Annotated in this window: 38 protein-coding genes (1 of these 38 running past the window's edge); 27 read left to right on the top strand and 11 right to left on the bottom strand. The window is 57.3% G+C overall.

The genetic code is table 11. The annotated features are described in order from the left end of the window. Positions 1-593 carry the 3' portion of a hypothetical protein gene (locus ACQZ5G_RS23050; RefSeq protein ID WP_004432905.1) on the top strand. 496 nt of this gene lie to the left of the window's left edge, so only the last 593 of its 1089 coding nucleotides appear in the window; its start codon lies beyond the left edge, outside the window; the stop codon is at positions 591-593. Between the two features lie 149 nt (positions 594-742). On the opposite strand, the gene ACQZ5G_RS23045 is transcribed toward ACQZ5G_RS23050, so the two are convergent. Next, the gene (locus ACQZ5G_RS23045; protein ID WP_448739054.1) at positions 743-2512 is read right to left on the bottom strand and encodes a diguanylate cyclase; all 1770 of its coding nucleotides are present in this window, start codon (positions 2510-2512) and stop codon (positions 743-745) included. Between the two features lie 563 nt (positions 2513-3075). Between ACQZ5G_RS23045 and ACQZ5G_RS23040 the strand changes: the two genes are divergently transcribed. The 7 genes from ACQZ5G_RS23040 to ACQZ5G_RS23010 all read left to right on the top strand — a co-directional run bounded on the left by ACQZ5G_RS23040 (position 3076) and on the right by ACQZ5G_RS23010 (position 11351). After that, positions 3076-4722, top strand: coding sequence for an ABC transporter ATP-binding protein (locus ACQZ5G_RS23040; RefSeq protein WP_035236662.1), 1647 nt, complete (start codon positions 3076-3078; stop codon positions 4720-4722). A gap of 292 nt (positions 4723-5014) precedes the next feature. Next, entirely contained in the window at positions 5015-5500 is a 486-nt protein-coding gene (locus ACQZ5G_RS23035; RefSeq protein WP_004432908.1) for a MarR family winged helix-turn-helix transcriptional regulator, read from the top strand. Continuing rightward, a complete protein-coding gene (locus ACQZ5G_RS23030; protein WP_448739055.1) occupies positions 5497-6210 on the top strand; it encodes an SDR family NAD(P)-dependent oxidoreductase in 714 nt (237 codons plus the stop codon). Before ACQZ5G_RS23035 ends, ACQZ5G_RS23030 begins: the two co-directional genes overlap by 4 nt. Before the next feature lies 1 nt (position 6211). Next, on the top strand, positions 6212-7543 hold the full coding sequence (locus ACQZ5G_RS23025; RefSeq protein ID WP_004432912.1) for an NAD(P)/FAD-dependent oxidoreductase: 1332 nt from the start codon (positions 6212-6214) through the stop codon (positions 7541-7543). Positions 7544-7680: 137 nt separating this feature from the next. Next, a complete protein-coding gene (locus tag ACQZ5G_RS23020) occupies positions 7681-9342 on the top strand; it encodes a peptide ABC transporter substrate-binding protein (protein ID WP_004432914.1) in 1662 nt (553 codons plus the stop codon). Positions 9343-9468: 126 nt separating this feature from the next. Continuing rightward, positions 9469-10419: an ABC transporter permease gene (locus ACQZ5G_RS23015; RefSeq protein ID WP_004432916.1), complete on the top strand. Its 951-nt coding sequence runs from the start codon at positions 9469-9471 to the stop codon at positions 10417-10419. A 41-nt stretch (positions 10420-10460) separates the two neighbouring features. Continuing rightward, on the top strand, positions 10461-11351 hold the full coding sequence (locus ACQZ5G_RS23010) for an ABC transporter permease (RefSeq protein WP_004432918.1): 891 nt from the start codon (positions 10461-10463) through the stop codon (positions 11349-11351). A gap of 146 nt (positions 11352-11497) precedes the next feature. On the opposite strand, the gene ACQZ5G_RS23005 is transcribed toward ACQZ5G_RS23010, so the two are convergent. Then, complete coding sequence (locus tag ACQZ5G_RS23005) at positions 11498-12739, bottom strand: Zn-dependent hydrolase (RefSeq protein WP_448739056.1); 1242 nt, start codon at positions 12737-12739, stop codon at positions 11498-11500. Positions 12740-12750: 11 nt separating this feature from the next. Further along, entirely contained in the window at positions 12751-13593 is an 843-nt protein-coding gene (locus ACQZ5G_RS23000) for a BtpA/SgcQ family protein (RefSeq protein WP_004432923.1), read from the bottom strand. Between the two features lie 25 nt (positions 13594-13618). Between ACQZ5G_RS23000 and ACQZ5G_RS22995 the strand changes: the two genes are divergently transcribed. Further along, complete coding sequence (locus ACQZ5G_RS22995; RefSeq protein WP_448739057.1) at positions 13619-14515, top strand: ribokinase; 897 nt, start codon at positions 13619-13621, stop codon at positions 14513-14515. Between the two features lie 9 nt (positions 14516-14524). On the opposite strand, the gene ACQZ5G_RS22990 is transcribed toward ACQZ5G_RS22995, so the two are convergent. Genes ACQZ5G_RS22990 through ACQZ5G_RS22965 form a run of 6 tightly spaced genes read right to left on the bottom strand, consistent with a single transcriptional unit; the run spans position 14525 to position 20207 of the window. Continuing rightward, positions 14525-15295, bottom strand: a complete 771-nt coding sequence (locus tag ACQZ5G_RS22990) for a glutamine amidotransferase (protein WP_448739058.1) — start codon at positions 15293-15295, stop codon at positions 14525-14527. A 24-nt stretch (positions 15296-15319) separates the two neighbouring features. After that, positions 15320-16387 carry a phosphotriesterase family protein gene (locus ACQZ5G_RS22985; RefSeq protein WP_448739059.1) on the bottom strand — a complete coding sequence of 356 codons (1068 nt, stop codon included), beginning with the start codon at positions 16385-16387 and terminating at the stop codon, positions 15320-15322. Between the two features lie 4 nt (positions 16388-16391). After that, on the bottom strand, positions 16392-17396 hold the full coding sequence (locus ACQZ5G_RS22980) for an ABC transporter permease (protein ID WP_448739060.1): 1005 nt from the start codon (positions 17394-17396) through the stop codon (positions 16392-16394). Next, entirely contained in the window at positions 17393-18196 is an 804-nt protein-coding gene (locus ACQZ5G_RS22975; RefSeq protein WP_448739061.1) for an ATP-binding cassette domain-containing protein, read from the bottom strand. The genes ACQZ5G_RS22980 and ACQZ5G_RS22975 overlap by 4 nt, the downstream gene beginning before the upstream one ends. Further along, the gene (locus tag ACQZ5G_RS22970; RefSeq protein WP_448739062.1) at positions 18193-19146 is read right to left on the bottom strand and encodes an ABC transporter substrate-binding protein; all 954 of its coding nucleotides are present in this window, start codon (positions 19144-19146) and stop codon (positions 18193-18195) included. Before ACQZ5G_RS22970 ends, ACQZ5G_RS22975 begins: the two co-directional genes overlap by 4 nt. A gap of 32 nt (positions 19147-19178) precedes the next feature. Next, positions 19179-20207 carry a LacI family DNA-binding transcriptional regulator gene (locus ACQZ5G_RS22965; protein WP_448739063.1) on the bottom strand — a complete coding sequence of 343 codons (1029 nt, stop codon included), beginning with the start codon at positions 20205-20207 and terminating at the stop codon, positions 19179-19181. Between the two features lie 427 nt (positions 20208-20634). On the opposite strand from ACQZ5G_RS22965, the gene ACQZ5G_RS22960 reads away from it, so the two are divergent. The 11 genes from ACQZ5G_RS22960 to ACQZ5G_RS22910 all read left to right on the top strand — a co-directional run bounded on the left by ACQZ5G_RS22960 (position 20635) and on the right by ACQZ5G_RS22910 (position 40490). Further along, positions 20635-22065, top strand: coding sequence for an MBOAT family O-acyltransferase (locus tag ACQZ5G_RS22960; RefSeq protein ID WP_448739064.1), 1431 nt, complete (start codon positions 20635-20637; stop codon positions 22063-22065). A gap of 12 nt (positions 22066-22077) precedes the next feature. Then, complete coding sequence (locus ACQZ5G_RS22955) at positions 22078-23148, top strand: alginate O-acetyltransferase AlgX-related protein (protein WP_004432937.1); 1071 nt, start codon at positions 22078-22080, stop codon at positions 23146-23148. A gap of 313 nt (positions 23149-23461) precedes the next feature. Further along, on the top strand, positions 23462-24940 hold the full coding sequence (locus ACQZ5G_RS22950; RefSeq protein WP_244432146.1) for a glycosyltransferase: 1479 nt from the start codon (positions 23462-23464) through the stop codon (positions 24938-24940). Between the two features lie 18 nt (positions 24941-24958). Then, the gene (locus ACQZ5G_RS22945; RefSeq protein WP_004432939.1) at positions 24959-26044 is read left to right on the top strand and encodes a PilZ domain-containing protein; all 1086 of its coding nucleotides are present in this window, start codon (positions 24959-24961) and stop codon (positions 26042-26044) included. A 189-nt stretch (positions 26045-26233) separates the two neighbouring features. Then, entirely contained in the window at positions 26234-30070 is a 3837-nt protein-coding gene (locus ACQZ5G_RS22940; protein ID WP_448739066.1) for a right-handed parallel beta-helix repeat-containing protein, read from the top strand. Further along, positions 30070-31224, top strand: coding sequence for an alginate lyase family protein (locus ACQZ5G_RS22935; RefSeq protein WP_004432944.1), 1155 nt, complete (start codon positions 30070-30072; stop codon positions 31222-31224). The genes ACQZ5G_RS22940 and ACQZ5G_RS22935 overlap by 1 nt, the downstream gene beginning before the upstream one ends. A 2-nt stretch (positions 31225-31226) precedes the next feature. Continuing rightward, the gene (locus ACQZ5G_RS22930) at positions 31227-34178 is read left to right on the top strand and encodes a tetratricopeptide repeat protein (RefSeq protein WP_448742683.1); all 2952 of its coding nucleotides are present in this window, start codon (positions 31227-31229) and stop codon (positions 34176-34178) included. Further along, entirely contained in the window at positions 34159-35547 is a 1389-nt protein-coding gene (locus tag ACQZ5G_RS22925) for an alginate O-acetyltransferase (protein WP_448739068.1), read from the top strand. Before ACQZ5G_RS22930 ends, ACQZ5G_RS22925 begins: the two co-directional genes overlap by 20 nt. Before the next feature lie 80 nt (positions 35548-35627). Next, positions 35628-36224 carry an alginate O-acetyltransferase AlgF gene (locus ACQZ5G_RS22920; RefSeq protein ID WP_448742682.1) on the top strand — a complete coding sequence of 199 codons (597 nt, stop codon included), beginning with the start codon at positions 35628-35630 and terminating at the stop codon, positions 36222-36224. Between the two features lie 32 nt (positions 36225-36256). Next, the gene (locus tag ACQZ5G_RS22915) at positions 36257-39145 is read left to right on the top strand and encodes a tetratricopeptide repeat protein (RefSeq protein ID WP_448739070.1); all 2889 of its coding nucleotides are present in this window, start codon (positions 36257-36259) and stop codon (positions 39143-39145) included. Between the two features lie 46 nt (positions 39146-39191). Continuing rightward, positions 39192-40490 (top strand): tetratricopeptide repeat protein, encoded by a 1299-nt coding sequence (locus ACQZ5G_RS22910; protein ID WP_448739071.1) that lies wholly within the window; start codon positions 39192-39194, stop codon positions 40488-40490. 21 nt (positions 40491-40511) lie between these two features. On the opposite strand, the gene ACQZ5G_RS22905 is transcribed toward ACQZ5G_RS22910, so the two are convergent. After that, a complete protein-coding gene (locus ACQZ5G_RS22905) occupies positions 40512-41549 on the bottom strand; it encodes an alginate lyase family protein (RefSeq protein WP_448739072.1) in 1038 nt (345 codons plus the stop codon). 551 nt (positions 41550-42100) lie between these two features. Between ACQZ5G_RS22905 and ACQZ5G_RS22900 the strand changes: the two genes are divergently transcribed. The 7 genes from ACQZ5G_RS22900 to ACQZ5G_RS22870 all read left to right on the top strand — a co-directional run bounded on the left by ACQZ5G_RS22900 (position 42101) and on the right by ACQZ5G_RS22870 (position 52752). Next, positions 42101-43441: a nucleotide sugar dehydrogenase gene (locus tag ACQZ5G_RS22900; protein WP_004432953.1), complete on the top strand. Its 1341-nt coding sequence runs from the start codon at positions 42101-42103 to the stop codon at positions 43439-43441. 60 nt (positions 43442-43501) lie between these two features. Then, a complete protein-coding gene (locus ACQZ5G_RS22895; RefSeq protein WP_004432954.1) occupies positions 43502-45097 on the top strand; it encodes a mannose-1-phosphate guanylyltransferase in 1596 nt (531 codons plus the stop codon). A gap of 63 nt (positions 45098-45160) precedes the next feature. After that, on the top strand, positions 45161-46933 hold the full coding sequence (locus ACQZ5G_RS22890; protein ID WP_004432957.1) for a type I secretion system permease/ATPase: 1773 nt from the start codon (positions 45161-45163) through the stop codon (positions 46931-46933). Beyond that, on the top strand, positions 46930-48243 hold the full coding sequence (locus ACQZ5G_RS22885) for an HlyD family type I secretion periplasmic adaptor subunit (protein WP_004432959.1): 1314 nt from the start codon (positions 46930-46932) through the stop codon (positions 48241-48243). Before ACQZ5G_RS22890 ends, ACQZ5G_RS22885 begins: the two co-directional genes overlap by 4 nt. Before the next feature lie 76 nt (positions 48244-48319). After that, positions 48320-51970, top strand: a complete 3651-nt coding sequence (locus ACQZ5G_RS22880; RefSeq protein ID WP_448739073.1) for an Ig-like domain-containing protein — start codon at positions 48320-48322, stop codon at positions 51968-51970. 165 nt (positions 51971-52135) lie between these two features. Then, a complete protein-coding gene (locus ACQZ5G_RS22875; protein ID WP_448739074.1) occupies positions 52136-52387 on the top strand; it encodes a ribbon-helix-helix domain-containing protein in 252 nt (83 codons plus the stop codon). A 2-nt stretch (positions 52388-52389) separates the two neighbouring features. Then, on the top strand, positions 52390-52752 hold the full coding sequence (locus ACQZ5G_RS22870) for a type II toxin-antitoxin system RelE/ParE family toxin (RefSeq protein ID WP_448739075.1): 363 nt from the start codon (positions 52390-52392) through the stop codon (positions 52750-52752). Between the two features lie 9 nt (positions 52753-52761). Here ACQZ5G_RS22870 and ACQZ5G_RS22865 read toward each other — a convergent pair whose 3' ends face one another. Further along, on the bottom strand, positions 52762-56490 hold the full coding sequence (locus ACQZ5G_RS22865) for a hypothetical protein (protein WP_448739076.1): 3729 nt from the start codon (positions 56488-56490) through the stop codon (positions 52762-52764). Between the last annotated feature and the right edge of the window lie 1181 nt (positions 56491-57671).

Below are 57671 nucleotides of genomic sequence, written 5' to 3'. Positions count from 1 at the left end.
GTGCGGCAGGTGGTCTGGCGCAGGGCGCCGGTCAGGCTGCAGCCCCCAGCATCGAGCAGATGCTTCCGCAGGGCCTGAAAACCAATCCAATCGACTATTTTACGGATAGTCTTCTGAGAACCGACGCGCCCGCCGCCCCTGTGCCGGGTGATCAGAGCGCCGGCGACTATCAGCGCCAGATCAGCGGCATTCTCGGAAATCTACTGGCAACCGGCCAGATATCCGAAGCCGACAAGACATGGCTTGCCAATCAGGTTGCTGCCCGCACAAACATCAGCCAGACCGATGCGCAAACGCGGGTGAACCAAACGGTTGAGCGTGTGCAGGCCGTGAGGGCGGAAGCGCAACAGAAGGTCGATGAAGCGCAGAAGCAGGTCGATACCTTGAAGGCGGAAGCGCAGAAGGCATTGGACGACGCCAAGACCAAGGCCGCCGATGCCGCGGAAAAAGCGCGTGTCGCAGGTATTCTGACCGCCTTCTTGCTGGCTGCTTCCGCACTGGTTTCCGCTGCCGCTGCATACATCGGCGCAGTACACGGCGGTCGACACAGAGACGAAGGCCGCATCTGGGGTGGGCTCGCCTACCGCAAGTAACCAATGGTGCACATGGAAAGGGCGAGCCTCCACAGCCGTGGTGGCCCGCTCTTTCGTTGGTTGGGCTGGCCCGATTTTTCAGTCCAAAAGTGCTGCGGGATCCAGTTGACGACCATGGCAGGAGGCGCTGCGTTGACATGTGCAGCCCCTCACATCGCGTCGGACGATACCCATCTGTTGCGACCATTCTGTTTGGCGTTCAAGAGTGCGGCGTCTGCTCGTTCCAGCACGCTACTCACAGTCCCTCCGGCCGGTGCGGTTGCGATGCCGACAGATACGGTGACCGGGTCAAGCAGGCGACCACGGTAATTGAACGGCGCGCGCTCAACTGCATGCCGGAGTCTCTCCGCAACCTTGATGGCAACTTCAATATCCGCAGCCGGCATTAACACGGTGAATTCCTCGCCGCCGAAACGAAATAGTTCACCCAGCTCGCCGACGGCTTCGGAAAGAACCTGGGCAACATATTGCATCACCGCGTCACCGGCATCGTGGCCAAAGCGATCATTGAAGCGCTTGAAATGGTCGATATCCAGCATGAGACAGGCGAGCGGCTCATCCGGCTTTTCCAGATGCCTGTTCAACGCCTCATCAAGAGACCGACGGTTCAGGAGACCGGTCAAGGCATCCTGTCTGGCCATGCCAACCAGCCGCTGCCGCAACTGGAGATTTGCGACGGCAAGGCCAATGTTCTCGGCGAGGAGTTCCAGATAAAGTCGCTCTGTCTCCAGCGTTTCGTTTCCTGCGGAAATTTCGAGGTATAACAGGCCTACGGTGTCCCCCAATGCGGTCAGTGGTATACAGAGACCGGTTCCGAAATTCCCCTGGAGGTGATGGCAGACGACGTCATCGCCGTCAGGGTTGTTGGTGTGGGGACGCCCGCGACGTAGAGCCCAGCAATCATCGATCAAAAACTCAGGCGCGGAAAACGAAGGGTCGGACCATTTTCCTGTCGATTGGAGAAGTGTACTGTTTTCCCTGAGCACAAGCAGCCGCCCCGCGATAGCGGGGAAAATCTGCGGCATGAATTTCGCAACGACGTCGGACAATTCCTCCTGATTCTGACACGCCTGAATTCGATGCATCATCTGCAGGATAAGGTCTTTGATGCGTTGGTTCTTGCGGTGCTCTGCGTCAAGCCGTTCCCGTTCCAGCCCGTTGCTGCGGAAGATGCGAATGGCTTGGTTCATCTCTCCAATTTCGTCACGTCGCCCTTCGTCTGGTACCTCGATACTGTAGTCTTGCCGAGCAAGGCGCATGACGATATTGCTCATTCTGATAAGGGGCGCGGCAACCCGTCTGCTGAGGACAAAGTACAATACGGCCAAAAACATCAGTGCGGTCAGGGCAAGCATCACCTTGGCGATAGACCCGTAGAAATCGCTTCGGTTTTTGGCCTGGTTGACCGTTGCCTGCGTACGTGCCGCAACGGTCTCTCTCACCGTTGCAACGGTATTCAACAGACTCGTATGCAGCTGATAGTACTCGTCGCCGAACAGGACCTGTTGCGCATCGCTCTGGCGCCCGGAGCGATAAAAAGCAATGGCCCCGCGCTCCATCGCATCCAGCCTGTCAGCGCTCTTTCGTATATCCTGAAACAATCCTTCTTCCTGCGGCGAGGCCCCGCGCGCAGAGAGTTTATCCAACGCTTTCTCGAGATGGTTTTCCTGATCTTCATCGACATAAAACTTTGCCAGATGCTGCTCGTCGCCTCGCATAACGTAAAGACGTGCCTCCTCGGCGCGCTCGTCCGCGGTGATCGCCAATTCCTCGGCAAGATCGTTTAGTTCGAGATGAGACTCGATTACCGCGCGCTCTTGAGACGCGCTTCTTGCCGACAAAATGAATGTGGTGGCTGATACTGTCGTCAGTATCAGCGTCACGGCATAAGCCAGGTTTGTGATGGTGCCAAGTCGCATGGTGGTGCCAAATCTTGCCGCACAGTATCACGACCGGGTGCGGCGGGTCTAATTTCTGGGCTTGACCAATCATTTCGTCAGGTCTCTGATCCCCTTTGGCTACGTCTTAGTCCCGCGGTCCAAAATGTCCAACCTGCGGTGTGGATTAAATTACCGAATCTTTAATTGTATGCCATTTCGCCAGTGCCTAGCTTACCGGTGAGGCCGCATCCGATGTGGACATGAGCCAGGAACCGGTAAGCCTGTCTCCCGTTTTTATTTCGGAGAAACCCTTCCTCCGAGGTCAATATCGCCGTCATGATTTTTAAGTGTCTGCCTCGCCATTCTGCCAGAGGTATATGATGATGCGATTTGCCGGCAAGATGCTCTCGGCAATGCGCAATGCCTTTGGTGGCCATCTGGAAAAATTAAATAAGCGCGCCTGCCATGGACTAGTAACGATCGGACGGGCCGGCTTCAAGCAGAAGTCGCTGCTGGACAAGATAGTGGACATAGTCCACTATCTTGTTTCCGGTATGGTATGCCGGGCAAACGCGAACAAGTTACAAAAACAAGGGGAACTTATGTCGCATTCAGCCACGTCGACCGACGTGGTGCTGTCCGTTCGTCATCTCACGGTGGATTTGCCGCCGGGAATGGAGCGCAGCCACGCGGTCAAGGATATTTCGTTCGACCTTCACGCTGGGGAAATCCTTTGCATCATCGGCGAGTCGGGATCCGGCAAGTCCGTTACCGCAAGTACGATCATGGGACTTTTGTCGCCAGTCATCACAGTCAGTTCCGGCGAAATCCACTTCGGAGGAATGGACATCCTCTCGGCCAGGGAAGAAAAAATCCGACCTTTACGCGGTCAGGCGGTCTCGATCATATTTCAGGATCCGCTTTCCGCGCTCAATCCGTTGATGACCGTCGGTGACCAGATCTCAGAAGTCCTGGAAGCCCATGGGGCCGGAACGCCGCAGAGCCGAAACGCCAAGGTTCTGGAATTGCTGGAGGAGGTGGGCCTTCCAGACCCATCGTTGTTGCGACTGCAATATCCATTCCGCCTCTCCGGCGGACAGCGGCAGCGTGTCATGATCGCCATGGCGCTGGCGCTTGATCCGGATGTCCTGATTGCCGATGAGCCGACGACTGCGCTTGATGTTACCACACAGGCCCAGATCCTGGACCTTATCCGAAAAATCCAGAAGCGGAAAAACATGAGCGTGATGTTCATCACCCATGATTTCGGTGTGGTTGCGGAAATTGCCGACCGTGTTGTGGTGATGGAAAAGGGACATCTCGTCGAGCAGGGAAGGGCGGATCAGGTTCTGGTCAACCCGGTTCATCCCTACACGCAGCGGCTGGTTGCTGCTGTGCCGCGCATGCGCAACGCAGAGCGCCCGCTTGACGAAGGCGCTCCCGTTGTTCTCGAAGTAGAAAACCTCGAAAAGGAATACCGCAGTTCCGGCTCGTTTTTCCGCAAGGCCCGAACCGTCAAGGCGGTGAACGGCGTTAGCTTCAAGCTGAGAAAAGGGCAGACACTCGGTGTTGTCGGGGAGAGCGGCTCGGGCAAGTCGTCGCTCGGGCGCGTTCTGCTGAAGTTGCTTGACTCGGATGGCGGCGCCATTCGCTTCGACGGTCGCGATATAGCTGCGATGGACGAAAGCGCGTTTCGATCCTTGCGGCCCTATATTCAGATGATCTTTCAGGATCCGTTTGCTTCGCTCAATCCGCGCCACATCATCGGCAGAATTCTGACGGTTGGTCCGCTGGCTCATGGAATGGCCTTGCACGAGGCGAGAACAAAGGCCCTTGGAATTCTAAAGCTCGTTGGTCTGGACGAGCAGGCCTATGACCGTTTTCCGCACGAGTTTTCCGGTGGTCAGCGCCAACGCATCGGCATTGCCCGCGCCCTGATGTTCGACCCGGTCGTTCTGGTGGCCGACGAAGCCGTTTCTGCACTGGACGTGTCCATACAGGCGCAGGTCCTGCAACTTCTGACCCATGTTCAAAGGGAAATGAAGGTGGCGATGATCTTCATTACCCATGATCTCAGGGTCGCAAGCCAGATCTGCGATGATGTGCTTGTCATGCACAAGGGAACAGTGGTGGAGCAGGGGCCGCCTACCCAAATCTTCCGGTCGCCCGCGCATCCCTATACGCAGAAACTCGTTGCGGCCATACCCGGCGCAGACTGGGAGCGGGCGGCTACGGCCAAGGCCATGTAACAATTCAGACGTAAGGGCAACTTGCCCCGACGTCTGCTTGTCTCGCGCGCCAATTCTAAACGCTCTGACCGCCGGATTTTGGTGATCCGACGGCGCATTAATATGTCAGCATAAGTCAATGAAATGTATAAATAAATTTCAGAATTCTGCAGAAAAGTAGTTGCGTTTGTCCACTAATTGTCATTTCATATAGTTACAAAACTGCAATACGACATGGCCGAAACCTGCACTGTGGCGCGCTCGGAAAGCGTATCCGCAACTGCTGTCCTTTGGCCATTCGATCGGAAAACTCATGCATAAGCCAACTGCGAAACCGCCCGTGTCACCGGCCGACATCAATCTCGATGTTCTCGAAGACACGCTGAGCTTCTATATCCGCACGATCAATCTTGCCGTGTCACGCGATCTCGATGACCGGCTGGAGGGGTTGGACGTGGCGAAGGGAACAGGAAAAATCACGACCCTGCTGCTCGTGGATGATTATCCCGGCATTCGCCCTTCGGTGATTGCGCATCTGACGATGCGGGACCGTTCGGCCATGGGCAGGATTATTGACCAGATGGTTTCTCATGACCTCATCCGCCGTGAGGTGTCACAGGAAGACAGCCGCGCGCAGGAACTCTACATCACCGAAGCAGGTGCGGCACTCGCCGTGAAAGTTCGCGAGATCGTTCCGCAGCAATCTCGCGATTTTTTCAGCTTCATTCCCGAGGACGAGCAGAAACAGGTGATTGACATCTTGCGTCGTGCTTATCGGCATATCGTGGGGCTTTCATGACAGATCGATCGGAACAACGCGTTGCTCTCATCTCCGGCGCAAGCCGCGGCATAGGCGATCAAATTGGCGCAACCCTCTTGGAGGAAGGCTGGCAGGTATCACTTGGCATGCGCACACCCGCGCTGCCTTCCTGGGCCACAGGTCACGAAGAAAAAGTTCATCTCTACACTTACGATGCGAACGATGTGGCTGCTGAAACAAGATGGACGCAAGACGCCCTTCAGCATTTCGGTCGTATCGACGCCATCGTGGCGAATGCAGGCATCATAATCCCGAAGACGGTGATCGAAGCTGATGACGACGATATCGACGCCATGTTTTCCGTTAACGTCAAGGCGCCGCGGCGGCTTGTTAAGGCCGCATGGGATACTTTGTGCCAAAGCGGTCGCGGCCGTGTGATCATCCTCGCATCTCTCTCGGGCAAACGCGTCAAGTCGGCATCGTCGGGCAGCTACTCCTTGTCCAAGTTTGCCGCTGTCGCCCTCTCGCATGCCATTCGGCAAGCGGGCTTCGACAGGGGCGTGCGTGCGACCGCCGTCTGCCCCGGATTTGTGGCAACCGACATGGCTGCGGCTCTATCTGAGCGGCCGGCCGCTTTGATGACCCAGCCGGCGGATCTCGCCCGTATCGTTTCCATGCTGCTGTCGCTCCCAAACGAGGCCTCCGTAGCCGAATTCGCCATTAATTGCCAGCTTGAGGAGTTTTTCTGACATGCCCGGTCCTTATGTCGTTCCCGTTCACGGGGATGCGGAATTACCCAAGGAAGTTGACGTCGTTGTCATCGGAGGCGGCATCATCGGCACCTCTACCGCGCTTGAACTTGTCGATCAGGGACTGCGGGTTGCCCTTTGTGAGAAAGGCGGCATCGGGCAGGAGCAATCAAGCCGGAACTGGGGCTGGGTGCGCATTTCCCGCCGCGACCCACGCGAAGTGCCGCTGATGGCAGAGGCGCTTCGCATCTGGGCGGATCTCAATCGCCGGACCGGGCGGGAGACGGGTTTTAAACAATCCGGTATCGTCTTCACCTGCGCCAACGATCGGGAATTTGCCGAGCACGAACGCTGGAACCGCAATCTTGAAGGCTACCAGATTGAAAGCCGTATGCTGAGTGCGGCGGAATTCAAGGCGAAATATCCCGGATCAAACATGGATATTGCCGGTGCGCTCTATACCGCCGGTGATTGTCGCGCAGAGCCGCAGCGGGCAGCGCCGGCGATTGCGGAAGCGGCACGCGATCGCGGCGCCTTTATCCTGACCGAATGCGCCGTGCGCGGCCTCCAGCTTTCAGGTGGCGGGGTCTCCGGCGTGGTGACGGAGCGTGGCGAAATCGCCTGCAAGGCCGCAGTGATGGCAGGTGGCGCCTGGTCCAGCCTTTTTCTTGGCAATAATGGGCTCGATCTGCCGCAGCTCAAGGTCATGAACTCCGTGCTGAGGACGAAGCCATTGGAGGGCGGGCCGGAAGAGGCGATCTGGTCGAATGGCTTTGCTATTCGCAAGCGTCTCGATGGTGGTTACACGATTGCAAACGGCTTTCAAAATATCGTCGATATAGTTCCAGCGTCGTTCCGTTATGCGCTGAAATTCCTGCCGGCGTTGCGACATGAGTGGCGCTCGCTCGATTTGCGCCTGACGGACAGGTTTTACGATGAATGGCGCATGCCGCGCCGCTGGGCGCTCGATGAGCCGTCGCCTTTCGAATATAACCGCGTACTCGATCCCATTCCGTCCAAGGCAATGACGGACGGCGCTCTGGCGAAGCTGAAACAGGCATTTCCGGTTTTCGAGAAGGCGGAAATCTCGCAGCGTTGGGCAGGCATGATCGATGTAACGCCGGACGCCATTCCGGTTATCGATGCCATCGACGCTATTCCGGGCTTCCATGTTGCAACCGGGTTTTCGGGCCATGGCTTCGGAATAGGTCCCGCAGCAGGAAGGTTGATGGCCGACATTGTTACCGGGCGAAATTCAGTCGTCGATCGTCATGATTTCCGGTTCAGCCGTTTCAGCGATGGCTCGAAGATCGAACTCGTAAGTGGCTTTTAAGAGACAGCACTTGGACCAAGCGGGAGCCGTGATTTGAAAGCATAAGGCAGGCAACTGTCGAAGGGAGCCAAACTGCCCAAAGAGGCGGAACCAACAATAATCGTCATGTTCAACCATCGGATAAAGGGGAACTAAAAATGTCCGACCAGAACAAGCCGCTTATCAATACCACCCGTCGCCAGGCACTCGGCCTTTTGGCGCTTGGCGCATCCAGCGTCGTCCTTTCCGGTCTCCCAGGCTTTTCAAGCGCCATGGCGCAGGGCAAGTCTGCCAAGGGGCAACTGACGGTCGGCTTCTCCCAGGAACCGACTGTTTTCAACCCGCATATGCCACATATTGAAGTGGATGAAGGGATTCACTTCAGCATTTTTGACCCGCTGTTTTACGTCGACGAAAAAGGTGCCTTCGTTGCCGCGCTTGCCGCAGAAGTCCCCACGGTCGAAAACGGCGGTATTTCCGCTGATGGTCTCAACTGGAAAGTCAAGCTGCGCGACAACGTCAAGTGGCACGATGGAAAGCCGTTTACGGCTGAAGATGTCAAATTCACACTTGAGCTTCTCGTCGATCCGAATTTTCGATCCTGGCGCAAGACCGGACATGAATTTGTCCGTGACCTCACCGTGGTCTCCCCGACAGAAATAACCTGGAAGATGGAAAAGCCCTTTGCCCCGTATCCATCTATCCTTGCTTCCACCTTCATTACGCCAAAACATCTTCTCGGTGCGGAAGCCGACCGCAATACCGCCGCCTATAATAACGCACCTGTCGGGACCGGAGCTTTCAAATGGAAGGAACGCGTCGCCGGCGACTATATCCTTCTTGAAGCCAACACCGACTATTTCGGTGACGGCCCGCATGTCGAGCGCCTGATTTACAAATATGTCCCTGACCTCAATGTGCTGTACACCCAGTTCAAGACAGGCGATATCGACGTTGTTGGTCTGCAATGGATAACGCCCGACCATTATGACGAGGCGAAGGATCTCGCCGGTAAAGTCGTCAACGTCGTGCCGGGCTCGACGATTGAATCACTCTCCTTCAACATGGATCGGCCCCAGTTTAAGGAACCTGCGGTCCGGGAAGCTCTTTATGCCGCAATCGACAAACAGTCGATCATCGAGGCGCTCTACTACGGTTTGCCAACGCCCACGGAAAGCTACGTCCCGCAGCAATCGTTCTATTACAATCCTGATCTGCCCAAACATGAATACTCCATAGAAAAGGCGAAGAAGCTTCTGGACGATGCGGGTTGGGCTGTCGGTGCCGATGGTATTCGAGCAAAGGACGGGGTGAAGCTTGCCTTCACCTGCTCGACCACGGCAGGAAATCACATCCGCGAACAGGTGCAGCAATATATGCAGCAATCCTTCAAGGATATCGGCGTGGAAATGACCATCTCCAATCTGCCGCCAGCCGTCATGTGGGGCGACTACTGGATGTTGTCGAAATTCGATTCCGTTATTGTCGGCCTCGATTTTCTGACCGGCCCCGACCCTGACACGTCCGACTTCTTCCGCTCGACGTCGAGCCCGGCAAAAGGCGGGTCCGGGCAGAACACCTGGCAGTTTGCCAACAAGGAAGTCGATGATCTTCTCGCGAAGGGCGGCAGCCTCTTTGTGCCGGAGGAGCGCAAGGCCGTTTACCTGAAAATCCAGGAGATCATGCGAAAGGAAATGCCGCTTCTGCCGCTGTTTCAATATGCAACGGTCCGCGGTCACAAGCAGGGCGTCGAGAACGTCAAGCCTAACGTCAATACGCGCATCGACACATGGAACGTCGCGACCTGGCATCTGGCGTAAAGATGCGCCACGAAACGGAGCTGTGCTCCGAAATGTGGAACGCACCGGCTTTGGACCAGCCGGTGCACTGACGGCTATTCGTGGACGGGTTGATGCTTGTCCACGAAGCGACCTGGAGTCTTACCCATGCTGACCTTCCTTCTGCACCGAATATGGCAGAGCCTTGTGCTCCTGCTGCTTGTTTCCATTATAGGATTTGCGATCCTCAATCTTGCGCCGGGCGGGCCTCTGTCGCAATTTGCTCTCACGCCGGGCATGACCCGGGAGGCCCTTGACCGCATCGCCCACCAGATGGGCCTCGATCGGCCTTTGCCAGTCCAGTATCTGGATTGGGCTTGGCGACTATTACAAGGTGACTGGGGTAAATCCTATCGCGACCAGCGACCGGTTCTCGACATCATCTCCGGACATCTTTTCGCGACATTGCTTTTGATGATCTCATCGACGGTTGTCTCGATCCTTGTCGGCACATGGATCGGGATCAAGGGTGCCACCAAACGCTACACGCTGTTCGATTACACTGCGACAGTCGGCGCGATGATCGCACTCTCCATTCCGACATTCTGGTTTGGTCTGGTCGCGATTTATGTTTTTGCGCTGCGGCTGAAATGGCTGCCCGCGGGCAACATGTACACGATCGGTGATCAGTCATTCTACGACTATGCGATCCACCTGATCATGCCGAGTCTCGTGCTTGCTCTCGTCAATATCGCCGTCTGGAGCCGTTATATGCGGACCGCGACACTCGACGTTATCAATCAGGATTTCGTCCGCACCGCGCGGGCCAAGGGGCTGACGCCACGTCGGGTATTGATGAAACATGTCGTTGGCAACGCTCTGCTGCCGATGATTACGCTTGCCGGCCTTCAACTCCCGACCATTCTAGGCGGCGCGCTGGTGACCGAAACCGTCTTTACCTGGCCGGGCATGGGGCGCCTCTTCCTCGATAGCCTTGGTTATCATGACTATCCGGTGGTCATGGGCCTTTTGATGTTTTCCGCAATCCTCGTGCTGCTCGGCAGCCTGCTCGCTGACCTGATGGTCGCTCTCATCGATCCAAGGATTCGGCTCGGATAGGATCTGACCGGCGAGCACCGCAATCAACGGAAGGAAAGACCATGTCCGCTGCCACACTCCAATCCACCCGCGCCGTGCCACGCTTTCGCTGGTGGCAGAACCGCACGCTTCTTCGCTTTGCACGCCACAAGCTGGCGGTACTTGGCGTCATCATGATCACGATTATGATCTTTGCCTGCGTCGTTGGCCCATACCTCTTGCCCTACGACGAGTTGTTCATTGATCTGCGCGCCCGCTTTGCGCCGCCTCTGACAGGCTACCACATATTTGGTACGGACCCCCTGGGGCGCGACATCGCGGCGCGGCTGTTCAATGCCGGCCGTATCTCGCTGCTCGTCGGGTTTTTCGCCATGGTGCTGTCGACGGTGATCGGGACAGTCATCGGTGTCGTTGCCGGTTATTACGGCGGTCGTGTCGGCGCAATCCTGATGCGCTTCGTTGATGCGTTTCTTTCTTTCCCGAGCATTTTCCTGCTTCTGGCACTGGCCGCTTTCGTCAAGCCAAGCCCGTTCATGATCACGGTCATCATCGCCGTCACGAGTTGGATGGAGATCGCACGCCTGGTCGAGGCAGAAGTCCGTTCCTTGCGCGAGCGAGACTTCGTGATGGCAGCCCGCATGCTTGGTTTGCCGAATGGCTGGATCATGTTTCGGGAACTACTGCCAAATGCTGCCGGGCCCATCATTGTCGCGGCGACGTTGACGGTGGCGCGCGCCATTCTTCTTGAAGCCTACATCAGTTTTCTGGGTTACGGCATTCAGCCGCCGCTGCCAAGTTGGGGCAACATGTTGAACGGTGCACAGCAATATCTCGACAAGGCGCCCTGGCTCGCAATCGTGCCCGGTGTCGCGATTACGCTCGCCGTCACGAGTTTCAACTTCATTGGTGACGGCCTTCGCGACGCGCTCGATGCCCGCAGTGACCTGAATTGAGAGTGCGGGTTGATGGCTTCTTTCTCGCCCTTTGACGACACCCTCTGCTGGCAACGGTTATTCCGAAACGCTAACAATTTACCGTCTCTTCCAGCAACCTTTGCGCGCTGCCTGACGGCACGCGCCCCGGGGGTATTCCACAGGGCTTAACGGAGGGCTTGAAGGGCCGAGGCAAAAAGCATGTTGCATCCCGCAATGCTGTGTTCGGGCTCGACATGCTCCGCCTCGTTGTGGCTGAGACCATCCCGGCAAGGGACGAAAATCATCGCAGATGGCGCGACGCGATTCATGAAGAGGGCGTCGTGGAAAGCGCCAGACAACATTCGTTGGGTGACGAAACCGCGGTCTTGGGCGGCGCGATCCAGCGTCGCGATAATATCCTCCTGAAAATTCGCCGGCGGCATGTCGAATATCTGCGTAATCGTCGCTTCACAGTTTTGATCACCCGCGGCCCTTTGCGTCACAGCGCGAATTTTACGCTCCATGTCATCAAGGATGTCGGTGGAAGGGTGTCTGATATCGACAGTGAAAACCACGGTCTGTGGAATGGCGTTAACGGCCCCCGGCTGCAGCGCCATTCGTCCAACCGTGAAGCGCGCGGACGGATCCATGGGCATGATCGCAGGGAAAAGCGATCCCAGCGCATTGACCGTGGCATGAAACGGATCACGTCTGTACATCAATGCTGTGGTGCCGGCGTGCGCGGTCTGGCCGGAGATGGATACTTCCAACCAACGCGTCCCCTGTATTCCCGTGACGATCCCTATCGGTACGCCCTGTTTTTCAAGCGACGGCCCCTGCTCGATATGAACCTCGATATAGGCAAATACGGGAAAACCGAGCTCGCGCATTGACGCCTGGGGCAAACTTTTCAAGGTGTCGGCAAGCTCCGTTGCGAAATTGGCCTGGTCATCTGTTGCCGTAAGGCTCATCCAGTTGTCAGGGATTGTCCGTGAAGCAAAGGCCATTGAGCCCATGCAACCCGGCGCAAAGCGGCAACCTTCCTCATTGGTGAAAGCGACGACTTCAACGGGGCGTTCCGTTTCGATCCCGAAATCCTCGAGAGTTTCCAGCACCTCGAATGCGCAAAGCGTTCCCAGTGCGCCATCGAACCGGCCGCCTGCCGGCTGGCTATCCAGATGGCTGCCAATCAAGAGCGGCGCAAGACTGTTGTTACGACCGTCCCGGCGAATGAAGAGATTGGCGATGGGATCCTGAAACACGGAAAAGCCGCGGTCGATGGCAAGTTTTGCCAGCAGTTGCCGTGCTTTGCGATCCAGCATGGTCAGAGACTGTCGGTTAACGCCACCCTTCTCCGTCACTCCGATCGCTGCAAACCGGTCAAGATTTGCCAGTAGCCTGTCACTGTTGATCGAAAAATCTGCCATAGCCATAGTCCTTAAGCTTCAAGACCGGGGCGGGCTGCGGCAACGAAGGCACGTACCCGCGCGAGTTCAACAGGGTTCCACCAGACCCCGCCCTCTTTCAGCGATGAGGCAACGATGACACCGCTGGTGCGCTTGAGTATGTCGATGATGTTGCCTTCGTTGACGCCAGAGCCCACCAGGAGCGGCAGATGCGTTGCCGCGCCGATTTCCTCGATCTCCTCCAGCGATGCACTGTTACCTGTGCGCTGGCCCGTTGCGATGACGCCATCGGCGTCGAAGAAGGCGAGGTCGCGCGTCAGTTCATCGATGCTGCGATCCGCCGTGATGGCGTGGGCGCCGTGCTTGACGTGGCTGTCGGCAAATACCTTGATGTGCTCGGCCCGCAGCAGCGAACGGTAGCGCATCGCCTCGGCCGCACGGCCCTCCATGAAGCCCTCATTGGCCACATAGGCATTGGCCCATTGGTTGACGCGGATGAACTTTGCCCCGCCCGCCATGGCGATCGCGAAGGCCGGGATCGGGGCATTGGCGAGCACGTTGATGCCGACAGGCACGCCGGCGGCGCGAACGATACGGTCTGTCACCACGCTCATGAAGGCTGAGGTTTCCGGACCAATGTCTTCCGGCTTCGAAAACGGCACGTCTCCGTGGTTTTCGACGATGAGACCGTGCATGCCGCCTTCGACAAGGCGTTCCGCATCGCGCATGCACGCATCGTAAATGGTATCCATGCTTGCGTTGCGATAACGCGGGGCTCCGGGAAAGGCCGGACAATGTATCATGCCGATCAGAGCCTTGCTGCGGCCGAAAATTTCCTGAATGGCATTGGCCGCGTTGTCGGATATGGTCTGCATTTCCAGTCCCTTTCGAAAGTTCTCCATGCGTGCCTTTGTTATCGGCAATATCGCACTCGATGAAACCTATTCCATTACCGCACTGCCGGAGGCAGGCGCTTCAATCTTCGGCGAGCAGGCCTCGCGCAGTCTCGGTGGCAAAGGCTGCAACCAGGCCATTGTTCTTTCACGCTGCGGCGTTCAAACCACGCTCGTCGCCGCCGTCGGCAGGGACGAGCGCGCCGTTGCGATCGGAAAAGCGCTCACCCGCGAACGCCTGACACCAAAGCTCATTCCCGTCGACAGTGCCACCAGCGATATCTCCATCATCCTGACGACGCCGGACGGTGAAAACTCGATCATCACCACTCGCTCCGCAGCTGCAGCGCTCGATGAAAAAGCTGCCTTGGACGCCCTTGGTGACGCCGTCGCCTGCGACCTCGTCGTTTTGCAGGGTAATCTCTCGGAAAAAACAACCCTTTCCATTCTCAATGCGGTGCGATCGAAAGGGCTGACTACAGTCTTCAATCCGTCTCCGCTGCAGCCTTGGTTTGCAAGCGTCCTGCCACTCATCGATATCGCCGTCCTCAATCGCATCGAAGCTGAGGCACTGACAGGCGCCAGCGACGCTGCGGCCGGCGCTTTTCTGCGGCGGGCCGGTGTCGGCCTCGTCATCGTCACGCTCGGTGGGCAGGGCTGCGTGCTCGTGTCCGCCGATGGCGCCATCGAGGTGCCGGCGGCGCCAGCGACGATCATCGACACCACGGGTGCCGGTGATTGCTTCACGGGCGTCGCGCTTGCCTCCGCCATGCTTCGCGGCGTCTGCGTGGATGCGCGTGCCCTTGAGGATGCCTCCAGGGCCGCAGCCATCACGGTTGGTCGCCGTGGCACGCAGGATGCCTTTCCCAGCCATGAGGAGCTGATGACCATCCTGCGGGCTTAGCCGCTCTGGTCACGGCTTTTCCGTCAGCCAGCCGAGAATGTTCTTCCACAGGCGCCCATATCCGTCCCATTCGCAGAAGGCGGGAGAGAGCCAGTGTGGACCAATGTCGGAGGTCCATGCGGCCGTGCGGCCGTTGCCGAAACGTCCGGTGACGAGCAGCGGATGGGAACCCTGATCTTCCGATAGCCGGACGACCACCTCGACATCGGCGCGGTCACGCACCTCGACCTCGTTCACCCCGAGCAGAAACGGCCACTTGCCGGAAAGGCCAGCCACGGTCGGATGGTCGGGTTTCAGAATATCGGCCGTCGACCCTTCTGGAATCTCCACACGGTCGTCCCACGGAAGGCAGGTGACTGGCAACGTGTCTTCGACCGGCGTGCGGCGCCAGCGCGCCTTGCCGTCGATCCCCTGGAAGGAGAAATAGCCGCCGACCATCAGCAGGCCACCGCCTTTTTCCACCCATGCCTTGATGAGCTTCAACCGGTTCGGCACGGTCTTCGACTGTAGCCAGACGGCTGGCGGCAGCAGGAGAGAATTTGCGCCGATGTCAGAAAGGATGATGGCGTCATAGGCGTCGAGCCCCGCCATCTCGAAAGGAAACTTCTCCACCGCATCATGCGCTGTCATGTAAGTCAGCTCATATTCGCTGCCCTCGAGCGCCTTTACCAGCGGTTCCGCACCCAGATGAAAGGTGACGCTGCCAAACTGATCGAAGCCCTTGTAGTGGGTGGCGGAGCTGACCCAGCTTTCACCGACGAGGAGCACTTTTTTAGTCATGATCTTTCCATTTCCATAGGTTCGTCAGGTCTTTGCCTGGAAGACCGAGCGCGGGTTATCCCGCATGAGGGTTTGAAGAGTGGCGTCGTCGAGGCCATGCCGTTTCAGACGCGGCAGGAAATGCCTGAGGATATAGGCGTAGCCATTGCCGCCATATCGGGTCAGCATCATTTTGAGGAAGACGTCGTGGGACAACAGGACACGGTCCAGGTAACCGCCTTCCACCAGCGTGACGATGGAGCGGGCGGCATCCTCGTCGCTGGGGCATTGGACCTGCTGGTCGGCGTAGAAAAAATCCATGCCGATCATGTCGTATTCGATGAAGGCGCCACGGCTGGCGAGTTCGCTCTGGTAGGCAATATCCGCATGGGACGGGTTCATGTGGCAAAGAACGGTGTGGTTGAGATCCGCGCCTTCATCCGCAACGATATCGAGAACCCTGTGTCCCAGCCGAAGCCATCCCGGCAGATGAACCATCAGGGGAAGGCCGGTGCGGACCTGTGCCTGCGCAGCTCCGCGCAGGGATTTTTCCTCTTCCGCCGTGAAATCCGCGGAGACACCGATTTCGCCGATCAGGCCGATGCGCACATCGGTCCCATCAACACCGTGCAGCGCCTCCTGCACGATCTCGTCGGCTATGGCATCGACCGAGAGCCCGGCCACTTTTTCGGGATGGGAGGATGCAAGGTAATAACCCGCTCCCATCACGACGTTGAGCCCGGTTGCTTCCGAAATCCTCCGCAGCGCCAGGGGATTTCTGCCGATGCCCTGGCAGGTCGGTTCCACGACCGTCTGTCCACCGGCGGTCGCGAAATCTTTCAGTTCCGCAATTGCCAGCGGCTCGTCATCCAGCGTGATATTGTGCTTGTTGACGAAAGGATCCTGCCGCAGCTCGCCGAGGATTTCCATGCAGACGAAACCTTCGGCGAGATATTGCCGCTCCGGAGTCTTGGGGGCATGCCACCAGCAACGGCAATCGTTGAGGATGTGCTCGTGCATCAGCGTCACGCCCAGTTGATCCGCAGCAATCGGGCCGCGCACGGTCATGATCTTTCCCGATCGGATATGTCCTTCAGACAGTTCCGTTGTCATCGCATCAGCCCTTTCTCTTCGCGCCGAGGCGGAAGTTGGCGGTGAAGATGCGCGTGTTGAGCCAGATTGCCGCGAGAATGATGGCGCCGGTCACGATCTGGGTGAAAAACGGAGAGATGTGCATGAGGATCAGACCGTTGCCGATCACGGCGATGGTCATCGTTCCGAGAACCGTGCCGAGAATGGTGCCGCGACCGCCCATCAGCGACGTGCCGCCGAGAACCACGGCCGCAACCACCTGAAGCTCGAAACCAACCGCCGCATTCGACGAGCCGGACCCCAGCCGAGCTGCAATCATGAGGCCGGCAATGGCCGAGGCCACGCCCGCAGCGAGATAGACGGAGGCGAGGATCCACTTGGCGGGCATTCCAACACGGCGCGCCGCTTCCGGATTGGAGCCGACAGCCACGACACGACGGCCATATCGGGTGCTCGAAAGAACGATATAGGCGATAATGGTGACGACGACGCCGATCAGGGCAGGGACGGGCATGCCGAGGAAATCACCCCTGCCGAGGTAAAAGAACCCGGGTGCTTCCGGTATCGGCACGGAATATCCCTGCGTGATGTAGAGGGCCACACCGCGCAGGATGGAGAGACCGGCAAGCGTTACGATGAAGGCCGGAATACCCTGATAGGCAATGAACCAGCCCTGTACCAGTCCAAGCCCACCACCGAGCACCAGCATGGCAACGACCACCAGCGGCCAGGGGTAACCGGCTGCAAGCAGGATGGCCCCCACGGCATTGATCAACGCCACCATCGAGCCGACCGACAGATCGATGCCGCCCGTGATGATGACGAATGTCATAGCGACGGAGACGATCAGGATGGGTGCGGCCTGACGCACGACATTCAAAAGATTGCCGGCGGTCAAAAACGTATCCGTTGTGACGGCGAAGAACACCATGCAGAGCGCAAAGAAGGCCGCGATGGAAAGGACCTGTGCGTTTTCGGCGAAGAAATCCGAAAGCGGTGAGCCCTTTGCGCGTTCAGTATAGACTGTCAATGACGTTGCCCTCCCACGATCAGCCGGACGAGATCCTCGAGGCTGGTCTCGTTGATCTGGCGCTCTGCCACCTTCGTGCCTTCATACATGACCGCGATGCGGTCGCAGACCCGGAAGAGATCCTGAAGGCGGTGGGTGATGAGGATGACCGACACGCCCTTTGCCTTGACGCGATTGATAAGCGAAAGCACGGCTTCCACCTCTGCAACGGCAAGTGCCGAGGTCGGCTCGTCCATGATCAGGACCTTCGGATTGAAAGAGGCTGCGCGCGCAATTGCGATCGCCTGTCTCTGCCCGCCAGACAGTTTCTCTACTTTGGCGGTGAGACGCGGAATGCGGATTTCCAATGCATCCAGCATCTTACGGGCTTCCGAAAGCATCGTAGGCCGGTCGAGAAATGGCCCCTTGGTAATTTCCCGTCCGAGGAACAGATTGCCGACGACGTCGATATGGTCACAGAGGCTGAGATCCTGAAAGACCATTTCGATGTTGCGGTTGCGGGCATCGGCGGGGCCTGAAAAGCGAATGGCCTTGCCTTCCATCGTGATCGTCCCGTCATCAGGGATATAGGTGCCGGATATCACCTTGGTCAGAGTTGATTTACCTGCCGCATTGTCACCGACGAGACCGAGGCATTCGCCGGGGAAAATATCGAGATCGACGCCTCGAAGCGCCTGATGCGAGCCAAATGTCTTGCGGATATTGCGCAGGGAGATGCGCGCTTCACGATCGGGCTGCCGGGAGAGAAGATCTCCCCCGGCGCCGTCGACAGCGCCTGTGTGCTGTCCGGCCGCAATCATTTGAAGACCGCGCGGTAGGGTTCGACATTGGCCTTGGTGACGATGGTGACCGGCACGGCAATGGTCTTTTCGACGGTGCCGCCGTCGGAAACCGTCTTGAGCGCCTTGACGGCGGCTGCACCCATTGCGGAAGGGTCCTGCTGGATGACGCCTGCGACATAACCCGCATCGATACCGGTAATCGCCTGCTTGGTCAGGTCCCAACCAAAGACCTTGATGTCTTTCTGTTTGCTCTGGCTTTCAACGGCAGCAACTGCACCCAAAAGGGCTGGCTCACCCGTGGCGTAGATGGCTGTCATGTCCGGATTGCCGGTGATGAGGTTTTCCGCGGCCGAAAGTGCGGTATCCTGAACGTTCTGGCCATCGACGACGCCGGCGGCCGTGATGCCGGGCTTGTCCTTGATGGTCTCTTCAAAACCCTTCTGGCGGATGTTCTGGATGAAGGAGTTCAGCGCGCCGACGACACCGATCTTGGCCTTACCGGCCATGTCGGACTTCACGTAATCGAGGAAGAATTTCCCCATGTCGGCGCCCGCTTTGCCGTTATCCACGCCGATCTGCGCCTTCTGCGGTCCTTCCGGCAGGATGGCGTCAATCGCGACGACGGGAATATTGGCGGCAGCCGCCTGCTTTACGGCGGGCATGATACCGTTGACATCGATGGCGACCACGGCGATGCCGTCCACCTTCTGCTGGATATAGGTCTCGATCGCGCTGTTCTGGGCGGCGGGATCGTTATTGGCATTGAAGATCACCAGCTTGACGCCGGCTTCCTTGGCAGCCTTTTCAGCACCTTCGTTCATCTGGTTAAAAAACAGCGCCTGCTGGTTGATCTGCACAAGGGCGATCGTCTTTTCAGCTGCGTTGGCAAGACCGGCAGACAAGGTCGCGCCGGCAAGAACGGTCGCAGCGAGAGCTGCAGAAAAATGTCGACGTTTAAAATTCAGCATTATCGTTCTTCCTCTGTTGGTTTCGTTGCTTTTTATTTGATCGCGGGCGGCGCAACGGATTCACGCACGACGATTTCGACGGGCAGCAATTCCTCCGACAGGAAGGAAGAATCCTGGTCCCAGTTGGTTTCAAGCAGAAGCGACAGAGCGCGCTGGCCGATCGCACTGACGGGTTGGCGAATGGCGGTGAGCGGTGGCGCAAAAAGATGCAGTGGCCCGACATCGTCGAAGCCGATCATCGAAACGTCCTGCGGAATACGCACGCCTTCGGCCCGCAGCACCTCGATAAAGCCGATGGCGATTTCGTCCGAACTCGCAAAAACCGCCGTCGCGGGCCGGCCTTCATCGAGAAACCGACGGGCCGCTGCCCGGCCGAATTCCACCGTATAGGCGCCGCAATATCTCGAGATTGAAAGCTCTGCCTCACTTGCCCGCTCGGTAAGGGCAGATGTCATTCCGCGGAAACGGCGCTCCGTACTGATCATATCTTCGGGGCCGCCGACATAGAGCACCCGTCTGTGCCCGTGGTCAGCCAGATGCGCCCCCGCCAGTCGGCCGCCCTGTTCATTGTTGCAGAAGAGTTTAGGCACTGTTGCGCCTGGAACGTCCTCATCGACTACCACGACCTTACCCGTGGCGTTGATCAGTTCTGCCAATTCATCCGTATTCGGATGGTTGGTGATAAAAACGAGGCCGTCGACGTGATTGCGGGCAAGCAGACGCAGATACGACAATTCCCGGCCCGTGCGGTTCAGCGTCGCAAAGAGCGACAGGGCGAGGCCGCGCCTGTCGGCCTCCTCTTCCACGGCAGCAACCAGCATTCCGAAAAACGGATTACCGATATCAGGAACGACCAGACCGATCGTATCCGAACGACCGCGGCTCAAACGCCTCGCATGTGGGTTGGGCACATAATTGAGCTCGCGAATGGCGGTCTCGATCCGCGTCTTCGTCTCTGCCGGAAGTTCAAGAGTACCGTTCAACAGTCGCGATACCGTCGCAACGGAAACGCCTGCCGCCTGGGCAACGTCCTTCAAACTGGTCGCATGGTTACGCACCATTGAACTCCCGCTTTCTGTTCCACTCAATCCGGGCCTTTTCGACCTCTGCCAGTTTTGTAAAGCGATTTACTAAACCGGTTTACAAGGGAGTATAAAATTTTCGAACTGTCAACGCCGTTTTTCGAAATTCGCTGATTTGCTGTCGCGGACCTGACGCTGCTACGCAGGCATCATCTGGCACTGGAACCGAAAGGCATTCCGGGTTTCGTCGCGGTCACGATAAAGATGGAAACTGCAATCAATTTGCGGATAGAGCCACTTGTGTGCATCAAGAGAGATCTGGTCGGCCAGGGAACCCTTGCGATTCGAAAGCCGGTTGGCGAATCAAGTGATTTAATTTTTTATTAACAGCTTATTGACTCCCACATGAATTCATATTCTTATATACGAATATTAAGTTCGACCTTCATGAAGAAAGTCGATAAAGATGGTTTTTTCATCAAGCTTATTCATATTTATGTTTTTACCGATTGCGCTCGGTGTTTATTTTTCCGTTCCATTCCGGTACAAATCGCTCGTTATACTTCTGTTTTCCTACCTGTTCTACGGATGGTGGAGGGTAGATTACCTTGTCCTGCTTTTTCTCGTGACGCTCTGGAGCTATATCTTCGGAAAGCTGATCTATGTGGAGCGGACGGCGCAAGCGCGAAAAAGATTGCTGATTGTTGCGATTTCCGGGCCTCTACTTGTGCTCGGTTATTTCAAATACTGCAATTTCTTCATGGACAGTCTCGCCGAACTCTTCAATGGCGGCGATCCATTCACATCGTGGCATGCGCGAATCCTGCTACCGATCGGCATCTCGTTTTATATTTTTCAGGCGATCTCTTACCTGATCGATATTTATAGGGAAGACGCGCCACCGGCGCAGAACTTCTTCGATTTTGCAGCTTTCAAGGCTCTGTTTCCGCAACTGGTTGCCGGTCCGGTCCTGCGCTACAAGGACCTTGCCCGTCAGTTCACCTATCGCGAGCATTCGCTTGAGCTTTTTGCCGAAGGCGGCATTCGGTTTTTTGCCGGCTTGGCCAAGAAGGTACTGATCGCGGATTCCGTCGCACCCATAGCGGATGCCATATTCGCCAAGGCCGACCCGACATTTGCCGAAGCCTGGCTTGGAACCATCGCTTATTCGATACAGCTGTATTTCGATTTTTCGGGCTATTCCAGCATGGCTATCGGATTGGGAATGATGATGGGATTCCGCTTTATCGAAAATTTTGACTGTCCCTATGTTTCCCGTTCCATCACGGAATTCTGGCGTCGCTGGCATCTCAGCCTGTCGGCCTGGCTGCGGGATTATCTCTATATTCCGCTGGGCGGAAACCGATTGGGAACCGCAAGGACCTATTTCAACCTTTTCATTACCATGGTGCTGGGCGGACTTTGGCATGGCGCGAACTGGACCTTCATAATATGGGGTGTCTGGCACGGCGGGCTACTGGCATTGGAACGTCTGCTCGGGGTCAAGCCGTCCGACAAACGCTCTTTCCTGGCGTTGGGTGGTACTCTGTTGCTGGTCATGCTCGGTTGGGTGATGTTCCGATCGCTCGACGTGCACAGCGCAATCGACATGTATCGCGGAATGTCAGGCCTCAACGGATTTCATATCCAGCCGGATATTGCGTGGCAGATCAAGAACTTCGCGCTTGCTTCCCTCGCTGTTGGCGTGGCGGTGGTATTTATTGAGCCATGGTTCAACCGGACTTTCCCGGCCGAGCGATTGATCCAGATGCCGCTTCACCCGTCTACCGCGGGCGTAGCTCTGGGGGCAACGGGCATCGTCTGCTTTTTTGGCCTGATTTCGATATTGAAGCTGACGGCCGACAGTGATTCACCCTTCCTCTATTTTCAGTTTTAGGGAGTACGGCGCATGATCTCACCACGTTTGCTTTCCACCGCGTCGGTTCTCTTTCTGTTGCTGGCCGGTGCCGGAATTACCGCCAATTATGTGGTCAGCATCCCGGATGAAGACCTGAAAATGGATGAGCTTGCCGATCTCTGGACCGGCAAGGTCGCCAGTCGGCTTGAGGAAGGTTACGAGCGGGAATTGCCGTTCAGCAATTTCGCCGTCGAGTTTTTTAATGCAGTTTCTCTCGGTGTTTTCGGGGAGGCCAGAAAAGGTGCAATCGTTGGCCGGAGCGGCTGGCTTTTCACGGCGGAAGAGTTTACCTGGAGCCGGACATCGGAGGCCAATCTTGCAACGTCTTTCCAGACGATTGTGGATGTTCGCTCCAGACTGGCGGAAAAAGGCACTGCTCTGGTTATCGTGCCGATCCCGCCCAAAGCGCAAATCGTGGCCGCGCAGCTGGGCAGCAACGTTTTGCCTGAAACCAACGCCGATCTCTATCAGAGATTTATGGCTTTCCTGAACAAGAAGGGGATCGCGGCCGCAGACGTGGCCGCGACATTCGGTTCCGTAAAGCCTGAAGAACTTTTTCTGCGATCGGATACGCATTGGACGGTCAAAGGCAGCGGTCTGGCGGCCAAGGCGGCTTGTGCCGCCATTCCCCATCCCGATCAGTTGATAAAAACTGCTTTTGACAGCGTATCTCAACATGATGTCAACCATGTCGGCGATCTCACAAAGTTTGTCGATGCCGGCTGGATGTTGCCCGGAGCCGGTACGGGCTTCGACATCATCCAGCCGATATCGGCTGCCGCAAAGACGGATAACGCCGATGCGCTGTTTGCCGATGGCGCGGCTGGAGCTGGAGCGGCGGATCAGGTCGTGCTGGTCGGAACGAGCTATAGTGCGAACCCGCTTTGGTCTTTTGAAGATCAGTTGAAAACCACATGCGAGGTGGATGTTCTCAATTACGCCAGGGAAGGAAAGGGGCCTTTTGTGCCCATGCAGGATTTTCTGGAGAAACTTCGCTCGCAAACCGCACCAAAGGTCGTGTTGTGGGAGATACCGGTACGTTATCTGGATGATCTTGTATAAATATATATAGTTTTTTCCTATATATTGTAATTTACGGTTGATTTAAGTCAAAATATATATAATATGCATATATATAGCGTGTTATACCTGACTTAATTCGAATTTTTATCGAAATTTTCGTAAATTTATTTCATTGATGGATTATGCGATGGGACACTATCTCGAAAAGAGAGTGCTCGGTCTCCCTGATGAAGTATTGCCTGTTGATAGATTGTCGACAGTGCCGGTTTCTCGGGCAGGGGAGCAATCCGCTATCGTCGATTGGAGCGAGAGCCTTCCAGCCCATTTGCTGTTTGTGCTTGGCCTCGCCAGCTTGATCGTCATCGTCCCGGAGGGCGTGCTTTTTGGCGCGAACGCGGGTCTTTTGTTCGGTCTGGGCGCATTGGCCGTCTGGCGCTATTTCTGGGGAATCCTGCATTTCGTGCGGTCCAACATCTACCGTCGCATTGTCTTTCCGAAAATGCGCATTCGAGCCGATCGTCATCTCCAGCACAGTGCGGAGAAAGGGCAAGCGCCTCACGCCTATCTCATCGTAACCAGTTTTCGCATCGACGGCGACACGACAGCCGAGGTCTATCGCGCCGCGTTCCGGGCAGCGCTTGCTTCTCGCGGCGGGGCGACGGTCATCGCATCCATCGTCGAAATGTCCGACCAGCGCCTGATCCGTTCGATGCATCGCCTTATTTGCGGCGAAAACACAGATATCCGCCTGGTGATCGTGCGCATCAATGGCAGCGGCAAGCGGGATGCGCTGGCCTATGCGTTTCGGGCCGTCTCCAAGCTGGAGCCGCGAGGCGATGACGTCGTGGCAGTTATCGACGGCGATTCCATCGTGCCCGAAGACCTCGTCGATCGGTGTGCCGGTTTCTTTGCGGATGGTCGCGTTGGCGCGTTGACCACGGATGAAACCTCGCGGGTACGTGGAAAATCGTCATTTCACGTCTGGTATTCGTTGCGGTTTGCGCAACGCCATATTCTCATGTCATCGAACGGCCTTTCAAGGCGCGTCCTGACGCTGACCGGCAGAATGTCGATGTTCCGCGCTTCGGTCGTCACCAATTCCGATTTCATTCTGCAGGTGGAACGGGACTATATCGAGCATTGGCGTCTTGGCAGGTTGAAGTTCCTGACCGGCGACGATAAGTCGAGCTGGTATTGGCTGCTGCGCAACAATTATCACATGCTGTATGTGCCCGACGTTACCGTCGCGACAGTCGAAGACCCACCGACATCAGGCTTTTTCCAGGCCGCGGCGCAGTTGATGACGCGCTGGTTCGGCAACATGCTGCGGACGAACAGCCGTGCGCTGGCGCTTGGTCCCTGGCATATCGGTTATTTCACCTGGTGGACGATTTTCGATCAGCGCATCTCGATGTGGACATCGCTTGCCGGCCTCGTCATGGTCATCCTGATCGGGCTTTTCGATAACCCGCTCATTTTCCCGGCCTATATCGCCTGGGTTCTGCTGACGCGCTATATCATGACGCTGATGCTGTTCAATTCCCGTCCGCGGGTTTCGATTTTCTATCCTTTTTTCATCTATTTTAATCAGGTGTTCGGCTCGATCATAAAAACCTACATTTTCTTCCACCTGGATCGCCAGAAGTGGACGCGGCAGAAAACCACATTGTCCACCAATGGCACAGGCCGAGCCGCCGCGCTGAAAAATGCCTCTTCCACTTACATGCATGTTTTATCGATTACCCTGTTTGTAACCCTCATATCGTTGCTCGTCGGTCAATTGTCGGTCCCAGGCATTGAGGCGACGACTGCGATTTTCGGTATGCGTTGACCCGCGAAGGAGCCCAAAATGAATATGAGCATCGTGAGTTTCGAAGCGGATGAGCAACGCCAGCATGCGCGCTACAAGTTGCCGCTGAAATGCGTCATCGATCAGCACAGATATTCCACGGTCGACTGGTCTTTGGGCGGGGTGGGTGTCGCAACGGGCGATGTCACCTTCGAAGAAGGACAAGTGCTGCCCTTGCAGTTGCAGATCCCTCTCGATGGTTTCGACATGGTGCTGCCCGTGAAAGCGGAAGTGCGTCATTCCAGCGCGGAAACCGGCCGCACAGGTTTCAAATTTGTCGGTACGTCTCCAGCCGCGCAGCGCATGTTGCGTTATATCCACGATTCCTACATCAGCGGTGACCTCGTAGAGGGCAACGATATTCTCGATTTCGCCAGGCGCGCTTCCGGCGAGGTTAAACTGCGGCCACGAAAATCGGGCGAGGCGGTACCCGGCGTTGGCAAATTCCGAAAAGCCGTGGGCATTCTCGCCACGCTGGTCCTGTCGCTGGCGCTTGCAGCATTTCTGGCAAGCAGCGTCTATAAACGTCTGTGGGTCTTCGAGGCCGATAGTGCCGTGGTGACGGTCGATACGGTTCCGGTCCTTGCGCCCGCCAACGGCATCATCACCAATCTGGTGACCGGACCGGTGAAAAGTGGTGAGCGGATTTTGACCGTTCTGACCGAGAGCGGACAGAGCACGTCGGTCGTCGCATCATGCGATTGCACCGCCGAGCCCATTGGACCGGCTGTCGATACGCAGATCAAGGTTGGAGCGCAGGTATTGGGGCTGCGTCATGCGGATGCCAAACCGCACGTGGTCGCCATGGTGGATCGCTCACATCTGATGGCACTCTATAAGGCGCCGCATGTCAGCGTCGACCTGCCGCAAGGCACGGTTCTGCATGATGTGACGGTGGCTGAACTGCCAAAAGTCAGCGAACAGTCCGCTGCGACCAGCGACCGGGTGGCAGTCAGGATCGATCTTGGCAGAAATGACCTGTCGGCCGAAATCGGCACGCCTGCTGTCGTTCGCTTCGACAACGGACCATGGTTTGGCCTGAACCAACGGCTTGCGGATTTGACGGGCAGAATCCTGCCGAAATAGGTGGTTGCGGGAGGTTTTGCCTCCCTCTGCCAAAGGGCGGCTGGCCGGCTGCCATATTGAATGACAGTTGCAGAAAATTCATGTGCAGGGGGCCGCCTTGGTCTCTGACGGGGCATCCGTTGCCTGCATTCCGGTTCTCTGCACGCCATTATCGAGCAGCTTTTACGACACAGACCTGACGAAGGAAGCATGATGACACGCGACATCATCCACCTATCAAGTTCCAATTGCCGGCGGCTGCCGAAAACGGGGAGCACCCTGTTGTCGCTGCGCGTGGCGGCGTTGTCGATCTGCCTCGTCTTTCCCATCGGGCACTGGCCCGTTGCCTCCTCTGTTGCTTTCGCCCAGCAGGCCTCGGCAATGCCTTCATCGGCACTCGGCAAAGCCGATGCCGCCATGTCGGACATTACCGCGAATGTTTTGAAGGCCGATGGTGCGACAGATGCCCGGCAGCGCCTCGCATTTCTCGATGCGGCGCGTGCTGGCATGACACAACTGAAATCGTGGGTGGCGGCGGATTCCGTCGAGGCAGGGGCGGCATTGAGCAAGCTTTCCTCCGCTGGCATCGACGCCGACAGTCTGGTTTCCGCCAGTATTTCCGCATTGCAGGAACAGATGAAGGGCCGTATTGCCGACCCGGAGCAAAGAACCGAGATGCGCGTGCGGATAATGGAGCTGATCGAAGCTCTTTCTCTGCCGGAATTGCAGGTCGCTGCCCTGGGAGGTTATGCGGCTCTCGTCGCCAAGGGCGACAAGCCGAATGCCATAAGCCTGATGGAGAAGGCGGCCGAGCGTGTCGATCTCATCAAGGACGAGACGGCAAAGAACGCAGCGCTGAACACCCTCGCGCAAACGGCGACGATCATCGAGCCCAAACTATCCTCTGGGCTCGCCGACAAGGCGATTTCGCGGATGTGGCCGACACGCATGCGCGGCTATGCCCGCTACGATCTGGCATTGCGAATTCTTGCGGGCAAACAGATCGACGGTAAACCAGTCAGCGCTGCCGCCACGGACGCCATCGTGGCGCAGAGCGCTGGCGCCCTGAAGAAAGACGATCTGGAGCAGGCCTTGTTGTGGGCGCTGGCGATCAATCCGGAGGATTCCGAAGCGCGCAAGAAGGCGGTCGATAATGCAGCCGATCTGGCCCTCAGCGAAGGCAAGCTGGAATGGATGCCGGTGCTGGCCACCAGCCTTGCGGACAACAGCGATCAGGAAGATCTGATCGAGAAGATCGTCAAGCAGCGCATCGAGGCCGGACGTGGGCTGGATGCAGCAAAACTGGCGGAATATCTGCCGGAAAGCGCGTTGCGCGCCGAACTTGATTTCATGTTGGCAACCGTGTTCGCCAAAAACGATCTGGCGAAGATGGCCGATGCTTCCTATGCCAACGGAAACACCGTTCTTGCCGGCCTGTCCGGCCCTGAGAGGGCAGTGGCGGTGGTGGCAGCGGCCGAGAGCGCAATCAGCCTCGCGCGACTGGATGACGCCTTGGCGCTGGTGAACGAATTGCGTGGGGCCAAGGATGGCGGCAACACGATTGCCAATCTTGCCAAAAGCCTTGCGGATGCCGACAGGCTGAAGGACGCAGAAGCGTTGCTGCCGTTCCTCCACGGTGGCAATGACCGCGACAAGGCTATCGCGGGGATCGCCCGTGTCAAAGCGCGGGAAGGTGATATCGCGGCGGCGAAGAGTGCGCTCGAGACCATCGCCAATAGCCGTGACAAGGGACGCGTACAGTCAGAACTGGCGCGCACGCTCGCCAAAAAGGGCGAGACGGATGACGCGAAGTCGGTCGCCCTTTCCATTCAGGATACGGAGTTCCGGATAGAGGCGCTGCTGCGGCTGGCCTCGGTTGCCAATGACAACAAGGGCAACGGCGATTTCGACGCGCTGGTCGGCGAAGCGGTGAAAGTTGCGGCCGGTGAGGACAAAAAAGACAGCCGTGACAAGGGATATCTGAAGATCGTCGAAGTGCTCACCGATGCACGCAAGACCGATGCAGCCAAGCAACTGGTTGATCGTATCGCCGATGAAAAGATCAAGGCGCGGGCCGCCAGCATGATTGGCAAACGTGCCGCGCTGGATGGTTTTGGCAGTGAGGCCTTGACCTATCTCGCGTCATTCGCCGGTGCAGCGGACGATGAGGCGCTGAAGGCCGACGTTCTGGTCGCGGCCGCGGCAAATCCGGAGATGCTGAAATTCGCATCGGTTCAGTCCAGCACGCTGAAGGATCACATGTTGCGTGTCCGCACCGCGCGCGCCATCGCGGAAGCCAATTTCCGGTCTCTCGATGTGCGTAATCTCGGTTGGGGCAAAGGAAGCCCGGCCGATTACACGGCCATGCAGCAGGCGCCGAAGCGTGAGGCTGTAGCAGAAGCAACACCCGTTGCCGCCTTCAGCGATGGCAGGCTGACGCTTGCCCGGCAGGAAGGCAGGATGAGCCTTCCCGAAACCTACACCTATTCCGACATTTCCGTTCGTGCCGGCATGGTGCGTGAGAATGTGCCCATGCCGCAGCCCGGTCATGCTGCCGTCACACTTGCCAATCTCAGTCCCTACAGCGACAAGTTCATGGAAGATCTGGCTGCGGGCAATACCGGCCTGTCCTTTGCCGCTGAGGCGCAGGGCATTCCCTATCCGCGCATCATCGTTATCCAGAGTGGCGTCTACACTCTTGGCAGCCTGGCAAGCGAACTGAATGCCGGCGATGGCTTTCCATTGGTGACGCGCGAAAACGATGTCGTGACGCTACGCGCGCCCGTTCTGGTGGCCGAGGGGGCGACGTTGATCCTGTCGGGGCAGGAAGCGGCCACCTATCGTCTTTCCGCGACGGCCGGCAGTTTCATTTCCGTGGCTGGAACGCTTTACGTCCAGGATACGACCGTCACATCCTGGGATGAGGCGACCGGAACGCCACGTTACTCGGACAAGGAAAAACGTCATGTTTTCCGGCCCTATATCATCGGCTGGAGCAATTCACGGCTGATGATCGGCGGGTCCGTGCTGGACGCGCTGGGTTACGCCGCGCCCAAGTCCTTCGGTCTGGCCTTTTCCGCCGGTCCCAAGACCGTGGCGCAGCAGATTACCGGCGCGCGTGCGCCGACTGGGATCGTCGTCGACAATTTCTTCCACAATTTCGAATATGGATTCTACTCCTATGAGGCAGACGATGTCAGTCTCGTGGGCAACGAATATCGCGACAACGTGCTCTACGCGATCGACCCGCACGATCGCTCTCATCGGCTGCTGATTGCCCTTAACACCACCTATGACACCAAGGCCAAACACGGCATCATCGTATCGCGTGAGGTGAATTTCTCCTGGATCGTCGGCAACGTGTCCCACACCAATGCCGGCTCGGGCTTCATGATCGACCGCAATAGCGTCGACAATTTCATTTATGCCAATGTCGCCTTCGACAATAAACAGGATGGCCTGACGCTCTTTGAGAGCAGCTGCAATCTGGCTGTCGGTAACCGCTTCTTCGACAACAAGCGTGCGGGCATCAAGATCCGCAACAGCTGGGATGTTGGCGTTCATGAGAATATTCTGGAAAACAACGCTCAGGATGCGATCCACGGCTATATCAGTAACTTGCGAGCGTCTCCTGCTAACGCATTGCGCGATTTCGAGTTTGATCCCTATCTGCCGCTGACGACCTTTGCGGCCAGCGGCAACCGCATTCATGGAAATGGCGGCGGCATCAAGGTTGACGGGACGTCGGGTTTCAGCCTTTCCGGCAACGATTATCTCAATCAGGTCGGCCGGCTGATCGATGGTGATGGTCGGGCGATGGAAGGCCATATGCTGCGCTTCAACGAGCGCGAAAGCGTGTTGATAACCTCGACGGTGTGCCGGCCGAAACGCCCGGAAGCCTATAACTGCCGTTTCCGCGATGCAGGCTTCTTCAATGGCGACGGTCAATCCGCAATCTTTGCGGAGGACGCACTCACGGACACCTGCACGAATGTTTCAAACTCCGTTCAGTACGAGAACTTCAATGGGACGGGAGGCCGAAGCTGATGGCAATGTTTTCCGGGATTCCCGGCGCAAAAATCGCCCTGAGACGCGGTATCGTTGCAGCCTTCGGTTTCTGGTTTTGCGCCACCTCTGCCGCAACCGCAGCGCCTGCATATAACGGTCTCTTCGATGTCGCGGCGCGCAAGGCGGCAATCGCGGCCGATACCTCGGGCCGTCTTCGCAAACAATGCCTTGCGATCAAGGCCGACAGCAAATGGCTTGATCTCGATGTCGTCGAGGGATTTCGTCCGACTGCCGGTTACGGCAGCGATCGTGCCGGGGCGCAGTTCGCCTGGGCCGTCATGGTGCTTTCCGGCCGCTCGCTTGGCGGTGACGCCGCGTCGACCACGATGCTGCGTACGCTCCTGAACACGTGGGCTGATCGCGGCGCCTTCGACAAAACGGAAGTTGGGCACGACGCTTATTATGCGCTGAAGCGCGCGCTCTTGCCGACCATCACGGCTTTTTCGATCATTCGCGACGAGCTGCCGGACGCGGAACGGTCGAAAATCCAGACGTGGCTCGATCCGCTGGTTCGCCGCGTCGACCAGACCTTCAACGGCGACGTCGACGTCAACAACCACCGGTATCTGGCCGATAGCGTGCTGATGACATGGGGCGGGATCGTCGGGGATGACGGTCTTTATGAAAAAGGCAGATCGCGCTTTCTCTCCATTCTCGATGAGGCGCGCGCCAATGGCGGGCTGCCGCTTGAAACGCGCCGGGGTGCGCGGGCGCTCTGGTATATGCGGCAGTCGCTGACCAGCATGGTGGTGATGGCGGAGGTTGCCCGCGGACACGGCGAGAACCTCTATGTGAAGACGTCCGGCGATGCCAATCCCGTCAAACGGTCGATCTGGACGATTTTCGGCTACTGGCTGAACGGCATCAACGATCCGGTTCTCGTTAATGCCTATGCGGCCGAGAACTACATTCCCGGTCCAAGCCGTGATTATCTTCATCAGGATACGGGCTTTCTCGAGAACCGCGGCAATGGTCGCCACTATCTCGCATTCCTCGAAGCTCTGGCCGCCGTTCCTGCCGAGAACATCTCCATGCAGCGCGCGATTGCGCTGCTGCAAAAGGATGCCGCGACCGAACGGCCGTTGATCGATGAATTTGTCGGTGGCAACGCCACCTGTTTCTGGGGGAAGTGATGATGAAGCGTCACCTTTTCACCCTCGCTCTTACGGTTGGGTCGGCGTTTTCGAACGGCTTTCCGGTATCTGCCGCAGAAGCACAGGCGCCGGGCAGGCTTATCGAAGTCGCGACCGCGCTTTCCCAGCGGAGCGACGGTCAGGGCATGCTGGATTATGCAAGGTTGCTGCGGGCAGGCGTGCCGCTCGATGCGCAAAATCCCTTGCTCGTATCCGACTTCGGCAAGGCGCGCACGGTCCTCGAAGCGGCGCTGACGATACCCGGCCCGCACCAGTCTGAAGCCAAATTGACGCTGGCGAAGATGCTGCTTGCCGGAGAGGGCGGTTCGTTCGATGTCAATCGGGCCTTTTCGCTTCTGGAAGAGGCCGGCCGGGCGGGAGTCGCCGAGGCGGCCTATATTGCCGGGCGGACGATGGTGGAGCGGCAGCTCAGTGCCGCCGATGCAAAGGCCCGGCTGCAACTGGCGCTGAGGCTCGGTTATGGCGCGGCTGCATTCGAGTTGGCCGGTCTGGCCGGAACGCCTGAGACCGAAGCGCAGTCGATGACCCGCTTCGGCATCGGCCTGCTTGAGCGTCGTGCGGCGTCCGGCGATGAGCGCGCGGCTTATGACCTCGCGACCTATTACCGCGAAAATGCGAATTCCGATGAGGCGTTACGAGCGGCACTCGACTGGTATCGCAAAGCCGGCGAACTTGGGCATAAGCGATCGATCTTCTGGATCGCGCGCCTGCAAATGGATTCCGCGACCAGCCTGTTCAACCCCGCTGAGGCGGCGGACTATCTCAACCGGGCGGCCGAAGCCGGCGATATCGAAGCGGCGCAGGAACTGGTGAAGGGCTTCACCGAGAGCGGCGACATCAATGTCGACCAAACGACCTTTGATAAATGGATGCGGCGTCTTGCTGGCATCAAAGATGCCAAGGCCGTGCTCTATTTCTCCGTTCAGCTTCAAAACACGTTGGAAAATCGCAAGAAGCTTTCCGACGATCTGTTCGCCCAGGTCATGAATGGCGAAACGCGCGATGTGGATGCGCTTTTGCGCATCGGCTCGATGTTCCGTGACGGGGACGGCGTTATCGCCGATGCGCGAAAAGCTCTGGATATCTATGGGTTGACGCTGGCGCGCCAGTCCAAGGATGGCACTACGCTTTTAGCGCAACTGCTTCTCGAAAAGCCGGAGTTGCGAACGGAAGAAAGTCTGACAGCGGCACGCAACGGGCTTGTCGCCACCGCAGCCGCCGGCAGCATCAACGCAATGGTGCTGCGGGGCGATTTCAGTCTTCATGGTATAGGCCAGACGGTCGATGTCGACGATGCCATGGCGTGGTATTCGAAAGCGCTTGCGGTGCGGCCGTCGGTTCGTGTGCTGAACAGGCTGGCAGAGGCCGCTCTTCTTTCGCCGGACCCGAAGCGAAAGATTTTCGCCATAGGATGGCTGGAGAAGGCCGAGGCCCTTGGCAGCGATGCGGCGATGCTGAAACTCGGCAAGCTCTATGCAGAAGGGCAGGTCGTTCCGGTCGATATCGGCAAGGCGACGGAATATCTGGAAAGATCGGCCGCACGAGGCAGGACGGATGGTCTGATCGAACTTGCAAATCTGAACATGCGCGTCGGCGGCCCGGATGCGTTTGAAAAGGTGCATGCGATTTTCCAGAGAGCGGTCGACAGGGGCGACGTCGAGGCATCGGTCGAGATGGCGCGTTTTCTGAGAGCAAATGGCCGTCTGGAGGAGGCCGTTCCGCTTCTGGAAACAGCGGCGCGAGCCGGGAGTTTCTCTGCCGCGATCGATCTCGTCGATATCCTGTCGCTGGAAGGTGGAGAGAGCGGAAAGGCAAGAGAGTTTCTGGAGCTTGCTGCCAACATTCCCGATCTCTCGTCTGCCGATCGTTTCCTGCTCGCCGGTGCCCTGCTGAAATCAACAGATTCGCTGTTGAGCCTGCAGGGCGTCAACCTCGCCAGGGAGATGGCAGGTGCGGGATATCCGGGTGCGGCCGCCATGCTGGCTTCAACCTATCTTGAAGACGGGAAAAGCGAACGGAATTTTAAAGAGGCACAGCGTGTTCTCGAAGAAGGCATCACCAGTGGCGACGTCGAGGCTACGATTATGATGGCCGATCTTCTCCTGGATGGTGTTCATACACCTGCCGATCCGTCCAAGGCTTTGTCCTATTACGATCGAGCACTTGCCGTACAGCCGAAAAACCCATCGCTTAACCTGAAGCTTGCCCGCCTGTACGCCGATGGCGTTGGCGTCGACATCGACAAGAAACGCGCTGCCGACTATCTGCGAACCGCAAGCGACGCTGGCAGCCGTTCGGCGCAGCGCGAGCTCGGTCTTGCCTATCTCTGGGGTGCAGGCGTGCCGCAGAACAGGAATCTTGCAAAGGAGAATTTGCAGGCGGCGGCCGATGCCGGTTTTGATCGTGCGTGGCACGATCTCGCGGCGCTGGAAAGTTCCGGCTTCGCCGCCCCTGTCGATCCGGAAGCGGCATTTGCCTTTAATTACAAAGGTGCAAAGCGCGGCGACGCGGCAGCGATGATCGATGTCGGGCTGTCCCTGCTCTCCGGCTTCGGCGTTCCGCATGATGGCGAGGCGGGCATTGGCTGGTTGGAGAAAGCCGCGGCGACACGCACGGAAGAAGGTCCGCTCGCCATGTATCGGCTCTATGAGGCGTACAGGTCGGGTCAAGGCGTCGAACGGGACATGGACAAGGCGAATGAATGGCTGGCCCGAGCCGCCGCCGCCAACAATCCCTCCGCCATGTTTCAGACGGCGCTCGTCCTTCGCGCCGACAGCTCGCAGGCTCTCCAGGCAGAGGGGCTCCTCTGGCTAAGGCGCGCGCAGGTGCTCAAGCACAATCAGGCGAACAAGATTCTGATGAAAATGGCGGCGGCTGATCCCCATTTCGAGATACCCAAGATGGAGGTGGTCGATGAAAACGAAGAGCCTTGAGGTTCCCCATCTGAGCGGTACAGGTGAGGCGAGCCGGTTTGCCCTCCGCTTCATGAGCGCCCTGTTCGTTTTCGCCGCAACGCCTGCCCTTGCAGGCAAGGCCTGCCCGGATATCGGCAACAAAAAAACGGAATTCAATCTGGCCGAAGGGCTCGATGGGGTGTTTTTCCGTACGAATACGGATTTTGAGGAGTTCTTCGTCAGAACATCGGAAACGATGGCCTCCCTGCGCGCCATTTCCGATGCGTTGCGCGTCAAGGGAACGGAACTTGTTTTCCTGCCGCTGCCGTCCCGCGGCATCGTGCAACGTGCGAAACTCGACGACAGCGACGAGCTTCAGGCCCGCTACAATGCCCCCGTCGCAGAACAGGAGTTCCGTCACTATGTCATGCAGTTGCAAAGGAACGGCATCACCACGGTAGACGTTCTCAAGGCGATTGACGATCATCAGGCAAGGGGCAATTTCTTCTTTGCGCGAGACCATCACTGGACGTCATCGGGCGCCCATCTGGTTGCTTCCGCGGCGGCGGAAACGATAAAGAAGCTCGCCGCATATCCATCCCTGTCGACGTACAATTTCGAGACCAAGGCTGTCGGAAGTCTCGACTACATCGCGCCGATGGGTCACGAAATTCAGGCATTGTGCGGCAGTGCGGTGGAGCCCGAGAAAGAAACTCTCTGGCAGACAACGCGGTCGGCGGATGATGCCAGCGATCTTCTCGGAAATGCGACGGAAACCTCGCCGCCGGTTGCTCTTGTCGGCTCCTCGTTCAGCGCAACGCCTGAATTCAACTTTGCGGGATTTCTCGCGCAGGAAACCGGTCTCGACATTACGAATTATGCGGAAAACGGCGCGCAGTTCATCTCGTCTCTTGCGACTCTCGTGTTCTCTAAAGGCTTTCATGAAAAGCCAGCTCCCCTGATCGTCTGGGAGGCGCCATCCTATTACGCCGTGGACCAGACGATGTTTCAGGCATCGCGCCAACTGCTGGCGGCAGTCTATGGCTCCTGCGAGGGTAAAGGCAGTATCGCGAACTCTCAGCCGAAGAAAATCGACGGCGAGACGGTGTTGCTTGCCGCCGCAGACCTCAAGGGGGAGCCATATGGCGACGCATATCTGGAGTTTGCCGCCTCCCAGGCTGGGCTCAACCAGATGACTGTCACCGTGCGTTATCGCGATGGCGATGAGGATACGCTGACGCTGGGCGGCTTTCCCCGTTTCGTTGATGACGGCACGTTTTACCTGATGCTGAACGACGAGTTTCCGACGCCGATTACGGGCGTGTCCGTCAACGGAAACTTCGGCGACACCACGGTTACCGCACGTCTGTGCCGCGTTCCCGATCAATTCATCAAGAAGCAGGGCTGAAGCAGATGTTTTCGGATGAGATTGCCTTCAAAATAAATCGACGCCGGTTCGTTCGCCTTGTCACCGCTTTTGCGGGTGTGATGGCGGCAAACCAGTCCGTTTTTGCGGCTGGTGACGATGCCGGCATCTATGATGCGGATGTTCCGAAAGACTGGAGCTTCATCCGTATTGCCGCGACCGATCCGGCCGCCGTTGCAACAGCGACTATTGGCGAAAAACCGTTTAAGGTATCTGCAGGCGGGATTTCCAACTATGTCGCAAGAGCGCCCGGGGACTACACCCTGCTGGTCAAAGGGCAGTCCACGCCGCTTTCGGTGGGGCAGGGACAATATCTGACGGTTCTCGCGGGCGCGAACACAAAAGAGCCCGTCGTCGTTGCGGATATATTTACGTCGGACCCGGCGAAATGTGCGCTTGCGCTCTACAACCTCACGACAATGCCGGTTTCACTGACGGCGCTCGCCAAACGCTCGCCCGTCATCAAGGCCGTCGCGCCGATGAGCGGCGTTTCAATCGAGGTCAATGCGGTTGCAATCGATCTGAACGTTGAGATTTCAGGGGCGATTGCAAGGACTTTCGAAAAAACAACGCTCAAACGCCGTTCGGTGACATCCATCTTCGTTCTGGGCAGCGGGCCGAACGATATCATTCTCACATCCGTTTCGGCGAAAGCCTGAGAGGGAGCAGAAAGATGAGAGGGATCAGGTACATGACAACATTCAAGAGCGTGGCGCCCTTCCTCTTCGGTCGGAGGGAAAAGACGGGGTTTGGTGCGGGCATGTTGTTTGTCGCGCTGGTGTTTGCCGTGCAGCCGGTGCAGGCGCAGACAACCTTGCCGTTGCAGGATGGCCTCATGCCCAGTCCTGATTTCGACTACGCGCCCATCTGCAAGGTCAGGGAACAACAGCGCAACCTTTCCTTCGACTGGAGCAAGTGGGACGGCGGGCCGGTTTCCGGCAATCTGGACGATATGCTGCTGGATGCGCAGGCTTACATCGGCGGAACCGGCAATGCCCCGCGTGACAGGGTGCTTGCCCGCCGCATGCTCGAATATCTGAAAAGCGCCAATTATGAACTGGCTGGCCGCGCCTCGCACACATTGGGTCGCCTGATGTTCGACGCGACGTCGGGATCGCCCGATCTTGGCCGGGGTCTTGCACTTCAGGATGAGGCGATAGCGCGTGGTTTCATGGAAGGAGCGACCTTCCTTGGGCGTCTTTATGCCACCGGCGAAGTCGTGCCGCAGGACAAGTTGAAGGGCGAAAAATACCTCAAGATGGGTGCGCAAAACGGTGACCCGGATGCGGCTCTATTGCTTGCGCGGCTATATCGCAACAATCCGGATCTGGCGCCGTCGGAAAATGCGCCTCAGCTTCTTTTCAATCAGGCGATCGACAGGCTCAGCCAGTCGCTCGGGGCGGGGGAATGCGACGTTCTCAACCTGTTTTCCGGCATCTATGCCAATGAAGAATTCGGCCTTTATAATCCCCAGCTTTCGGCCAGGTGGCTGATGGCTGCCGCAAAGGCCGGGAATTTCGTTGCGATCGAACGTCTGTCACAGCGTTACGTGATCGGCGACGGCGTTCCGGTGGATCGTAACAAGGCGGTGGAGCTTCTGGAAACCGCTGCTGCGAAGGGACACCCGGCTAGCCGCATTTCACTTGCTCGCCTGTTGCTGGCAAACCTCGATCTCAAGGACGCACTGCCAAAGGCGACACAGGTGCTTAAACAGGAGGCTCAGCGCGGAAACGTACGCGCTTTGGAACTTCTGGCGCAGATCTCCCGTGGGGATTTTGGCGGCAAGCCCAACTATCCCGCCATGGTGGGTTATCTCGAACAGGCCGCGCGCAATCCTGTCGTTGATACGGATATTCTAAAGCAGCTGGGCAGTGCTTATGCCAGCGGCACGGGAACGGCGCGCAATACGGAAAAGGCCGTGGAATATCTGACGCGTGCGGTTGCTCTGGGGTCCGACACGGCTGCTCTTGAACTTTACCAGCTGATGGTCGACAGCACGCACAATATTTCAAAAAGCGTCAACCCCGTTGCGATATTGCGGCGCGCCGCCAATAACGGCTTGAGCGAAGCGATGGCCACACTGGCAGATGCCTATAGCTGCGGGATTGGTGTCGAACGCAACGTGGAAATAGGGCGGCGCTGGCAGGAGCGAGCCGCTGCCGCCGGTAACCGCCCCAGCCTGATCGCCGTCGGCAGAGAGGCGTTGGCCGAGCAATCCGGTGACGATGGAAAGCTGATGTATTTCCGCAATATTCGTCGCGCGGCGGCTCTTGGGGACCGGCGGGCGATGGTTCTCCTGTCGCTGGCCTATCGTGACGGCATCGGCACTGTTGTCGATACCCGTGAGGCCGGCCAGTGGTACGAAAAGGCGCTGGCGGCCGGTCAGGAACGCGGCCAGGCGCTGGTTCTGCTGGCGCGACTGCAGCTTTCATCGGAAAATGCCGACAAGGCGAACGTGAAGGCGGCGGTCGAACTTCTCAGAGATGGCTTGTCAAGCGGTGATACCTCGGTGCGCTATGATCTTGCCAAGCTTTATCTGAAAGGCGCGGCAGGTTTCACACCTCAACCCGAGGAAGGCATCAAACTTCTTGTCGAAGCTGCACGTCTGGGTCACACGGCTTCGATGATCCAGCTTGCCGATCTCGGCGTGGACACAAAGGCCGGTGGCGGCAGGGCAGCCGATCTCTGGTTGAGGCAGGCTGTCGATGCCGGCGATATCCGCGCGATGCTGAAAACAGCCGACCGCGCGGGCGACCAGAGATCGCGCCGCGCCATGTTCGACATGGCGCTGAAACAACCGCTCTGCAGCGCCAAAGACGAGGTAGCGCTGGCCGATGCCATATCGCGGGATGCCGATTACGCCATACAGACCCGCAGCCTGGTCGAACGGGCGATCGCTTCGGAAACGGACGACGCCAGCACGCTCTATCAACTCGCAAATTTGCTCAACGATGACAAACGCGGTGTTGCCAACCCCGAACTCGGGCTTGCGACGATGGTCAAGGCTGCGGAGGCGGGCAAGATTGAGGCGATGCGTGAAGCCGGTCGCATGTACCTCCTGCCGCCTCATGCCGAACCGCAGAACGCGACGCGGTGGCTGCTTGCTGCGGTTCGCGCCGGGGACGACGGCGCTTTGAAGACGCTCATCGAGCAGTTGGTGGGCGACGAGGCGCCGAAGACGTCGACAAATCCGTCAATGGTCGCCGAAGCCTTGCCGGCACTTGAAGATGCCGCGAAAGCAGGGTCCGGTAATGCCCTTCAGGCCCTGGCGCGTGTTCTTTCAATATTGGCCAAAGAGGACGCGGCCTATTCGGAGAAGGCGAGGGTCTGGATGATAAAAGCTGCCGAAACCGGCGACGGCGCTGCCATGGTGACGGTCGCCGACGCTTTTGCGACCGGCACCAGCGGTTTTCCACTTTCAGCCACGGACAGTACGGGCTGGCTCGCACGGGCGGCGATTTCCGGTTATCGCCAGGCTTTCGAACCTTACGCCATTGCACTTCAGATCGGTTACGGCGTCCCCTCCGATCCGAAAGAAGCGGAACGGTGGCTGGGTAAAGCCGCAACCATCACCCAATAGCAAAACCTCCGTCATGATATTCGGATGATGGAGAAAGGACCGTTCGATGAAACTCTCAGTCATTTTCACCCTGGTTACGGTTTTGCCGATTGCGACGATAGCGGCTCATGCTGCCGGCAAGAGCACTGTGCCTGTTCCGAAGGCGCGCGCGACGGTTGCCGAGAGCCCGCAGGCTTTACCGGCAAACAGCCTCCCATCGCTTGAGGCGGCAAAAAAGCTTCCTCTTGCCCGGCAGCTGGAAATCGCAGGGGCTGCCCTGAATGAATCTCGCCGTGATCTTCGTAATCCTGACCTCGGTTTTTCCCTTCTGATATCGGCGGCCCCCAGGAGCCGCGACGCGGTGCGCGTGCTCGCAAAAGGGATTGTCAACAACGACTATTCGTTTGGCGCCAATACCGGCAAGGTGATGAACCTGCTGGCGAAGGAAGCCATGCGCGGGTCTTCCAGCTGCGTCATCGCGTGGGCGCGCATGCAACAGCTCGGCATTGATGTTCCCAAAAACGATGCCCTTGCTTACAAATGGTACAGATGGGCCGCGCTGGTGGGCAACCTCCGCGGTATTGAAGAGACCTCGCTTGCCTTGCTGGAAGGGCGCGGCGTTACCCGGGATGTGAATGAAGCGATTGCTTTACTGGACAAGTTGCAGCCGGCGCGGCGTGGAGCCCGTTACGTTGAAACCGCGGCCTTGCTCATGCAAAGCGCCGATGCGGACGCAACGGCACGCGCCGAGAAGCTCCTGCTCTCGGCGATTGATCTCTCACCCGAGCGAAGCCTTTCCGCCGCCACGAAACTTTCCGACAGTCGTTTCAGCGCAGCGGCACGGGAAAAGGCGCAGGCAATCATCGCCGCAGCGCCGAAGGGCGGCCCCATTTCTGAGGACGGCAAGATCGCCCGCGCTTTTTGGAACAGCAACGATCCGGCCGAAATCCGCAAGGGTGTGGACATGTTTGCCGAGGCCGCCAGGGCGGGCGATGAAAAAGCCGTGCCGTTCCTGGCCAAGGCGTTGAACCGTTCCGGCGTGCCGGCGGCCATGCATGAGCGAATTTTGCAGATTCTCGAACCCTATGCCGACCGGGGGGATATGGAGGCCATTCGTGCGGTCTCCGAAGCATATTTCGTAGGGCGCGGTACAAGCCGGTCGTTTGAAAAGGCAGCCGCCTATCGAAAACTGGCGGCAAAACAGGGGGACAGCGAGGCGCAATACCTGCTCGGCCTGATGTATGCGCAGGCGACCGGCGTCGTCAAGGATATCGGACAGGCCAAATATTGGCTGACCCAATCGGCCGATGGCGGCTACCTTCTGGCGCGATCCGCGCTTATCTCGCTGGACGGCATGGCGAGGTAGATGATGATGGTGTTGCCGGTGTCATCCCTCTTGGAGGTCGCGTTTAAGCGCATCCAGCCGCAGATGGGCAGGGTAGCTGTCTTCACGCGGCGGCTTGGTTTGCTGTTTCATGGTCGCGGTTTCAAACAGCGTGGCGTCATCGACACCGTTCAATGCAGCTTTGGCCAGTCTCTCGAGAGATCCGGAGCAGATGTCATCGAGTGGTTGACCGATCTTGCGGAACGTGACGAATGTGGCGGCCAGCGGACGAAAAGCATAGAGATGGTAGTTGCGCGCAAGCGCTCCCCTCCGCATTTCAAGCGGCAAAGTGCCGTCTTCGGTAACTTGGCATACGCCGATCCGGTAAGACTGGCGTGCCCAGTCGATTTTGTTTTGGTCCCCCGTCAGGTTACCGACGGTGGCAAGGGCAAGGGCTGCCCAATAACGATGATTGTTGCGAGCGCTTCGCGGGCCGGCCTCAACGTCGAAAAACACCATGGTGTCGTCTGCCATAATATTCAGCCAATCCGTGACGGATTTTTGTCTGTCGAGATCGCCTGCGACACCCCAGGCCGCGACGAGACCGGATATTTCTGCAAGGACGCGAGCGCGGGTGAGTTTGGCGTCGGGTGTGGTCGCGTCGATCAGGGCGTGGGCCGTGGCCCATTGGCGAAGGACACCCATGGCGCATTCAGTTCCAAAGCGCGTCTTAATGTTTTCCAGCTCGAGAATAGAACGCCAGATCGGCTTGAAAACGGCGACATGGGAGGCGTCCTGCCGTTCGTTCTCCACCGCGTCTCGGGGAAGATATTTCGAGCTTGTGGCAATTTTCTGCGGCGGGGTTTCGATTTGGGAAACCGCCACGTCGCAACTCATGCCCGTTTCCCAATTGCCGTTCGAGATCGTTGCGTTGCGGGGTCTTTCCAGCTTCACCTGAACGGTCGGCGTGGGAGCAGGCGAGGTGTCCGGTTTGGGTATGTTATATGCGACTTTACTTGAGCCTGAATCGTTGCCGACGCCCAGCATAGGCAAGCTGAACAGAAAGGAGGCGGAAAAGGCAATCAACGCAAAACGCAACATGGTTCACTTCCCGAAAAGGAAAGCGGCCATTGAAGCAGATTCAAGAAAACGTCCGGTTAACAGGCGGATTGATTGACGCGCGTAAGCAACGATCGGGAAAATAGCTGCGAATATTATCAAATTTCGAATTTATTTTATATAATCCGTTAAATATTTGTTGACTACATTGTATATTCATATTTAATGTTTTTGTAATTAATAGCGGAGCCGACAAGATCCTATCATCCGTTGGTCGCCATCGGTTTTGCTTCTATATATGTTTTATTTGAAATTTCGCCAATTTGGCCGTTGCCGATGATGTGCACATTTTGTGCAGTCATATAAATACGTTGTTACGTTTCGTTAGTTTTTTGCCGTTTGCTCTTTTGTTTTCGGCGAAGCATTTTCGCGATAAAATATAAATTTTATGTTGCCGACGGGCTCTATCGAGTCGGATCCTGCATTGCTTTTGATCGCCTCCTTCCTGCCTGGTCCGGTGGTGCGTCTATTCTGAAATTTCAGAATTTCCCATGGTTGTTTAAGTATTTCCTTAGTTGCTTTCAGGGGTTCACATGACCAAAATTGATATTAACGTCAGTGCAATGGGGCTCAGGGTCAGTGTTTTCGGGGCCGGTTATGTCGGCTGCGTGTCGGCCGCCTGTCTGAGCAACGACGGTTTCCGCGTCGTGGCGGTCGATCCGGATAGTTTCAAGGTTTCGTGCCTTGCCCGTGGCGAAGCACCGATCATTGAACCTGACCTTGCCGAGTTTCTGGAAAAAGCCAACCTCAACGGCATGCTGACCGCGACCACCTCGGCGGCGGAAGCGGTCGAAATGACGAATGTGTCACTCTGCTGCGTGGGCACACCCAGCCTTCTCGACGGTACACTCAATACCGACTACGTGCGTCAGGTCTCTTTTGAGATCGGCAGGGCCTTGCGTAACAAAAGCGAATTCCACGTTGTCGTCATGCGTTCCACCATCCTCCCCGGCACAATGGAGGAGGTTGTCATACCGGCGCTCGAGGAGGCGTCCGGTAAGATCGCCGGAGTGGATTTCGGTGTCGCCTATTACCCTGAATTCCTGCGTGAAAGCACGGCGATTGCCGATTATTACAAGCCTGGCGCCATCGTCTTTGGGCAGTATGGCAATGATACGCGCTCGATCGACGTTCTTAAGGCAATGGTCGCCCATATTAGCGTCGTACCACATGTTATTCCGCTGCGGAGCGCCGAGATCGTCAAATATGTCAACAACTGCTGGCATGCGGTAAAGATCAGCTTTGCCAACGAGATCGGCAATCTCTGCAAGGCTAAGGACATCGACAGCCATGTGGTCATGGATGTCGTGTGCGCGGATACCCGCCTGAATATTTCAAAGGCCTACATGAAACCGGGCTTTGCCTACGGTGGCTCGTGCCTTCCCAAGGATCTGCGGGCCCTGTCCGGCTTCGGACGGCGAATGAACGTTGCAACACCGATGCTTGACGCCGCAAAGGCGGCAAACCTGGTGCAGATCGACCGCGCGAAACAGCTCATCTCCGATGCGCGCAAGGATCGCATCGGCTTCATCGGCATCACGTTCAAGACCGACACCGATGATATGCGCGAAAGCCCGATGCTGAGCCTTGTCGAGAATTTTATCGGCAACGGCAAAGAAGTGTCGATCTTTGACCCAAACGTTGTGAGGGATGAGAGCGAAGGCCGTACCTATCTGCGCCATATTGCGCCCCGTGTCCGGGCGTCGATCACTGATGTCATCGACAACGCTGATATTCTGGTGGTCGGCCACAAATATGCGGGTCTGACCGGGGCGATCGAAGCGGCTGGCAGACCACTCGTGGTGGTGGATCTTGCGCGTGTCGAGGTGCCAAACCGCAGCGGTAACGTCGTCTATCACGGGCTTTGTTGGTGAGGCGGCCACAGCTCCGAATTTTTTACGAAAATATATTTTATGGTTCTGTGAGGGTTTCCTATGCGTCAGGATTTGTCCGCTGTTGCAGGCGAGAACACTCGGATCGTTCCCGCCATCATGATCGGTGGGTCCGGAACCCGGCTTTGGCCTCTGTCCCGCTCGAACAAACCGAAGCAGTTTCTCACGCTGGGCGGCGACGGGCATGACAGTTTTTTCCAGCAGGCGCTGCGCCGGTTTGCCGTACCCGGATATAGTCTGCCGTGGCTGATGTGCGCGCGCGACACATTGGTTCATGCGGAAGAGCAGGTTGCCAGCGGCGGATTTTCCGTCGACGGACTTATCGTCGAACCATCGATGCAGGGAACGGCCGCGGCGATTGCCGCGCTGACTGTCACCATCTCGCGTATCGATGCGGCGGGAAGCAACGCCGTTCTTCTCGTCGCCCCTTCGGATCATATCATTGCGGAACCCGAAATCTTCAACCGGATCGTCGCGGACGCTCTGCCGATAGCACGTTTTGCCGACCGTATCGTGACCTTCGGTATCCAGCCTGAGCATCCTGAAACCGGCTTTGGTTACATCCGCCCGGGCGAGGCAATCGAAATAGACGGGGAAGTCAGGGGATACGCCATCGGCGCCGGCGATTTTCTGGAAAAACCGTCCCTTGAAAATGCCAGGCGTTATGTGGAAGAGGGTTTTTGCTGGAACGCCGGCATATTCATGTTCCGGGCCGGTGTGATGCTGGAAGAGCTGGCGCGTCATGCGCCGGAAACGCTGCAGGCGGCCGAAGAGGCGTTTGAAAATGCCGCCATCGACATGTTCGATGACATACACGCGGTCATGCTGGAAGCTTCGGCGTTTGGGGCTTCGCCACCAGATGTTCCAATCGACACGGCGATCATGGAGCGCACGTCACGCGGTGCCGTGGTGCGGTGCGAAGGCATCGGCTGGTCCGACATCGGCTCTCTTTCGGCCCTGCATGAGATCGCCCGCAACAAGGATTCCGACGGCAACTCCCTTTCCGGGCCGGTGCTGTCAATCGGCTCCAGCAACACCCTCGCTTATGCACGCGGTGGCAGAAAGGTCGTCCTTATCGGGCTGGAGGACATGATCGTAATCGATGACGAGGATGCCGTCCTCGTGACGACGATGTCGATGGCGCAGAAGGTCAAGGATGCCGTCAATCTTATCAAGCTGAACAAGATGCCGGAATCGCGCGCCACACGAGAACAACTATATGGCTGGGGAAAGGTCCGGCTGCTGAGCGATGAGGGCGAACTGTCGGTATTCACGGTGACGTTGCGCAGCAACGCGACGATCGCGCTGCGCATTCCCGATGGCTATTGGGAGAACTGGGCCGTATCGGCCGGCAAGATCGACATCATCCTCAGTGGCTTCGTTCGCCATCTGGTGCCGATGGCCAGCCTTTCGCCGACAGAAGGCGAGATTTTGTCGCTTTATAACGGCACGGCCAGGGAAACCACCATCGTCGTCACCCGGCAGCGCAGTTCCGGGCGGAATTTGGCCATCGCGCCGCAGAGTTTTACCGCAGACACGGTTCTCGACCTCATTCCCGTCGAGGCAGATGTGTCAGCGTTCGATCTCAATATGGTGCCGGAAAGCACCCTCCATGACGAGCCCCATGCCGCCAATTGACGAGGCTTTGCGGCACGCGGGGTAACGCAGATTTTTTGCAATAACAGCAGCAGGCGAATGAGTATGCCGAAAGACGGCGCGTTTGATCGTGAAACGGGTGGGGGACACGCCCGCGGCTCGCTCCTGCATCAGGCTTTTGCCCGGTGCAGGGGCGGGCTTGCCGTCGTTGCCGTCGTCAGCGGTTTCATCAATCTACTGTATCTGACGAGCCCGTTTTTCATGTTGCAGGTCTATGACCGCATCATCCCAAGCGGCAGCATCGGCTCGCTTGTTGCCCTATGTTTGCTGGCAGGCCTGCTGTTCGTCTGTCAGGGCGCGTTTGAAATCGTCAGAAGTCGCATGTTGTCGCGTCTCGCCGCCTTGTTCGAAGTCACTCTCGATCGTGTTCTTTTTCGGCGATCGTTGCTGCTGTGCGGCAAACAGGCAATCGTTTCGACAAGTGACGATCTGGATATGGTGCGCGGTTTTCTCTCCGGGCCAGGGCCATCGGCACTTTTCGATCTTCCCTGGCTACCCATCTATCTGGCAATCTGTTTTCTGCTTCATCCCGTCATCGGTTTCGTGGCGCTGGCAGGCGTGCTGATATTGATGGTTTTGACCACACTTGCGCATTTCAGCCTGCGGCAATCTCAACGCGATCTCGCGGTGCTGACCGCAAACCGCAGGGGCTTTTCCGATTCCGTCCGATCGAATTTCGGGGCGCTGAGGGCCATGGGCATGACTGGCGATGTGGCGGAAAGGTGGGCCGCCCATAATGCGACGTTCCGACTGTGCGGCACACACCACGCCGATGTGGCCAATACTTACGCAACAATGACGAAGGTTCTCCGCGTTGCCCTGCAATCTGGCGTTTTGGCGGTTGGAGCCGTTCTGGTCATCAAGGGTGATGCGTCCGGCGGTATCATCCTGGCGTCCTCGATTTTGACGTCGCGAGCGCTTGCGCCGGTTGAAGCGGCTATTGTTCACTGGCGGGGCTTTGCCGCAGCAAGACATGGTTGGCTTCGCCTGACGGCTGTCGTTGCGGCAGAGGCGGACCGGGAAGGTCTGTCGGAGCTCCCGTTGCCGTCCCGAACCATAACGGTAGAGGCGGTGGCGGGTGGTCCGCCGGAAACCGAAAAACCCGTCCTGTCGGAAATCGGGTTTTCGCTCGAGGCGGGAACGGTTCTTGGGGTGATCGGACATAGCGGATCCGGCAAGACGGTGCTTGCCCGGTTGCTTCTGGGCATCTGGCCCGTCAGCTCCGGTATGCTGCGTTTCGACGGAGCGACGTTGGACCAGTGGGACGTTGATCGGCTTGGCAGCCATATGGGTTACCTGCCGCAGGAAATAGGGCTGTTTGGAGGAACCATCGCCCAGAATATCGCCAGGTTTCGTCAGAACATTCCCTCTGCCGACGTTATCGCCGCAGCGAAAACGGCGGGCGTGCACGATCTGATTTTGCAATTGCCGGATGGTTACGACACACTGATCGATCCCCAGTTCCCGATACTCTCGGCCGGTCAGCGCCAGCGTATCGCTCTGGCGCGTGCGCTTTATGGCGAGCCATTCCTCGTCGTTCTCGATGAGCCGAACGCCAATCTCGACGCTGAGGGGGAAGACGCTTTGTCTCGCGCCATCGAGGGCATCAAGATGCGCGCGGGTATTGCCGTCGTCATCACCCACAGACCCGGTATTCTTGCTCAGGCGGACAAGATTCTGGTCCTGAAAGAGGGCAGGATGGCAGCCTTCGGCCCGCGTGAGGCGATCATGGGGCAGGTCCTTCGCAAGCCGGTTGCGCGCTCGGCAAAGATTCTGAAGGTTGTCGGGGCAACCGGAAAGCTGGAGGTATCGCGATGAGCGACGAGCTTTCCATCGCCTTCTGGTGCCGTTCACTTCGGCGACATATCGCGGTTGTTATAGGGCTGGGGCTTGCCCTGTTCGGCGGTGTTGGCGGCTGGGCTGCCACGACGAAGCTGGCGGGAGCCGTCAGCGGTCAGGGCTTCATCGTCATCGAGAACGACGTCAAGAAGATACAGCATCTCAGCGGCGGCACGGTATCCGAACTCCTGGTGCACGAGGGCAGTGAGGTCGCGGCCGGCGATGTTTTGCTGCGTCTCAGCCGAACGACGGTCGAGGCCAATCTGGCAATTATCGAGAATGCGCTGGTCCAGTCTCTGGTGCGGGCTGCGCGCCTCAGGGCCGAGCTTGCCGGCACAGGAACGTTTGAGGCGGATTTTCTGGGAGAGAAGCGGCTGACCAGGCCCGCCTATGGCCAGCTCGTTGCCTTGGAGCAGAACCTTCTTCAAACGCGGAGAGACGGTATCGAAGGCATGAAGCGCCAGCTCGCCGAACGCAAGGGCCAGCTTGCCGACGAGATCGAGGGCGAAAACGTCCAGATCGAGGCGGTGAGAGCGTCGATTGCGGCGGTCGATGAGGAATTTGCGTCTGTCGATGGATTGTACCGGCAACAGCTTGTCACGCTGCAACGCCTGACGTCGCTCAAACAGCGCCGCGCCGAGTTGCAGGGCAATCTTGGTGAACGACTGGCATCGAGAGCGCAGGCCGAGGGACGCATCAGCGAAGTGGAACTGCAAATTCTTCAGCTCGATGAAAACCGCAGGGGAGAAAATGCCAAGGAGCTGGCGGAGACCGAAGCGAAGATCACCGAAATGGAAGCGCGACGTGTCGACGTAACAGAACAATTTGGCCGATTGGATATCCGTTCTCCTGTCAGCGGGCGTATTTTCGAGCTGCAGCTTCACACCGTCGGTGGCATCGTTCAGCCCGGGGAGACGTTGATGCTGGTCGCGCCCCGTGGCGATGGCCTGATCGTGGAGGCGAGAATCTCGCCGCGCAATATCGATCAAGTGGCGCTGGGTCAGAGGGCGCAGTTGCACTTTACCGCTTTCGACCGCACGACGACACCAATGGTGAAGGGTGACGTTGTGTCCGTTTCCCCGGATGTGCTGACCGATCAGAGAACGGGACAGCCGTTTTATGCGGTGCGGATCAGGCCTGAGGCAGAGAGCCTGGAAGGGTTGGGGAACCTCAAACTCTACCCCGGAATGCCAACGGACGTGTTGATGCCGGCGGCGGAGCGGCGTGTGATTTCCTATCTCGTCAAGCCGCTGACGGATCAGCTCAATCATGTTTTCAGGGAGGACTGAGCCGGGACAAGAGAAATCATTTCCGCCCGGTATCAGGCAGTGATTTAACGAAAAAGGCGTTAGCCCGGAGGGGTCCATGGCAGCTATCCAGTTCATTGCGTTTATGGGGCAATCCAACGCCGACAACATGTTCAACCTCTATGGGGACAATGATTCCGGCGCTTCGGTTCTCGCGACCGAGCTTTCGTCCTATCTCGGCATCTCCGGCGGTGTTTCGGCGTCCACGCTGAAAACAGTTATCCAGAGCACGGGAACGTCGTCGAAATTTACGACCGCAAACAATGTGGTGGTCCAGGATTTTGCCAAGGGGGCGAGCGGCGTCGATGGCAATGCCTCCGATGCGCCGGGGGCGGATCTTCTATGGTGGTATCCCGACACGAACACGCCCGGAGCACTGGCACAGGCGGCGATACAGGGCATCAATGCCTCGGTTGCCGCCCTTGAGGCGCAGGGCTACACAGTCGAGCTGAAAATCGTCTGGGCGCAGGGCGAGGCAGATGCCAAGCGCATCATGGACGGCACGAGCGACGTCGAAACCTATAAGGAAGCGACGGTCGAGGTGCTGGATTACATCCGCGCCCAGACCGATCCTGCCGCGCCGGTTTTCATCCAGGAGGTTGCCAATACCGCCTATACGGGTTCTGATGCCCGCTGGAACGGAGGGCAGGATATCGTTCGCGAGGCGCAGCGCGAAATCGCGGCCAGTCGCGACGACATCTATATCGGTTCGATCACCGAAGATCTGCCGTTGAAGGATCAGGTCCATACGGATAACGAATCCTACGAAGTGGTTGGAGGCCGGCTTGCCAATTACATCGCTTATACGGAAGGGTTGACCGGCACCATTTCAGGGCCGCGTCCTTCGCCGGACCCGGATGAGGTGATGGAGCCCGGTGACACCGCTCCCGTTGCCGTTGCCGACAGCCACATTACCTTGACCGAGAACAGGGCGACGGTCAGCAGCACCTTCAACCTCCTTGCAAACGACAGCGATGTGGATGGTGATGTCCTGCGGGTAACGCAGGCAACCTATGGTTCCAAGGCTTCTGCCATTCAGGCGGCGGAAACCGCCGTTGCCGGCAAATACGGCACCTTTTATATCAGTCCGAATGGCAGCTACTATTACAAGGTGGACCCAACCCTCGCCGCCACCAACGCGATTGCGGCCGGCCAGACCGCCGAGGACAATCTCACCTATCGGATTTCCGACGGGCGCGGTGGAACAGCCAGCGCCGTCGTCACGGTGACGATCACCGGTCTCAACGATGCGCCGACGGCGGTTGCCGATACCGCCTCGATCGTCAAAACCGTTTCGGGCGCCGGCAATCTTCTGACCAACGATCTCGATCCCGATACCGGCGACGTTCTTTCCGTGCTTTCCGGCAGCGCCGCCGGCGGGGCGATGCAAAGCATGACGGCTGGCGGAACCACCATTGTCGGCAGTTACGGATCGCTGATCCTGAAAAGCGATGGAAGCTGGGTCTATCAACCGAACCAGAGCAATGCTGCCGTTGCAGCACTTTCCGGCTCCGCATCGTTATCGGAAGTCTTCAACTATACCGTCCGCGACGGCGCAGGTCTCCATTCCTCGGCATCGCTGACGGTTTCCATTCGCGCCTCCTCCACAGGTGGCGAGCCTCAACCGACGATCAGCGGAACGGCGGCGGCCGATACGCTGCGCGGCACGACAGGCGCAGACGTGATTGCCGGCCTTGCCGGTAACGATACGATCAAGGGGCTTATCGGAGACGACATCCTCGTCGGTGGCGACGGCAACGACTATCTGGAGGGTAACGAGGGCAACGACCGGCTTGACGGTGGTGCTGGTGTCGATACGCTGAAAGGTGGTGCGGGTGCGGATACCTTCGTTATCAGCAGCATGAGCGAAATAGGCGATATCGTTTCCGATTTTCGGTCCGATGATTTCCTCGATCTTTCCGGCATTCTGGCAATGCCCTCCGGAGCGACGGGCGCGAGCGCATTTGCGGCGGGCTATATCCGCCTTTCACAGTCGGGCGCGGATACCCTCGTCGAGGTGGACGTGGACGGTGCCGCCGGACCCGGCGCCTTCGCAACGGTTGCGACGCTCAGCGGGATTACCGCGTCGAGTGTGAAGGCGGCGCAATTCATCGTCACGCCGCCAGTTCCCTCCGGGCCTGCCAATACCGCGCCGTCCGCGACAGGCGAGGTCAGATCCGTTTCGGAAGATGGCCCGGGCAACACGGTTTCCGGCAACCTGCTCGCCAACGATCAGGATAGCGACGGCGACACCCTGTCCGTCGCCTCGATCGTGATCAAGGGCGTGACCTATTCGCTTGGCGCGTCGCAAACCATTCAGACCAGTTACGGTGCGCTGACGATTGCCGCCAATGGTGACTATAACTTTACGCCATCTGCGACCAATCCGGTCGTCAACGCGCTCTATTTCGACAATCTTGTCGAGAGTTTCGAATATACCGTTTCGGATGGTCGCGGCGGAACCGCCAAGGCGAGCCTCTCGATCACGATTGCAGGCAGCAACGACGCGCCGGTCGCGGTCAACGACACCGGCATCGTGTCGGTCAACGCCAGCGCGACAGGCAACGTCGTCGCCAATGACACGGATCCCGATGCCGGCGATTTCATGGCGGTGACCCGCGTGGTGCATGGCGCGTCGAGTGTTGCCGTCACCGGAAACGATACACAACTGGCGGGTACTTACGGCCTGCTCGCCATCGATTCCGATGGCACGTACAGTTACGTTCCGAATGTTTCCAACCCGGCGGTTTCCGGCCTTTCGGGCGGTTCGACGCTGACCGAGACCTTCAGCTACACCATTCGCGACGAGACCGGTCTGCAATCGACGGCCAGTCTGGTGTTCACCATCAAGGGAGCGAACCACGCACCGGTCGCCGCCGACGATGCGGCGACAGCAACGGCAGGCGCGGCCAATGCGATAGGGACCGTTCTCGGCAACGATAGCGACGTCGATACCGGAGACGCATTGACGGTCCTGTCTGCCAGCGGCACAGGCGCAGCCGTCAGTGTTACGGTCGCGGGAAGCACAATTGCAGGCAGCTTCGGAACGCTTCTTCTGAAAGCGGACGGGAGCTGGAGTTACGACGTCAACGAGACCAATCCTTCAGTTGCCGGCCTTTCGGAAACCTCCAGCCTCACGGATATCTTTCGCTACACGATCCGGGATAGTCAGGGCGCTACCGCGACGGCGACTTTGTCCCTGACGGTCAAGGGCGCGCCGGCCAGCGGCGGTCCGGGATACGGAACCCCAACCATCGTCGGAACCGAAGCGGGCGAAACGATCTCCGGCCTAGCCGGCAACGATATCATCGAAGGCAGGGGCGGCAACGATGTCATCAAGGGCAGGCTCGGCGATGACGTCCTCGTTGGCGGTTCCGGCAACGACACGATGGAGGGCAATGAAGGCAACGATGTACTTTACGGTGGAACCGGCAATGACCTGATGAAGGGTGGCGCGGGTGCCGATACGTTCTGGTTCGGCAGCGGTCACGGCGCCGATATCGTGCATCAATTGCGGGCCGATGACACTCTGGTCTTCACCAGCGATCTATTTGTGTCCAAGGCCGCTTTGCTGGCTGCCGTTACGGTGGTGTCGGCAAATGAACTGTTAGTCGCGACGCCGGATGGCGGTTCGATCCAGTTCCTCGACACCACGTTGAGCGATTTGCAAAAGAGCGGTTTCGCGGTCGCAGACGGCTTGTTCGTCTAGGCGCCGATAGCCTTAGATTATACCTCGGCGATGTCGATCTCCGTACCACCAAGCCTTCATTAAGGCTCGCTTCCCCGCTGAAAGTGCCGTTTTTCCCTTTGTTGTGATGAATATTGACAATATATGCTACGCTTTTCATAGTTGCGGAGAGCGAAAGGAAACCTCATGGCGTCAGGAAGCATTCACGTCAAAGTCAGCGGAGCATTGCAAGACCATATCCAGCAGCAGATTGGTGATGACGGTCTTTATGAGAATGCGAGCGAATATATTCGAGCGCTTATTCGGCGTGACCTGCAAACCCGCGACGAAGCATGGGATGCCTTGCAAAAGGAACTGGTTCCTGCAATGCGCGCGGATGACAGCGAGTTTAGAGCCGTCTCTGCTGATGATGTAATCGGCCGAAACACGCGTCGCTAGTTATGGCGGCTTATCGCTTTTATGCACCTGCCGATGCCGCACAGGATAAAATCTGGCGCGACACCGTCGATACTTGGGGTGAAGCGCAGGCTGAGGCCTATATACGTGGCTTGCACGCGCATTTGCAGCGCCTTTGCGACAACGACCTACTTTGGCGGCGTCTGCCCCAAAGACTTGCCGTCCCCGGTGACCTCAAGAGTGAGGCTTACTTCAGCCGGTATGAGCATCATTACCTGTTTTTCCGAAAGCTTGATAACGGCGACCTCGGCGTGATGAGTATCCTGCATGAGCGGATGGATATAGCAGTACGCTTGAGAGAAGATCTCAGGGCGCTAGATGCCAGAGGTATTGTCCAAACTGGCTAGGGGATAATGCTACTCGAAAGTCTCGTTCCTCGTTCGCTCTTCTGCGTCCTCTCGCTCTTTCATCTCGCTTACGATCTTCATCATTCGCGTGCGTTCACTGTCTACAATTTGCGTATCTTCCCCGCTAACCAAAGCAGCTAGGTCATCGAGAATGCCGAGCCTCTGCCGAAGTTTTTCAGCTCTCGAACCTGACCAACTCATGGGCATAAGTCGGCTGATATATGCTTTGAGCACCTCCCTTTTGTCGGGGGCCGCCTTGAAAGTTTCCTTTGCTATTTCCGATAAGCGCCTATCACTTTGTTCTTCATCTGGTTTCTTTGGAGCATAAAGTTCGCACGTTGCGGCTATAAATAAGAAGCGATCTGTTGGCGACGCTGAGCACCATTCCAGCGCGGCCTTTGGAGACACTGCCTCCATAGGTCGACTGCCGCGTTCGTTGTGGTGGTCTGCGGCGAGCCGGGCTGCGGTCCGATAGCGACCGTCTGGATCAGGCTGGTAGATTGCGTCCAGCGCCAGTATCGGTCTTAGCTTGAAAAAAGGTTGCAGATGGCGGCCACGCCTGTAGGCGTACTTCCTTTGCTCGGATCGCTCCCATGATAGCAGGTTTTGTAACATGTCATTGTCGAGAGATTGAGAAGATGTGTTGTTCAAAGCGAAGGTGATCAATCTACCCAAATGGTGATCCACCATCGTGTCATCGACCTTACAATTTGAAAGATCGACACGAGCAAGGAAGCCACCGATCCTGTAAGCAATATCACGAACGAAGTTTTCCCCTCGCTCTTTTGCAGAATGAACTACCATTCCTAGCAGATCAATCGCTACTGCTCCGCCATCAGCAATTGCTGATAGGGAATTGACTAGGACTTCAATCACATCTGGAGCAAGGTCATCCGGCGCTCGCACCATGGATAAGTACCGATACTGCCACTGTGGTGCGATACCTGCGTCTAACGATTTAAATATGCGGTCAATAGCACCACCTTCTAGGCCAACTGCGCATTGCAACTCAGGCAGCCATGCCCCCCAAACGGGATCTAAAACGGCGTCGTCTAGGAAGGCATTGAGGCCTGACGCATCGACTTCTTGCCAACCTCTAAGAACACCCCGAATTATCAGCAGACTGACATCCGAGGATTTCATTTTTGCGATAGTCGCTTTGGCCTCATTCATCAGTTTCCCGGGGTCTGTCAGAGCCTTTCCCAGCCCGTTGCCAAAAGACATGCTTACCGCGTTAGATCGATCACTAAGCAATTCAGGCAGAAGCTGTGATACCATCAGCGGCTCATTCGCAGCCAAACTTCCTAGCCGCTTTGCATTCTCAAGCAGTGCATTGTGGCGGCTGGAGTAGTCGGCTTCCTCACCGTCATCCAACAAATCTAGTATACTGGCGTTGCGTGCGAGAACCGTACTGCGGATTTCTCCCAATAGATCGGCGGGAGCTAGAAGCCGTTCCAAAGTGTTAAGACGCTCCAAAATATCCGGCGGAATGACCGACTTTCCCCAGTGCAAAGTTTCGCGCACGCCGATCCAACCATCAGGCCAGCCACCAGAAGCAGCAAGCGCATGTGCAATCTCCTCTAACTCGCTGATCATTCCGGCATCTTCACACAGACCCCGCACAGCGCGCCCTAAAATGTGGCGAACTGGACCGTTGATGTCTTCTGGCACCGCGATCTCAAGACCTAGCTTAGAAAAGCCGCGGTACCATCGCAGAACGTCATCTCGGCTTTTGGGCGACCATCCATAGTCCCTCCGGCGTGCACCAAAATCTACTTCGAACTGGCTAGAGAAATGAGACGTTTCCAACGATTGCTGGAGTGCATCCAGCCCTAGCCGCGCAATCACTGGCTTGTCGCTTTGTATCAATGCCCGGATCGATGAGACACGTTCCTCTGGTGACGCATGTGTGCCAGAGAGATGGCAACTGAAAAGCGCAACGATCGCCTCGTGTGATGAACTGCTTCGACCTCGAATTTCATCGCCTTCGAACAAAGCAACGAGAGTGCCCAACGCATCCGTGAACATCGCCTCATCATAAGCCAGAGATTTCACCATCCGCACCAGATCGGATGCGATATGAACATCTATTGTTGACGTGTCGACACTCTCCACCGTCCTGCGAAGGGCAGATAGACCTGAACCTGGGTCCACGGGCAGCAAATTCTTTAAGACCTGCCGCCTGGTGTCATCTAAGGCATCAATACGATCAAACCGGCCACCGGGTTTTAGAAACTCTGCAACTATTCGCTGAGCTGTGAGAGAAGTATGCAGATAGCCAAGCCTGCGTGAGCAGGATTTTGAGACCCTTTCAGATGCCTTGTTGATTAAGGCATCTACAATCGAAGGCGGTATGTTCTCGATTGCCCTTGCAGCCAGTTTATTTGCAATGGCGTGAGGTAAAACCGCTCTCCACTTTCCTCGTTGCTGAACCAACCCCCTGCGCTGCAATTCAGCAATCCCACGGTAGAGTGCGGTAGCAGACAGGCCGCTTGTTGATCCAAGAAGCGCTAGTTCCGAACTGTCCGTTACATCATCGCCATCAAATGAATACAGAAGGCTGGCCGCCTCAGCACATCGCAGAAGTTCGTCACTTTCAGTTTGCTTCTGGTTGAAAAGCCGCCTGAATAAGGCGTCGTCGGTCAGTTGAGCCAGCTCATTGCTACGCTCAGAGGCGCTTGCCAAGGCGAAAGCCACACGAGCGTTTCCATCGGAAAATTCTGCAACTCTGTTGATGTCGCTATCAGACAAATGCGTATACCGGCGTCCTAGCAACTCTCTAATTACCGTTTCCGAGGAACCCTCAAGTCGGTAGCAGCTTGTAGCCTCAGGCAAATCGTCTCGAATGTCATATTCCACTGTGAGCAGGGAGATGCGAGGCGAACCCTGTGCTACCATCTCAGCCAAGCGCTTGTGTAACTCTTGCCCACAATTGTCGATGATGAGAAACGTCGGCATATTACCGCCAATTAGCGTTTCGACCATTGAAGTTGGCTGCGGTTCTAGGTGATCTGATAGGTCCGCATATATCACTGCATCCGATGACAGTGCGGGTGCAGTGGTCGAAATACGGGGATCAAAAAGCGCTTGTACTAAGCGCGTCTTTCCAACGCCGGAAAGACCGACCAATCGTACTGTACGACCAGAAGTTAAATCTTTTCTGATGGCATCAATTGCTTCTAGCGCATTGCTGCCATCATCAGCATTCGGCGCGAAAACTTTGACCTTGTCATCAACGAGATACTCAGCTTGGGGATCGCTTTCTCGGTATGCCCATGCACCATATGGCCGCCAACCTTGAACGGGGGCGGCGACAATGTCTTTCACCCAAACGCCGATTGAGGGGTATTGCTCAACCCAGTCTGCAACGCGCCGAGCATCGAAGAAATCTAGCGCACCTTTATTATCCAACCCCGCCTCTTTCGCGCAATCTGCCATTTTTGACTTACGAGCGGCGAGGGAGCTGTCCGATGCGCTGTCTTTGGTAGAGACGATTATGTAGGCATGATTGTCTCGTAGTAGGTCGGCTATCGACGCGCTGATAGTGCCTGCTGGTGCCATTTCGCCGCTTATCTTGGATGGCGGGAATTTCTCGGCCTTGACCTGATAGCCAACACAGTTTTTCGGTAGGTAGCTGCTGTTCGCAGCCAGGGCCGAAGATGCGAAGCGCACATCAATGCCCCCATCCTTTGCCCTCTGGTCTCCGCCCCAAGTAACGGAACTATTGGCTGCATCCAATTTCTCCGCCTCCGCACGCACAAGTCGCGCAACTAGTTCGCGTGCTTGCTCGTCATTGAGACGCTGTATTTCCTCTGAACTGACTAGGAACAAACGGTGGGGCATTGATCACCTAAAGCAAGTGTCTGACGGCTGTCTTCGTCGATACGCTTACTATACCTGACACGGTAGCGTCGCGCAGGGGAAGCTGTCGTATGTCCACACTTTTCCCGCAGAAGGTGTGTTGGGCAAAGCGAGCGCAATTCCTATTCCATGCTTCCAATCATTGCCGACGCGCAAAACACACCACACTCTATTTGCATAATATTTTTTATTTCCCCGTTCATCCCCATCCTGTTTGCATAGCTTATACTGCTCCTATTCGGTGATGAAATCGGAAGACATTCTGGTTTTACGCTGAACCGGCAGCGGTGTGAGAGAGGGACGTCACTCTCATATTTCGCGTCTGAATGAATTCTTCTGGCAGCGAACAGAGGGAAATGGATTGGGTTTGTGGTGGACCTCTCTATTTCTCTGAAGGTCGTTTGCTGAAGGACTGGCTTTGCCAGGCATAAACCGCTGATGCGGGGCACTGATAAGTGTCTTTATTTCCCCAGGGGGCAATTTTCAGTGCCCCGTTGCAATGCCCATTGAACCGAAAGGCTGATGGGAAAAGAGATGAAGCTCAAGACACGGTCGCAACTGCGTCGCGTGATAGGAAAGGTGTGTTCAAATGGGTCTCTATGAAATGTACGTTCTTGCAGTTCGTGCAGATACAGCCCTGATGAGGCGAAGGGTGGCGAAGATTATGAATCGTCGACGCAAGAAGCAATATTTACACAACCAGAAGAAGAATTCGAATTTGGAAACCGAGATGAAGAGAGGAGTACACCTGCGACCCGGGAGGATTCCGTAAACATATATTTATGTAGATGTATATGCAGAAACATATAAAATATATGCTGCATTGAATTGTATAGGAATATTGAGGGCGGATGAAAATCCGCGACCAGAATCTTGTTTTTATGGCCTGCAATTTGCGGATTGCGGGACGATAACGTGTAAATATATGATTTTTATGTTGAAATTGCCGATGTGGCTGAAGAATGATTATGCGCGGAAACTATATGAGTGAGATGAAATTGATTGGAGTGGAGATCAGATTTGAGCGACGATCGATCATAATAACAATATCATGATAT

Source organism: Agrobacterium sp. 22-214-1, from assembly GCF_053522465.1.
This window is presented reverse-complemented; position numbering and strand designations above follow the sequence as displayed.

What these genes read in the sequence shown, in the direction of transcription:
- ACQZ5G_RS22955 (WP_004432937.1), top strand. Translation starts at nt 22,078, where the DNA reads ATGATCTCACCACGTTTGCTTTCCACCGCGTCGGTTCTCTTTCTGTTG.
- ACQZ5G_RS22910 (WP_448739071.1), top strand. Translation starts at nt 39,192, where the DNA reads ATGAAACTCTCAGTCATTTTCACCCTGGTTACGGTTTTGCCGATTGCG.
- ACQZ5G_RS22920 (WP_448742682.1), top strand. Translation starts at nt 35,628, where the DNA reads ATGGCGGCAAACCAGTCCGTTTTTGCGGCTGGTGACGATGCCGGCATC.
- ACQZ5G_RS22970 (WP_448739062.1), bottom strand. Translation starts at nt 19,146, where the DNA reads ATGCTGAATTTTAAACGTCGACATTTTTCTGCAGCTCTCGCTGCGACC.
- ACQZ5G_RS23010 (WP_004432918.1), top strand. Translation starts at nt 10,461, where the DNA reads ATGTCCGCTGCCACACTCCAATCCACCCGCGCCGTGCCACGCTTTCGC.
- ACQZ5G_RS22975 (WP_448739061.1), bottom strand. Translation starts at nt 18,196, where the DNA reads ATGATTGCGGCCGGACAGCACACAGGCGCTGTCGACGGCGCCGGGGGA.
- ACQZ5G_RS22960 (WP_448739064.1), top strand. Translation starts at nt 20,635, where the DNA reads ATGGTTTTTTCATCAAGCTTATTCATATTTATGTTTTTACCGATTGCG.
- ACQZ5G_RS22990 (WP_448739058.1), bottom strand. Translation starts at nt 15,295, where the DNA reads ATGACTAAAAAAGTGCTCCTCGTCGGTGAAAGCTGGGTCAGCTCCGCC.
- ACQZ5G_RS22930 (WP_448742683.1), top strand. Translation starts at nt 31,227, where the DNA reads ATGAAGCGTCACCTTTTCACCCTCGCTCTTACGGTTGGGTCGGCGTTT.
- ACQZ5G_RS23025 (WP_004432912.1), top strand. Translation starts at nt 6,212, where the DNA reads ATGCCCGGTCCTTATGTCGTTCCCGTTCACGGGGATGCGGAATTACCC.
- ACQZ5G_RS23000 (WP_004432923.1), bottom strand. Translation starts at nt 13,593, where the DNA reads ATGCAGACCATATCCGACAACGCGGCCAATGCCATTCAGGAAATTTTC.
- ACQZ5G_RS22995 (WP_448739057.1), top strand. Translation starts at nt 13,619, where the DNA reads ATGCGTGCCTTTGTTATCGGCAATATCGCACTCGATGAAACCTATTCC.
- ACQZ5G_RS23030 (WP_448739055.1), top strand. Translation starts at nt 5,497, where the DNA reads ATGACAGATCGATCGGAACAACGCGTTGCTCTCATCTCCGGCGCAAGC.
- ACQZ5G_RS22890 (WP_004432957.1), top strand. Translation starts at nt 45,161, where the DNA reads ATGCCGAAAGACGGCGCGTTTGATCGTGAAACGGGTGGGGGACACGCC.
- ACQZ5G_RS23015 (WP_004432916.1), top strand. Translation starts at nt 9,469, where the DNA reads ATGCTGACCTTCCTTCTGCACCGAATATGGCAGAGCCTTGTGCTCCTG.
- ACQZ5G_RS23045 (WP_448739054.1), bottom strand. Translation starts at nt 2,512, where the DNA reads ATGCGACTTGGCACCATCACAAACCTGGCTTATGCCGTGACGCTGATA.
- ACQZ5G_RS22880 (WP_448739073.1), top strand. Translation starts at nt 48,320, where the DNA reads ATGGCAGCTATCCAGTTCATTGCGTTTATGGGGCAATCCAACGCCGAC.
- ACQZ5G_RS22915 (WP_448739070.1), top strand. Translation starts at nt 36,257, where the DNA reads ATGACAACATTCAAGAGCGTGGCGCCCTTCCTCTTCGGTCGGAGGGAA.
- ACQZ5G_RS22885 (WP_004432959.1), top strand. Translation starts at nt 46,930, where the DNA reads ATGAGCGACGAGCTTTCCATCGCCTTCTGGTGCCGTTCACTTCGGCGA.
- ACQZ5G_RS22875 (WP_448739074.1), top strand. Translation starts at nt 52,136, where the DNA reads ATGGCGTCAGGAAGCATTCACGTCAAAGTCAGCGGAGCATTGCAAGAC.
- ACQZ5G_RS22945 (WP_004432939.1), top strand. Translation starts at nt 24,959, where the DNA reads ATGAATATGAGCATCGTGAGTTTCGAAGCGGATGAGCAACGCCAGCAT.
- ACQZ5G_RS22935 (WP_004432944.1), top strand. Translation starts at nt 30,070, where the DNA reads ATGGCAATGTTTTCCGGGATTCCCGGCGCAAAAATCGCCCTGAGACGC.
- ACQZ5G_RS22870 (WP_448739075.1), top strand. Translation starts at nt 52,390, where the DNA reads ATGGCGGCTTATCGCTTTTATGCACCTGCCGATGCCGCACAGGATAAA.
- ACQZ5G_RS23040 (WP_035236662.1), top strand. Translation starts at nt 3,076, where the DNA reads ATGTCGCATTCAGCCACGTCGACCGACGTGGTGCTGTCCGTTCGTCAT.
- ACQZ5G_RS23035 (WP_004432908.1), top strand. Translation starts at nt 5,015, where the DNA reads ATGCATAAGCCAACTGCGAAACCGCCCGTGTCACCGGCCGACATCAAT.
- ACQZ5G_RS22940 (WP_448739066.1), top strand. Translation starts at nt 26,234, where the DNA reads ATGATGACACGCGACATCATCCACCTATCAAGTTCCAATTGCCGGCGG.
- ACQZ5G_RS22895 (WP_004432954.1), top strand. Translation starts at nt 43,502, where the DNA reads ATGCGTCAGGATTTGTCCGCTGTTGCAGGCGAGAACACTCGGATCGTT.
- ACQZ5G_RS23020 (WP_004432914.1), top strand. Translation starts at nt 7,681, where the DNA reads ATGTCCGACCAGAACAAGCCGCTTATCAATACCACCCGTCGCCAGGCA.
- ACQZ5G_RS23005 (WP_448739056.1), bottom strand. Translation starts at nt 12,739, where the DNA reads ATGGCAGATTTTTCGATCAACAGTGACAGGCTACTGGCAAATCTTGAC.
- ACQZ5G_RS22900 (WP_004432953.1), top strand. Translation starts at nt 42,101, where the DNA reads ATGACCAAAATTGATATTAACGTCAGTGCAATGGGGCTCAGGGTCAGT.
- ACQZ5G_RS22925 (WP_448739068.1), top strand. Translation starts at nt 34,159, where the DNA reads ATGAAAACGAAGAGCCTTGAGGTTCCCCATCTGAGCGGTACAGGTGAG.
- ACQZ5G_RS22905 (WP_448739072.1), bottom strand. Translation starts at nt 41,549, where the DNA reads ATGTTGCGTTTTGCGTTGATTGCCTTTTCCGCCTCCTTTCTGTTCAGC.
- ACQZ5G_RS22965 (WP_448739063.1), bottom strand. Translation starts at nt 20,207, where the DNA reads ATGGTGCGTAACCATGCGACCAGTTTGAAGGACGTTGCCCAGGCGGCA.
- ACQZ5G_RS22985 (WP_448739059.1), bottom strand. Translation starts at nt 16,387, where the DNA reads ATGACAACGGAACTGTCTGAAGGACATATCCGATCGGGAAAGATCATG.